The sequence below is a fragment of the Corynebacterium sp. MSK006 genome, assembly GCF_030232385.1.
Taxonomy (GTDB): domain Bacteria; phylum Actinomycetota; class Actinomycetes; order Mycobacteriales; family Mycobacteriaceae; genus Corynebacterium; species Corynebacterium frankenforstense_A.
This window is the reverse complement of record NZ_JASPJZ010000007.1, coordinates 57,672-98,380: the sequence shown is the minus strand read 5'-3', so window position 1 is coordinate 98,380 and position 40,709 is coordinate 57,672. Positions and strand designations below refer to the sequence as shown.

34 protein-coding genes and 1 pseudogene are annotated in these 40,709 nt (G+C 71.4%); 14 read left to right on the top strand and 21 right to left on the bottom strand.

The window, feature by feature from the left end; translation table 11 throughout:
- Positions 1-791 (top strand): hypothetical protein (locus QQA02_RS06020; protein WP_284863630.1); only part of this gene is annotated, 791 nt, incomplete at its 5' end.
- Positions 792-991: 200 nt separating this feature from the next.
- Here QQA02_RS06020 and QQA02_RS06015 read toward each other — a convergent pair.
- Positions 992-1,699, bottom strand: a complete 708-nt coding sequence (locus QQA02_RS06015; protein WP_284863628.1) for a DedA family protein — start codon at positions 1,697-1,699, stop codon at positions 992-994.
- Positions 1,700-2,001: 302 nt separating this feature from the next.
- Between QQA02_RS06015 and fbaA the strand changes: the two genes are divergently transcribed.
- Positions 2,002-3,036, top strand: a complete 1,035-nt coding sequence (gene fbaA, locus QQA02_RS06010; protein ID WP_284774425.1) for a class II fructose-bisphosphate aldolase — start codon at positions 2,002-2,004, stop codon at positions 3,034-3,036.
- A 127-nt stretch (positions 3,037-3,163) separates the two neighbouring features.
- Positions 3,164-4,342, top strand: coding sequence for an FUSC family protein (locus QQA02_RS06005; RefSeq protein WP_284863626.1), 1,179 nt, complete (start codon positions 3,164-3,166; stop codon positions 4,340-4,342).
- A 42-nt stretch (positions 4,343-4,384) separates the two neighbouring features.
- Here QQA02_RS06005 and QQA02_RS06000 read toward each other — a convergent pair whose 3' ends face one another.
- Positions 4,385-5,317: a hypothetical protein gene (locus tag QQA02_RS06000; RefSeq protein WP_284863625.1), complete on the bottom strand. Its 933-nt coding sequence runs from the start codon at positions 5,315-5,317 to the stop codon at positions 4,385-4,387.
- Between the two features lie 136 nt (positions 5,318-5,453).
- Here QQA02_RS06000 and QQA02_RS05995 point away from each other — a divergent pair, with 136 nt between their 5' ends.
- On the top strand, positions 5,454-6,743 hold the full coding sequence (locus QQA02_RS05995) for an adenylosuccinate synthase (RefSeq protein WP_284863623.1): 1,290 nt from the start codon (positions 5,454-5,456) through the stop codon (positions 6,741-6,743).
- A 38-nt stretch (positions 6,744-6,781) separates the two neighbouring features.
- Here QQA02_RS05995 and QQA02_RS05990 read toward each other — a convergent pair whose 3' ends face one another.
- Positions 6,782-8,020: an amidohydrolase gene (locus QQA02_RS05990; protein WP_284863621.1), complete on the bottom strand. Its 1,239-nt coding sequence runs from the start codon at positions 8,018-8,020 to the stop codon at positions 6,782-6,784.
- Positions 8,021-8,073: 53 nt separating this feature from the next.
- Between QQA02_RS05990 and purT the strand changes: the two genes are divergently transcribed.
- A complete protein-coding gene (purT, locus tag QQA02_RS05985; RefSeq protein ID WP_284863619.1) occupies positions 8,074-9,297 on the top strand; it encodes a formate-dependent phosphoribosylglycinamide formyltransferase in 1,224 nt (407 codons plus the stop codon).
- A gap of 32 nt (positions 9,298-9,329) precedes the next feature.
- Here the strand turns inward: purT and QQA02_RS05980 are convergent, their stop codons facing one another.
- A complete protein-coding gene (locus tag QQA02_RS05980; RefSeq protein ID WP_284863617.1) occupies positions 9,330-9,845 on the bottom strand; it encodes a GNAT family N-acetyltransferase in 516 nt (171 codons plus the stop codon).
- A gap of 177 nt (positions 9,846-10,022) precedes the next feature.
- On the opposite strand from QQA02_RS05980, the gene QQA02_RS05975 reads away from it, so the two are divergent.
- Positions 10,023-11,150, top strand: a complete 1,128-nt coding sequence (locus tag QQA02_RS05975) for a LacI family DNA-binding transcriptional regulator (RefSeq protein ID WP_284863615.1) — start codon at positions 10,023-10,025, stop codon at positions 11,148-11,150.
- A 37-nt stretch (positions 11,151-11,187) separates the two neighbouring features.
- On the opposite strand, the gene QQA02_RS05970 is transcribed toward QQA02_RS05975, so the two are convergent.
- Positions 11,188-12,549, bottom strand: coding sequence for an FAD-dependent oxidoreductase (locus QQA02_RS05970; RefSeq protein ID WP_284863613.1), 1,362 nt, complete (start codon positions 12,547-12,549; stop codon positions 11,188-11,190).
- A 458-nt stretch (positions 12,550-13,007) separates the two neighbouring features.
- Between QQA02_RS05970 and pta the strand changes: the two genes are divergently transcribed.
- Positions 13,008-14,408, top strand: a complete 1,401-nt coding sequence (pta, locus tag QQA02_RS05965; protein WP_284863611.1) for a phosphate acetyltransferase — start codon at positions 13,008-13,010, stop codon at positions 14,406-14,408.
- A 2-nt stretch (positions 14,409-14,410) separates the two neighbouring features.
- Complete coding sequence (locus QQA02_RS05960; RefSeq protein ID WP_284774442.1) at positions 14,411-15,604, top strand: acetate kinase; 1,194 nt, start codon at positions 14,411-14,413, stop codon at positions 15,602-15,604.
- 48 nt (positions 15,605-15,652) lie between these two features.
- Here QQA02_RS05960 and QQA02_RS05955 read toward each other — a convergent pair whose 3' ends face one another.
- From QQA02_RS05955 to QQA02_RS05945, 3 genes are read right to left on the bottom strand one after another with little or no spacing between them, the layout of a single operon-like run.
- Complete coding sequence (locus QQA02_RS05955; RefSeq protein ID WP_284863609.1) at positions 15,653-18,145, bottom strand: serine/threonine protein kinase; 2,493 nt, start codon at positions 18,143-18,145, stop codon at positions 15,653-15,655.
- A complete protein-coding gene (locus QQA02_RS05950; RefSeq protein ID WP_284774446.1) occupies positions 18,142-19,182 on the bottom strand; it encodes a glutamate ABC transporter substrate-binding protein in 1,041 nt (346 codons plus the stop codon). Before QQA02_RS05950 ends, QQA02_RS05955 begins: the two co-directional genes overlap by 4 nt.
- Complete coding sequence (locus QQA02_RS05945; RefSeq protein WP_284863606.1) at positions 19,179-20,669, bottom strand: GlnX family signal transduction membrane protein; 1,491 nt, start codon at positions 20,667-20,669, stop codon at positions 19,179-19,181. The genes QQA02_RS05950 and QQA02_RS05945 overlap by 4 nt, the downstream gene beginning before the upstream one ends.
- Before the next feature lie 73 nt (positions 20,670-20,742).
- Between QQA02_RS05945 and QQA02_RS05940 the strand changes: the two genes are divergently transcribed.
- The 3 genes from QQA02_RS05940 (at position 20,743) to QQA02_RS05930 (ending at position 23,095) form a co-directional block, all read left to right on the top strand.
- Entirely contained in the window at positions 20,743-21,267 is a 525-nt protein-coding gene (locus tag QQA02_RS05940) for an NUDIX domain-containing protein (RefSeq protein WP_284863604.1), read from the top strand.
- An 86-nt stretch (positions 21,268-21,353) separates the two neighbouring features.
- A complete protein-coding gene (locus QQA02_RS05935; protein ID WP_284863602.1) occupies positions 21,354-22,337 on the top strand; it encodes an ABC transporter ATP-binding protein in 984 nt (327 codons plus the stop codon).
- Positions 22,334-23,095, top strand: a complete 762-nt coding sequence (locus tag QQA02_RS05930) for a multidrug ABC transporter permease (RefSeq protein WP_284774453.1) — start codon at positions 22,334-22,336, stop codon at positions 23,093-23,095. The genes QQA02_RS05935 and QQA02_RS05930 overlap by 4 nt, the downstream gene beginning before the upstream one ends.
- Positions 23,096-23,134: 39 nt before the next feature.
- Here QQA02_RS05930 and QQA02_RS05925 read toward each other — a convergent pair whose 3' ends face one another.
- From QQA02_RS05925 to QQA02_RS05905, 5 genes are all read right to left on the bottom strand, one after another.
- Positions 23,135-24,448 carry a Na/Pi symporter gene (locus tag QQA02_RS05925; RefSeq protein WP_284863600.1) on the bottom strand — a complete coding sequence of 438 codons (1,314 nt, stop codon included), beginning with the start codon at positions 24,446-24,448 and terminating at the stop codon, positions 23,135-23,137.
- Positions 24,449-24,664: 216 nt separating this feature from the next.
- Positions 24,665-26,161, bottom strand: a complete 1,497-nt coding sequence (cls, locus tag QQA02_RS05920) for a cardiolipin synthase (protein WP_284774457.1) — start codon at positions 26,159-26,161, stop codon at positions 24,665-24,667.
- A 24-nt stretch (positions 26,162-26,185) separates the two neighbouring features.
- The gene (locus QQA02_RS05915; RefSeq protein ID WP_284863598.1) at positions 26,186-27,010 is read right to left on the bottom strand and encodes an exodeoxyribonuclease III; all 825 of its coding nucleotides are present in this window, start codon (positions 27,008-27,010) and stop codon (positions 26,186-26,188) included.
- 10 nt (positions 27,011-27,020) lie between these two features.
- On the bottom strand, positions 27,021-28,055 hold the full coding sequence (locus QQA02_RS05910) for an N-acetylglutamate synthase, CG3035 family (RefSeq protein WP_284863596.1): 1,035 nt from the start codon (positions 28,053-28,055) through the stop codon (positions 27,021-27,023).
- 10 nt (positions 28,056-28,065) lie between these two features.
- Positions 28,066-28,659, bottom strand: a complete 594-nt coding sequence (locus tag QQA02_RS05905; protein WP_284863594.1) for a peptide deformylase — start codon at positions 28,657-28,659, stop codon at positions 28,066-28,068.
- A 16-nt stretch (positions 28,660-28,675) separates the two neighbouring features.
- On the opposite strand from QQA02_RS05905, the gene QQA02_RS05900 reads away from it, so the two are divergent.
- The 3 genes from QQA02_RS05900 (at position 28,676) to QQA02_RS05890 (ending at position 31,298) form a co-directional block, all read left to right on the top strand.
- Positions 28,676-28,891, top strand: a complete 216-nt coding sequence (locus QQA02_RS05900; RefSeq protein WP_304325075.1) for a DUF3263 domain-containing protein — start codon at positions 28,676-28,678, stop codon at positions 28,889-28,891.
- 126 nt (positions 28,892-29,017) lie between these two features.
- Complete coding sequence (locus QQA02_RS05895; protein ID WP_284863591.1) at positions 29,018-29,911, top strand: LytR C-terminal domain-containing protein; 894 nt, start codon at positions 29,018-29,020, stop codon at positions 29,909-29,911.
- Positions 29,912-30,101: 190 nt separating this feature from the next.
- Complete coding sequence (locus QQA02_RS05890; protein ID WP_284863589.1) at positions 30,102-31,298, top strand: glutamate--cysteine ligase; 1,197 nt, start codon at positions 30,102-30,104, stop codon at positions 31,296-31,298.
- Between the two features lie 137 nt (positions 31,299-31,435).
- Here the strand turns inward: QQA02_RS05890 and mnhG are convergent.
- The 8 genes and pseudogenes from mnhG to QQA02_RS05850 form a co-directional block, all read right to left on the bottom strand.
- A pseudogene (gene mnhG / locus QQA02_RS05885) lies at positions 31,436-31,813 on the bottom strand (monovalent cation/H(+) antiporter subunit G); the annotation flags it as partial.
- Positions 31,813-32,088: a monovalent cation/H+ antiporter complex subunit F gene (locus tag QQA02_RS05880; RefSeq protein WP_075664569.1), complete on the bottom strand. Its 276-nt coding sequence runs from the start codon at positions 32,086-32,088 to the stop codon at positions 31,813-31,815. The pseudogene mnhG and the gene QQA02_RS05880, both read right to left, overlap by 1 nt.
- Before the next feature lie 2 nt (positions 32,089-32,090).
- A complete protein-coding gene (locus QQA02_RS05875; RefSeq protein WP_284774586.1) occupies positions 32,091-32,600 on the bottom strand; it encodes a Na+/H+ antiporter subunit E in 510 nt (169 codons plus the stop codon).
- Complete coding sequence (locus QQA02_RS05870) at positions 32,600-34,471, bottom strand: Na+/H+ antiporter subunit D (RefSeq protein ID WP_284863587.1); 1,872 nt, start codon at positions 34,469-34,471, stop codon at positions 32,600-32,602. The genes QQA02_RS05875 and QQA02_RS05870 overlap by 1 nt, the downstream gene beginning before the upstream one ends.
- Complete coding sequence (locus QQA02_RS05865; RefSeq protein WP_284863585.1) at positions 34,464-34,955, bottom strand: Na(+)/H(+) antiporter subunit C; 492 nt, start codon at positions 34,953-34,955, stop codon at positions 34,464-34,466. Before QQA02_RS05865 ends, QQA02_RS05870 begins: the two co-directional genes overlap by 8 nt.
- Before the next feature lies 1 nt (position 34,956).
- Positions 34,957-38,163, bottom strand: coding sequence for a Na+/H+ antiporter subunit A (locus QQA02_RS05860; RefSeq protein WP_284863584.1), 3,207 nt, complete (start codon positions 38,161-38,163; stop codon positions 34,957-34,959).
- Between the two features lie 270 nt (positions 38,164-38,433).
- On the bottom strand, positions 38,434-38,994 hold the full coding sequence (locus QQA02_RS05855; protein ID WP_284863582.1) for an acetyl-CoA acetyltransferase: 561 nt from the start codon (positions 38,992-38,994) through the stop codon (positions 38,434-38,436).
- Positions 38,995-39,221: 227 nt separating this feature from the next.
- On the bottom strand, positions 39,222-40,586 hold the full coding sequence (locus QQA02_RS05850) for a dipeptidase (RefSeq protein ID WP_284863580.1): 1,365 nt from the start codon (positions 40,584-40,586) through the stop codon (positions 39,222-39,224).
- Between the last annotated feature and the right edge of the window lie 123 nt (positions 40,587-40,709).

Here is a 40,709-nt window from a genome sequence, read left to right as displayed (position 1 = left end):
CCGGTACTCCGGAGATCGATGACTGGGACAAGGACGAAGAGGAGCGTGACTTCGAGATCTCGGTGACCGTCGAGAACAAGGACGGTTCGAAGAAGACCGAGAAGGTCACCATCACTGTTCAGCGTGACACCGACAAGGACGGTAAGCCGGACGTCACTGATGAGGATGACGACGACGACGGCGTCTCTGATGAGGTGGAGAAGGAGAAGGGTTCTGATCCCAAGGATCCGAACAGCAAGCCTTCTGACGACAACGGCGAGCCTGGTGACAACGGCTCCTCCGAGCCGGCTGACATCGGCAAGTGCATCGCCGCCGGCGTCGGCCTGGGTCTCCCGCTGCTGCTCCTGGCCCCGCTGGGTCTGGCCGGCCAGGTCAACCTGCCCGGTGTCTCCCAGTGGCAGGCTCAGATTGAGCCCCAGATCCGCGAGCTGAACACCCGCCTCCAGCAGGAGGCCGGTCTCTTCAACCCGGAGCTGGCCCGCATGGCCGAGGAGTTCAACGCTCAGATGGCCCGTCCTGAGGTCCGCGCCGCTGTCGGCGGCATCGGCCTCCTGCTGGCCGGCCTGGCCATCGGCGGCATCATGCTGAACGCCTGTGCCCCGGAGGGCGGCTACGGCTCCCCCGGCTCCTCCGACCTGAAGCCGATCGGCTCCGGTGAGAACGAGTCCGAGGGCTCGTCCCAGCCGGAGGCCGAGGACGCCAACGGCGAGGACGCCGCCGCCGAGGAGGAGGTGACCGAACCGGAGGCCGAGGAGGCCACCGACGAGGACACCACCGACCCGGAGGCCTAAGCGCCGCGACCTGAGCCCGGCTCCCCGTGAGCCGGGCCGGGACCCGGCGGGTTAGCCCCCGCAGTACAACGCCGAAGGGCCCTGCCCGGACCGCACATCGTGCGGAACGGACAGGGCCCTTCGCGTGCGCCCGGACGGCGCCCGGACGGCGCCGGACCGGGCAACAGCCCGGCGAGAACCCGCCGGGACCTGGCCGAAACCTAGCTCGCCGGCGCCGCCTCGGGGGCCTCCGGCGCCTCAGCCGCAGCACCCGCGCGGCGGGCGTCGAGGAACTTCTTGGCCGCGCCGATGATGCCCGGCAGGATCGAGACGAAGACGATCAGCAGGAAGATCGGCTCGATGTTCTCGCGGATGAAGTCGTAGTGGCCCAGCCACGCGCCCAGAAGTGTGACCCCGCCGCCCCACAGCGTCGCCCCGCACACGGAAAACGGCAGGAAGACGCGGTAGTTCATCCGGGACATGCCGGCCACCAGCGGGGCGTAGGTGCGCACGATGGGCACGAAGCGGCAGATGATCACGGTGATGGGGCCGTGCTTGGCGAAGAACTCGTGGGACTGGGCCAGGTAGGCCTGCTTGAAGATCCGCCCGTCCGGGCGCTTCGAGAGCGCCTCGCCGAACTTGCGGCCGATCCAGTAGCCGGACTGGTCGCCGAGCAACGCCGCGCACATGCAGGCGGCGATCACGGCCCACAGCGGGGCGAAGGAGTCGGGCTGCACGGCGAGCATGCCGCCGGTGAACAGCAGCGAGTCGCCCGGCAGCAGCGGGAAGAGCAGACCGGACTCGATGAAGACGATCAGGGCGATTCCGGGCAGGATCAGACTCCCGAAGGGGCCCGAACCGCTGAGCAGGTACATGGGGTCCATCCAGGTCGGTCCGAGGGCCATGGTGGTGACGAGGGCGTCATGCATGGCAAGAACAGTACGCCCGAAAGCCCTCTTTTCCCCAGCGCAGCGCGGTCGAAAGCGGCCAACCGGGGCGTACGCGGACGGGTATGACGAACACCACAGCGGGGCGCGGCGCGACGTCGGCAAGCCCCCTGCCAGTACCGAAATGCCCGGATATGTCCGAACGTGTGGCATTTGCTGTGTGGTCGGGCAGCGAAAACGCGCGAGACCTGGCATACTGGGAGCAGCGAACGGGACCGGACAACCGTCGGGGCCCGTGCGGAAAAAGACCACCGTCCAGAGGCACCTTTTGGGAGGAAGCTTCAATGCCCATCGCAACCCCTGAGATCTACAACGAGATGCTCGACCGGGCCAAGAAGGAGGGCTTCGCCTACCCAGCGATCAACTGCACCTCCTCGGAGACGATCAACGCCGCCCTGAAGGGCTTCGCCGAGGCGGAGTCCGACGGCATCATCCAGTTCTCCACCGGCGGTGCCTCGTTCGGCTCCGGCCTGGCGGTGCAGAACAAGGTCAAGGGCGCCCTGGCCCTCGCCGCCTTCGCGCACGAGGCCGCCGAGAACTACGGCGTCAACGTCGCCCTGCACACCGACCACTGCCAGAAGGAGGTGCTCGACGAGTACGTGCGCCCCCTGATCGCGATCTCCCAGGAGCGCGTCGACCGCGGCGAGCTGCCCCTGTTCCAGTCGCACATGTGGGACGGCTCGGCCATCCCGATCGACGAAAACCTCGTGATCGCCCAGGAGCTGCTGGAGAAGGCCCACAAGGCCAACATCATCCTCGAGGTCGAGATCGGTGTCGTCGGCGGCGAGGAGGACGGCGTCGAGGCCAAGCACGGCGCGAACCTCTACACCTCCCCGGAGGACTTCGAGAAAACCATCGACGCCATCGGCCACGGTGACAAGGGTCGCTACCTGCTGGCCGCCACCTTCGGCAACGTCCACGGCGTCTACAAGCCGGGCAACGTCGAGCTGCGTCCGGAGGTCCTCAAGGAGGGCCAGCGCGTCGCCGCCAAGAAGCTCGGCCTGGATGCCGACGCCCAGCCCTTCGACTTCGTCTTCCACGGCGGCTCCGGCTCCGAGAAGGAGAAGATCGAGGAGGCCCTCGACTACGGCGTCATCAAGATGAACGTCGACACCGACACCCAGTACGCGTTTACCAACCCGGTCGCGCGCCACATGTTCGCCAACTACGACGGCGTCTTCAAGATCGACGGCGAGGTCGGCAACAAGAAGGTCTACGACCCGCGTTCCTACATGAAGAAGGCCGAGCAGGGCATGTCCGAGCGCGTCATCGAGGCGTGTCAGGACCTGCACTCGGTGGGCACCACCCTGAGCAAGTAAGTCCCGCGCCGAGCGTCGCTTGATCGCGCCAGCGCCCCGCCCCCGCGTCCCGCACCTGCGTGCGGTGCGCGGGGGCGTCTTCGTGCCCGTGTGATGACGGTAACGGCGGGGGCCTATCCTGGGGCACATGGCAAAGGAGCGTCTCAACACCCTCGACCGGCTGCGCACCGTGGACAAGTCCCTGGCCAGCCGGATGGGCCGGGTGCGCAAGCGCTCCTGGGCGATCACCCAGCAGGCCGTGGCCGCCGGCGCCTCCTACTGGGTGGCCCAGGAGGTCTTCGGCCACCGCTTCCCGTTCTTCGCGCCGATCGCCGCGATCATCATCCTCGGCATGACCGGCGGCGACCGCCTGCGTCGCGCCGTCGAGATGTCGCTCGGCTGCATCGTGGGCGTCGGCCTCGGCGACCTCCTCGTCCCGCTGCTCGGCTCCGGGCCCTGGCAGATCGCCGTCGCCGTGGCCTGCGCGCTGGTCTTCGGCTCGCTCATCTCGAAGTCGCCGCTGGTCAACAACCAGATCGCCATCGGCGCCATCCTGATCGCCACGATCATGCCGCCCGGCGGCATCACCCCGGCCGGCACCGGGGGACCCGACCGCATGATCGACGCGGTGATCGGCTCGACGGTGGGCATCCTCGTCATCGCCATCCTGCCCGACAACCCCTTGAACGCCGCGCGCCAGGAGATCTCCAAGGTCATGGCGATCGCCTCCTCGGTGCTCGACGACGTCGCCGAGGCGCTGCGCAGCCGCGACGCGCGCAGCCTGGCCAACGCCCTGCAGGCCGTGCGTGACACCCAGGGCGACATCAACTCGATGCTCGACTCGGCGAAGGTCGGCCGCGAGGCCTCGACGCTCTCGCCGCTGATGTGGGGCTCGCGCCGGCGGGTGCGCTCGCTGGAGCGCATCCTGGGGCCCGTCGACAACGCCGTGCGCAACGTGCGCGTGCTCGCCCGGCGCTCGCGTGTGCTCACCGAGGACGGCGACACCGTCTCCGACGAGCAGATCGAGATCATCTCCGAGCTCTCCGGCATCCTGCTCAGCTTCTCCGAGCTCTACGAGCGTGGCGCCGAGGTCTCCGAGGCCGTCGAGATCCCCAACATCGTCAACCAGCTGCGCCGCCTCGGCGCGCGGGCCAACATGTCGCTGGTGGAGGGACGGGTCCTCTCGGCGCACGTGGTGCTGGCCCAGACCCGCTCGATCATCGTGGACCTGCTCGAGATCTGCGGGATGTCCCGGCCCTCCTCACTGGCCGTGCTCGCGCCGACCTCGCGCACCCCGGCCTACCCGCCGGAGGTCTGGGACGACTGAGGGCGCGGGGCTCGCGTCCCGTGCAGGGCCAGGGGCGCGGGCTCAGGGACGCACGATCTGGAGATCGCGCATGTGGCGGTAGAACGTCGCGCGCTTGACCGGCCGCTTGGCCGGCACCCCGTCGACGGTGACCAGGATGTCGCGTCCGCCGGACTGCACCGCCCTACCCGTGCGCAGGCTCGCCTCGTCGACCTCCCCGTGTGGGCGCAGCGCCCCGCGCAGCCTGGCCAGCGGGCCGCGCCCGGCGTCGACGGGGGAGTAGGGGGTGGTGAGCACGGCGGCGGCGATGCCCGGGGCGTCGGTCATGGGCACCAGGCGGGCGCCGAACAGGCCACGCCGCGGGGGCTTCGCCACCCGCGGCCGGGAAGAGGAAGTCCGCGCCCGGGAAGAGGAAGCCCGCGGCCGGGAAACGGGATCCTCGCCCTTGCGGAAGAGGATCGTCGCGTCGTCGACGATGATCTCGCCGGTGTACTCGCCGTGGGCGAAGTCCTCCAGCAGCGCCGAGCCAGCCACCGCCAGGCCCCGGTCCGAGCGGTTCAGGGGCGCCGGGTTGACCGCCCCGTGCACCGCCAGCGGGAACGCGCCCGCGCCCACCGGCAGCGCCCAGTTCGTCGCCGCGGGCGACGGCTCGACCGGCACGTAGCCGAACTCCACCCACAGAAAGTCCGCCCGCATGGCACGGGTGAGCACCGCCGACAGGGCGGCGTCGGAGCCCACGACGACCACCCGCAGGGCGTCGTCAATGAACGGCGCCTGGGGTGCCGGCCCCGGGGCGCCGAGGTGGCGGACGTCGGGACGCGCGGCGATCTCATCGAGCGACGGGGTGGGATCCTCCGGGAGCACGGCGCGGGCGGCGGCGTCAAGCACGCGCAGGTCGCCGCGGGCGGGCACCTGCGGCAGGTCGATCACCTCGGCACCCGCCGGGGCGTTGAGCCCCTGGGCGGCCGGGCCGCAACGGAGGATGAGCACACGCATGGACAGCATTCTAGAGCTGGACGTCGGACGGGTAGAATAATCGCCTGGACGGGCGCGGGAACCGCGTGCCGCGCCGCACTCACGCCACCGTGAGCAAGCACCCAGAACCCAGACCCGAGGAAGTGGACATTCCGCCATGGCAGCGATCGTGATCGTCGGCGCCCAGTGGGGCGACGAAGGAAAGGGCAAGGCCACCGACATCCTGGGCAGCCAGGTCGACTACGTGGTCAAGCCCAACGGCGGCAACAACGCCGGCCACACCGTCGTCGTGAACGGCGAGAAGTACCAGCTCAAGCTGCTGCCGGCCGGCCTGCTCTCCGAGAACGCCATGCCCATCCTGGGCAACGGCACCGTGATCAACCTCGAGGCCCTCTTCGAGGAGATCGACGGCCTGGAGGCCCGCGGCGCGGACGCCTCCCGCCTGCGCATCTCCGCCAACGCCCACCTCGTCGCGCCGTACCACCGCACCCTCGACCGGGTCCAGGAGCGCTTCCTGGGCAAACGCGCCATCGGCACCACCGGCCGCGGCATCGGCCCGACCTACTCCGACAAGGTCGCCCGCGTCGGCCTGCGCGTCCAGGACGTCTTCGACGAGTCGATCCTGCGCCAGAAGATCACCTCCGCGCTCGACGTGAAGAACCAGATCCTGGTCAAGCTGTACAACCGCCGCGCCATCGAGGCCGAGGAGATCGTGCAGTACTTCCTCAGCTACGCCGACCGCCTGCGCCCGATGGTCATCGAGGCCGAGTACGAGGTCAACAAGGGCCTCGACGAGGGCAAGAGCGTGCTCATGGAGGGCGGCCAGGCCACCATGCTCGACGTCGACCACGGCACCTACCCCTTCGTGACCTCCTCGAACCCGACCGCCGGCGGCGCCTGCGTCGGCTCCGGCATCGGCCCGACGCGCATCACCTCCTCGCTGGGCATCGCCAAGGCGTACACCACGCGCGTGGGCGCCGGCCCGTTCCCCACCGAGCTCTTCGACAAGTGGGGCGAGTACCTGCAGGTCACCGGCGGCGAGGTCGGCGTGAACACCGGCCGTAAGCGCCGCTGCGGCTGGTACGACTCCGTGGTCGCCCGCTACGCCACCCGCGTCAACGGCTTCACCGACCTGTTCATCACCAAGCTCGACGTGCTCACCGGCATCGGCGAGATCCCGATCTGTGTGGCCTACGACGTCGACGGCGTGCGCCACGACGAGATGCCGCTGACCCAGTCCGAGTTCCACCACGCCGAGCCGATCTACGAGACGATGCCCGCCTGGGAGGAGGACATCACCGGCTGCCGCACCTTCGAGGAGCTGCCCCAGCGCGCCCAGGACTACCTGCACCGCATCGAGGCGCTCTCCGGCTGCCGCATCTCGTATGTCGGCGTCGGCCCGGGCCGCGACGAGACCATCGTCATCAACGACGTGATGCAGAGCTAGCTCGGGCCGGCTCTGCCGGGGGCTCGGGGGCTCGGGGGTCAGCTCAGCAGCCAGGGGGACGCGGCGACCAGGATGGCCTGGGAGCCGCGGTCCAGCGTCGGCTGGAGATCGGGGGCGAAGCCGGGGTTGTGGTTCGCGGGGGCCTTCTCCGGCTCCGCGAACCCGCCCAGGCCCCAGTAGCAGTACGGCACGCCGAGGGCGTCCGGGATCACCGAGAAGTCCTCGCTGGCCGTCGCCGGGTCGAACTCCACGGTCGGCAGGTGCGCGGCGAACGCCTCCTGCACCGTGGCGGCCGTCTGCGCGTCGTTGTCCGTGAGCGGGTAGACGTCCGAGTACTCGAAGGTCGGCTCGCCGGGCATGCCCGCCGCCGCGCACTCGGCGCGCACGATGCGCTCGATGGCCTCGTGCAGGTGCTTGGCGACGTCCTCGTCGTAGGCGCGGGTGTTCAGCTTCAGCGTGGCGTGGTCCGGGATCACGTTCGCCGAGTCGCCGGCCTGCACCGAGCCCACGGTGACCACCGCGAAGGTGCCCGGGGCCAGCTCGCGCGAGACGATCGTCTGCAGGCGCGTCACCGCCGCGCACGCCGTGACCACCGGGTCCTTGGCCAGGTGCGGCATCGAGCCGTGGCTGCCCGCGCCCGGGATCGTCACCGTGACCGTGGTCGCCGTGGAGAGCACCGGGCCGGCCGCCGCGCCGACGGCCCCGCCCGGCAGCGTGGTCAGCACGTGCTGGGCCAGCGCCACCTCCACGTCCGGGATCTTCTCCGCCAGGCCGTCCTCGACCATGGCGCGGGCTCCGGCGGCGCGCTCCTCGCCGGGCTGGAAGACTGCGACCATACGGCCGTGCCAGGCCTCCGGGTGCTCCACCAGGGCGCGCACCGCGCCCAGGAGCGCAGTGGCGTGCACGTCGTGGCCGCAGGCGTGCGAGCGGCCGCGCTCCGGGTCGGCCGCGTAGTCCTTGCCGGAGTCCTCCGGGACCGGCAGGCCGTCGAAGTCGGCGCGCACGAGCACCGAGCCGCCGTCGGGGTTCTCCGGGTTCTCCACCACGGCGACCACGCCGGTGCCGCCGATGTGCAGCGGCTCCAGGCCGAGCGCCTCGAGTTCCTGCGCGATGCGCGTGGAGGTCTCGTGCTCCTTCATGGCCACCTCCGGGTGGCGGTGGAACCACGTGTAGAACTCCTCGCGGTCCGCGCGGCTGGACTCGAGGGCGTCGAAGAGGGCGGCCAGACCGCGGTTGTCCCCGGCGTCTGGTTCGGTGGGCGAAGTGGCGGTGTCCATGGCCGCGACGCTACCCCTCGGGGCGGGGTGGTCGCCGGGTTAGACTTGCGGGCATGAGTGCACCTGAGTCGATCGGCACGCCGCTGAGTCCCGGCGCCACCCGCGTGATGCTGCTGGGGTCCGGGGAGCTGAGCAAGGAACTGGCCGTCTCCTTCCACCGCCTCGGGGTGGAGGTGCACGCCGTCGACCGCCGCGAGGGCGCGCCCGCCCAGCAGGTCGCCCACGTCGCCCACACCGTCGACGTCACCGACCCGCAGGCCGTGGCGGACCTGATCCGCCGCGTGGACCCGGACTTCATCATCCCGGAGATCGAGACCATCGCCGTCGACGTGCTCGAGGCCGCCGAGGCCGCCGGTGCCGCCGGCGTGGTGCCCAGCCCGAAGGCCGTGCGCCTGGCCACCAACCGCGAGGGCCTGCGCCGCATGGCCTCCGAGGAGCTGGGGCTGCCCACCACTACCTACCAGTTCGCCTCGGATCTGACCGAGTTCGAGGTCGCCGTCGGCTCCGTGGGGTACCCGTGCGTGGCCAAGCCGAACGTGGACGGGCCGGACGCGCGTCCGAATCAGCGCATCGAGGCGCCCGAGGACGTCGAGTCGGCCTGGCGTGCGCTGACCGAGGGGGCGGGGGACTCCCGCGTGATCGTGGAGCGCCTGGTGGACTTCGACGCGGAGATCACCATCATCGCCGTGCGCTCGGTGGACCCGGAGACCGGGCGGATGGCCACCTGGTTCTGCGAGCCGCTGGGCCACCTCTACCGCGACGGGGCCTTCGTCGAGTCCTGGCAGCCGATGGCCGTCAACCCCGACGCGCTGGACAACGCCCGCTCGGTCGCGGCCCGGGTGACGGGCGCGCTCGGCGGGCGCGGGGTGTTCAACGTCAAGCTCTTCGTCGAGGGCGAGGACGTCTACTTCTCCGAGGTGGTGCCGCGGGCGCACACCACGGGCCTGGTCACGCTGGCGACCCAGCGCTTCTCGCAGTTCGACCTGCAGGCGCGCGCCACGCTGGGCCTGCCGGTGGACGCCACGCTGGTCTCCCCGGGCGCCTCGAGCGCGATCCTCTCGCCGGTCGAGGCCGAGGCGGTGCGCTTCGAGGGCCTCGCGGAGGCGGTGGCGGTGCCGGAGTCGACCGTCGAGCTCTTCGGCAAGCGCGGCGCGACCGTCGGCCGGGCGATGGGGGTGGCGCTGGCCACCGCCGAGGACGTCGCCACGGCCCTGGACCGGGCGCGTGCGGCGGCGCAGGCGGTGCGCATCGTGCCGCAGGAGGGCGGCAGGCTCTAGCGCCTGCCCGAAGGGGGGACTGGGCCGCGAGCCTAGGCCGCGGCGTCGAGGGCCTTGACGGCCTCGGCGATGGTGGCCGGGGTGGCCGTCATCGGCAGGTGGGCGACACCGGAGTCGTCGAACTCCGCGCCGCCGGCGGTGAAGCCGAAGCGCTCGTAGAAGCCGCGCAGGTGGCTCTGGGCGTCCAGGCGCACGGTGCGGCCCGGGAAACGCTCGGCTGCCAGGCGCAGGGTCTGCAGCAGCAACTTGGAGCCCAGGCCCTCGCCGCGGTGGTCGGCGGCGGTGGTCAGCCGGCCCAGGTGGACCGTCTCGTCGCCGTCGGCGCCGGGATAGAGGCGGGCGCAGCCGATGAGGGCGGTGTGGCCGTGCTCGGACTTCCGGGTCCAGGCCAGGACGTGGAAGGTGGTGTCCAGGGCGTCGGTGTCGTCGATCTCGGCGTACGGGGTCTGCTGCTCGTGCACGAAGACGTCGACGCGGAGCTTGTAGAGCTGGTGCAGCTCGACGGGAGACATCTCCCGGAGCGCGGAAACCGCGAAGTAGTTGGTCATGGCGGGGAAGCATAACCCCGGCGCGTGCCCGCCCGGAAATCGCTGTGACCGATTATTTGGCCTCCGCGCCGCTATGCCACGCCTTTCAAGGGGTCGGCGGTGTCGCCCGCGCTCCCTCCGCGCCGATCGGCGTGGATGCGTCCCCGGGGCATATGGGCGCGGACTAACCTGGGGAGAATGAACTCCCGCCGCCCGACGCTCGCCCAGGTCGCCAAGGAGGCCGGGGTCTCGCCGGCGACCGTGAGCCTGGTGCTCAACAAGCGGCCGGGCACGCGCATCTCCGAGGCGACCGCGCGCCGGGTGCGCGCCGCCGCCGACAAGCTCGGCTACCGGCCCGACCCCACGGCCCGCTCCCTGCGCACCGGCCGCTCGCTGACGGTCGGCTTCGTCTCCGACGAGGTGGCCACCACCCGTTTCGCCTCCGCGCTGATCCGCGGCAGCATCGACGTCGCCGAGCGCAGCGGCAACCTGGTGCTCATCAACGAGTGCCCCTTCGACGCCGAGCGCCTCGAGCGCGCCGTCGGCGGGCTGGTCTCCCGCCGCGTCGACGGCATCATCTTCGCGCTCATGCAGGCCCGCCACGTCACGGTGCCGCGCCTGCCGGACTCGATGAAGGCCGTCATCGTCAACGGCACGGCCACCGTCGCCGGCACCGACCGGCAGTTGCCCGCCGTGCTTCCCGACGAGCCCGTGGCCGGACGCAGGGCGGCCGAGTACCTGCTGGCGCGGGGTCACCGCCGCATCGCCCTGGTCGGGCGGAGCAAGGAGACGCTGGACCCGGCGGTCTCGGTGTGCGTCTCGGTGCGCTTCGGCGCCGTCGACGCCACGCTGGCGGAGGCGGGGCTGGGCCTGACCATGGAGGTCCAGGGCGCGGTGTGGGAGCCGCCGCTGGGTGCGCGCGCCTTCGAGCGGGTGCAGGCCTTTAACGCGGAGCACCCGGAGGAGCCGGTCACCGCGGTGATCGCGGGCAACGACCGCATCGCCTTCGGCTTCTTCCAGGCCGCCGCGCACGCCGGGGTGCGCATCCCGGAGGAGATCTCCGTGATGTCCTTCGACGACGAGGTGCTGGCCTCCTACCTGGACCCGGGCCTGAGCACCGTGGCCATCCCGTACCTCGAGATGGGGCGGGCGGCCACGGAGCTGGTGCTCGAGCCGCGCAAGCTGCGCGGACGCAAGCACACCCGCACCGGCGTGCAGATGGCGGAGGCCCGGGCCGCCGCGGCGGCCTTCCCCGGCCCGGTCGGGGAGGCCTACCTGGTGGACATGCCGCTGGTGGAGCGGGAGTCCGTGGCGGCGCGAGGCTGACGCCTCGCCCCCGGGCTAACGACGCCCCGCGGCCGGGCTACTTGTCCTGCGGACCGGCGTGGGCGACCATCTCGTCCCACTCGACGATCTTCTTGCGTTCGCGGCCCTCGGCCTCGCCCAGGGCGCGCTCGGCGGCGTCCAGGCGGTGCCAGCCCTCCCAGGTGGTCACCGCCAGGCCCTTGCCCTCGAGAAAGGCGAGCACCTCGTCCGGGTCGGTGGACTCCGGCTCGGCGAGCTTGCCGGCGTTGTAGTCCTCCAGCAGCATGCCGGTGGTCTCCTTGGCGTCGGACTTGGTGTTGCCGATCAGCCCCACCGGGCCGCGCTTGATCCAGCCGGTGGTGTAGAGGCCCGGCACGGCGGCGCCGTCCTCGTCGACGACGTGGCCGCCGTCGTTGGGGATCACGGCGCGCTTGTCGTCGAAGGGCACGCCCTCGACGGCGTCGGAGCGGTAGCCCACCGCGCGGTAGACGGCCTGGACGGGCCAGACGGTGAACTTGCCGGTGCGGGTGACTCCGCCGTTGCCGTCGAGCTCGGTGCGCTCGGTCTTGAGCCCGGTGACCTTGCCGTTCTCGCCGAGGATCTCGACGGGCGACTCGAAGAAGTGGATCTGCAGGGTGTGCGGGGCGCCCTTCGGGTCGCGGATGGCGTAGTGCTCGAGGGTCTGGCAGACCAGGTCCTGGGACTTCGACTCGCGGCGGGCCTTCTCGCTGGCCTCGTCGTAGTCGATGTCCTCCGGGTCGACGGTGACCTCGATGGTGTCGGAGTAGTCCAGCTCCTTGAGCTCGAGCGGGGTGAACTTCGCCTGGGCCGGGCCGCGGCGGCCGAAGATGTGCACCTCGCGGGCGGCGCTGGCGTTGAGGTTGTCGTAGACGTTGTCCGGGATCTCGGTGACGTGCAGCTCGTCGGCGGTCTTGGCCAGCACGCGGGAGATGTCCAGGCCGACGTTGCCCACGCCGATCACGGCGACCTGCTCGGCGGAGAGGTCCCAGTCGCGCGAGAAGTTCGGGTTGCCGTCGTAGAAGCCGACGAACTCGCCGGCGCCGTGCACGCCCTCCAGGTCCGCGCCCGGGATGTCGAGCACGCGGTCGCCGGTCGCGCCGGTGGAGAAGACCACGGCGTCGTAGTAGCGCTGCAGCTCCTCGACGCTCACGGCGACGCCGACGTTGATGTTGCCCAGGAAGCGGATCTCCGGCTTCTCCATCACGTTGTGCAGCGACTTGACGATGCCCTTGATGCGCGGGTGGTCCGGCGCGACGCCGTAGCGGATCAGGCCGAACGGGGTGGGCATGCGCTCGTAGAGGTCGATGGAGACCTCCTGGCCGGACTTGATGAGGAGATCGGAGGCGTAGATGCCGGCAGGGCCGGCACCGACGACGGCGACGCGCAGGGGGCGAGACATCGTGACGTGGGTTCCTTTACTTCTTGGGTCAGTTTCCGGGGCGCAGCTGGCGCGCCCGCTTCGGTACGTGTGCTGCACCATACCCGTTGGTGGGCGGAATTTGCACCGAGCTGTCTATAACGGCGCCCAGTCTAACCGCCGCGGCGCGGTGGGGAAACCCCCGCCGCATGTGGGCCCGCGCGCCGCCGCACCGGGGTGTGACACCAGCGTGGGGCGCATGCGCGGGGCCGACGCCGCTGCGGATGTTGGGCCGGTGTGGCGAGGGTACCCTCGGGGGTTGTCGCGTGAATGTTTCCCGCCGAGGTGCGGTCGCGGTGCCCCCGCCGCGCGGCCGGAGCGAAAAGAAAAACCAATCACGAAAAAAGCCCGCGGTGCGCTGCGCCACACTATTATGTCCGGTGCCCCGCGCCTGACGGCTCACGTCCGCAGCAGACGCCCACAGAAAGGTTGCTTCCCGCATGACTAACCCGGCGCCCTCCGCGGCCCCCTCGGCACTCCTCACCCTGGTCAACCGCACCTTCGACGGCCTGGACACCGCCGCCCTGGCCGAGTCTCTGGACCTCGCCCACGCCGACCTGGCCCGCGTGGAGCCCACCGTCGGCGCCGCGCTCGCGGCCGGGCTGACCGACTCCGGTGCCACCCTGATCCGGGGGACCGGCGCCCTGGCGCACGACGCCCGCGTCGCCGCCGCCCTCGGCGTGCCGTTGCTGCTGGTGATTAACGACGCCGCCGGCGTCGGCCGCCTCGCCGTCGCCGAGGCCGAGGCAGCCGGTGCGGTGGTCGCCGCGACCCTGACGGCCACCGAGCTCGCCGACGCCGGCCACGTGCGCGCGGCGCTGGCCGCGGTCGCTGACGACGCGAAGCCGGTCATGTCGCCGGAGGTCTTCGAGCGCCGCCTGGCCGCCCAGGCCGCCGAGGTCGGCGCGCGCATCGTGCTGCCGGAGGGCGACGACGACCGCATCCTGGCCGCCGCCGACCAGTTGCTCAAGGCCGGCGTGGCGCGCCTGACCATCCTGGGTGACCCCCAGGACGTCGCCAAGCGGGCGAAGGACGCCGGGCTGGACCTTTCGGACGCCGAGGTCGTCGACCACCGCACCGACCCGCGCCGCGAGGAGTTCGCCGCCGAGTTCGCCCGCCTGCGTGAGAAGAAGGGTGTCACCCTCGAGCAGGCGCGCGAGCAGATGGACGACGTCTCCTACTTCGGCACCATGCTCGTGCACACCGGCGCCGCCGACGGCATGGTCTCCGGTGCGGCGCACACCACCGCCGAGACGATCCGCCCGGCCCTGCAGATCATCCGCACCTCCCCGGAGGCCTCCGTGGTCTCCTCGATCTTCCTGATGGTGCTGCCGGGCAAGTTGTGGGCCTTCGGCGACTGCGCGGTCAACCCCAACCCGACCGCCGAGCAGCTCGGCGAGATCGCCGTCGTCTCCGCGCGCACCGCCGCCGGCTTCGGCATCGACCCGAAGGTCGCCGTGCTGTCCTACTCCTCCGGCGCCTCCGGTTCCGGCGCCGACGTCGAGCGCGCCGTCACGGCCGTCGAGACCGCGCGGAAGGCCGACCCGCAGCTCGCCGTCGACGGCCCGCTGCAGTTCGACGCCGCCTGCGACCCGGGCGTGGCCGCCAAGAAGATGCCCGACTCCCCGGTCGCGGGCCAGGCGAACGTCTTCGTCTTCCCGGACCTCGAGGCCGGCAACATCGGCTACAAGGCCGTGCAGCGCACCGCCGGCGCGCTGGCCGTCGGCCCGATCCTGCAGGGGCTCAACAAGCCGGTCAACGACCTCTCGCGCGGGGCGACGGTGCCGGACATTGTCAACACCGTGGCCATCACCGCGATCCAGGCGGGAGGGAACCGCTAGCCATGTCGTACGCACTCGTCCTCAACTCCGGCTCCTCCTCGATCAAGTTCCAGCTGGTCAACCCGTTGGCCTCGGCCACCGAGAAGCCCTTCGTCGTCGGCGTCGTCGAGCAGATCGGCGAGCCGCAGGGCGCGGTGACCCTCAAGACGCAGGAGGGCACCTTCGCCGTCGAGCAGGAGATCCCGGACCACACCGCCGGCCTGCAGCTCGCCTTCGAGCTGATGGACAAGCACCACTGCGGCCCGGGGCAGGTCGACGTGATCGCCTGCGGGCACCGCGTGGTCCACGGCGGCATCCTCTTCTCCGCGCCCGAGCTGATCAACGACCAGATCCTGGACATGATCCGGGACCTCATCCCGCTGGCGCCGCTGCACAATCCGGCCAATATCGCCGGCATCGAGGTCGCCCGCGAGATCCTGCCGGACATCCCGCACGTGGCCGTCTTCGACACCGGCTTCTTCCACACCCTGCCGCCGGCCGCCGCGATCTACCCGATCAACAAGGACGTCGCCGCGGAATACTCGCTGCGCCGCTACGGCTTCCACGGCACCAGCCACGAGTACGTCTCCCAGCAGGTCCCCGGGCTGCTCGGCCTGCCGCCGGCCGCGGTCAACCAGATCACCCTGCACCTGGGCAACGGCGCCTCGGCCGCCGCCATCCGCGGCGGGCTGGCCGTCGACACCTCGATGGGGCTGACCCCGCTGGCCGGTCTGGCCATGGGCACCCGCTCCGGCGACATCGACCCGGGCATCGTCTTCCACCTCTACCGCAACGGCATGTCGATCGACGAGATCGACAACCTGCTCAACAAGAAGTCCGGTGTCAAGGGCCTGGCCGGGGTCAACGACTTCCGCGCCTTGCGCGACATGATCCGCGACGAGGACGAGGACGCCTGGACGGCCTACAACGTCTACATCCACCAGCTGCGCCGCTACATCGGCGCCTACATGGTCTCGCTCGGCCGGGTCAACGCGATCACGTTCACCGCCGGCGTGGGCGAGAACGACTCGCACGTGCGCGCCGACGCGCTGGCCGGCATGGAGACCTACGGCGTCAAGATCGACCCGGACCGCAACGCCGGCCCGAACGACGGCCCGCGCGAGATCTCCACGGACGACTCCGCGGTCAAGGTCTTCGTGGTGCCCACCAACGAGGAGCTGGCCATCGCCCGCTACGCGGTGGCCTTCGCGCAGTAACCCGCCGGCGCAGGCCCTGTTCCCGGTGGCGCGGCGTCAGCCGCGCCACTAGAACCAGGTCTCGGGGCGGACCTGGTTGGCCATGTCCACCAGCGCGTAGCGGTGCCGGGCGAAGGGGGCGTTGCGCGCCAGGCGCCGCAGCGTGTCGGCCAGCCCGGCGCGCAGCCCGCGCTGGGTGAAGGGGAACTCGAAGAGGTCGTTGGGGCTGGCGGCCGCCTCGACGTCGGCGTCGCGCAGGAAGTTCAGCCCCGCCGAGAGCACCGCGGCCTGGATCTGCAGGAAGCGCGGCTCGTTGGTGGGGATCTCCGAGAGCCGGCGGGCGGCCCGGCGCACGCGCGACTCGGTCAGCTGCCCGCCGATCAGGTGCAGGATCGTGGTCAGCTGCGCCATGCGGTGGTGCCTCGAGGCCTGCGGCAGCCGGTCCAGTGCCCGCACGGCGGTCTCCAGCTGGTTCTCCGCCATCAGCTGGCGGGCCAGGCCGAAGGCGCTGGACACCGTGGTCGGGTTGGCCGCCCACACCAGCCCGTAGAGGCGGATGGTGTGGAAGCGCAGCACCTGCGGGTCGGTGCTCACGTGCGACCAGTCGTGCGGCAGCCGGGAGACGAAGCCGCCGTTGAGCTCCTCCAGGGTGGCGTGCACGCCGGCGATCGCGCGGGCGTCGTGCGGGTCGAGAAGGGCCACGCCCGAGTAGCCGAGGTTCTGCAGGATCAGCTCGTCGACGGCCGCCAGCGCCAGCTTCGGCGCGGACTCGCCGGGCAGGATGGTCAGCACCTCGAAGAAGTGCTTCTGCGCGGTCATCAGGTCGTCGAGCAGCAGCGAGGTCACCCCGGAGTACCAGTGGAAGCGCCAGTCGTTGCCCAGGGACTCCTCGAGGCTGGCCAGCCACTCGCGGGCCTGTCCGGTGAAGCCGAGGTCCAGCATCGCGCGCACCACGCCCAGCGGGATCTCCGCGGACCGGGTGTACTCCTCGGTGTGCATCGCCTGGCGCAGGGTCTCCAGCGCCTCCTCGGGCTCGGTGTAGGAGAACCCGGACAGCAGTGGCGCGCCGACGTCGTGGCGGTCGACCAGCGGGACGGCCAGGGCACCCACGACCTCCGGGGCGGTGATCGCCGCGGAGCGTTCGGTGCCGTCGAGCAGCTGGTCGGTGCGGAAGACGACGTGCTTGGTGCCGAAGGTGCGCCGCTGCGGGGAGAACAGCGAGTGCTGGTTGGGGTGCTGCACCCCGTCGCGCAGGGCGATGATCTCGCGCAGCACCCCGTAGAGCTGGCTGCGCAGCGCGCGGATGTCGGAGAAGCGCTTCTTCGGGTCCGGGCGAGTGGCCCGCTCGAGCAGCCGGTAGTAGCTGAGGTAGCCGCGCAGCAGCGGCTCCTCCGAGGGCGAGGGGATGCCCGGGGCGAAGGCGCCGTCCTCGACGGGCAGGTCGAGGGTGAGCGCGGCGAGGGTGCGCCCGATGGTGTAGATGTCGCTGGCCACCGACGGGCCCTCGGCGGCGACCTCGGGGGCCTGGAAGCCGCGGGTGCCGTAGATGTAGCCGTAGGAGCCGATGCCGGTCACGGCCCCCAGGTCGATCAGCGTGACCTGGTCCTCGGTGGCGATGATGTTCTCGGGCTTCATGTCGTTGTAGACCACCCCGCGCACGTGCAGGTACTCCAGGGCGGGCAGCACCTGCAGGATGTAGGCGATGGCGACGTCGACGGGCATCAGCCCGCCGGGGTAGTCGCGCATCCGGTCCTTCAGGCTCGGCCCGCCGACGTACTCCATGACGATGAAGCCGCCGGGCACGCGCGGGTCGTCGATGAAGTTGAAGATCTTCACCACGCCCGGGTGCGTGATGTCCGCGAGGAACTCCCGCTCCGCGGCGGCCACGCCGGCGTCCTTGTCGCCGGCCGCCGACTGCATGCCCTTGAGCACCACCAGGCGCTCGGAGACGTTGCGGTCGCCGGCCAGGTAGATCCAGCCCATGCCGCCGTGGCCGATCACGCCGAGGATCTCGTACTGCCCGGCGACGACGTCGCCGCGCCTCAGCTGCGGCGGGTCGACCTTGGCGCCGGCGGCCTCGGGGTCCTTCAGCGCGGCCTCGGGAGGGACGAGGTCGATGAACGGCAGGGTGACCATGCCGTCGGCGACCACCCAGTCCTGCCGGCGCCGCCCGCGCCGCGAGCGGAAGGTGTCCAGTGCTTTCCGACGCGCGCGTTCCGACGCATCGCGCCTGCGCTCGGCGTCGGTGCGTGGCCGCGGCGCCCCGGCACCGCGGTTGTCGCGCATCTTGTCCAGGTCTGCGAAGAGCCCGGCGAGGTTCGCCGGGTCGACCTGGAACTCGTCCTCGTCGTCCTCGTCCTCGGCGGCGAAGGGGTCGAAGGCGACGGCCTCGGTGCCGGGGGCGGGCGCGTCGCGCCCGTTGTCCTCGTCGGTGAACGGGTCATAGGGCACGGCCTCGGTGGCCGGGCCCTCCTCGTCCTCGGCGGCGAAGGGGTCGAAGGCGACGGCCTCGGTCGCCGGGCCCTCGTCGTCCTGCTCGGGGCGGTTGCGCGGCTCGGTCACTGGGCTTCCTCCTCGCGGTAGATGGCGGGCGGGGGCGACTGGGCGGGCAGGTAGGGCCCGAACCAGCGGTCGTAGAGGCGCTGCCAGGTCCCGTCGGTGGTCACCCGGCGCAGCGTCTCGTTGACCTGGCGGATCAGCCCGGCCGCCTCGTCGGACTCATCGGCCGGGTCCTCGGGCTGGGCCATGGCCGCCCCGTAGTACTCGCGGGTCAGCGGCTCGCCGACGATCTCGGTGAAGTCGTCCTGGGCGGCGATGCCGGAGAGCATCGTGTCGTCGGCCAGGATCGCGTCGGCCTGGTTCTGCTGCAGGGCGACCAGGCAGTCCGACCAGTTGCGGGTCTTGAGCAGGGTCGCGCCCTCGGCGTCGGCGCGGGCGTGCTCGAGTCCGGTGGAGCCGTCGGCCACGCACACCGTGCGCCCGCCCAGGTCCGCCGGCCCCGAGATGCCGGGCTCCTTCTGCACCAGCAGCCGCATCTGGGCGCGCAGGTAGGGCACGGAGAAGGCCATGGTCTCCTGGCGCTCCTCGGTGATCGAGGTCGAGCGCAGCACCATGTCCACCTGGCCGGCGGCGATCGCCTCGCGGCGCTGGGCGGACTCGAGGAAGCGGAACTCCACCCGGTCCGGGTCGCCGAAGATGTCGCGGGCGAACTCGCGGGCCAGCTCCACCTCGAAGCCGCGCAGCTCGCCGGACTGCGGGTCGCGGAAGCTGAGCAGGAACAGCGACTGGTCCACGCCCACGATCAGCCGGCCGCGCTGCACGATGGTCGGGATGCGCTCGCGGGCGGTGCGCCCGTCGGGGCGCAGCGAGCCGACGAGGTTCTCGGTGCTCTGCGGGTTGGCGGCGTGCTCGCCGTAGTGCTCGACGCTGGCGCCGGCCGGCAGCGGCGGGCCGTCGTCGCGTGCCGGGGCGTGGCGCTCGACCAGGGCGGGTGGGCCCCCGGCGTCGTGGCCGCAGGCCGCGGCGCCGAAGGCCACGGCGACGGTGAGGCCGGCGGCGACGGCGCGCCGCGCGGCGTCGGAAATCTCTCTGCGCGTCACAGGTACTCCTGGAAACGGGGGCGGATGCCGACGACCACGGCGATGACCGCCCCCAGGGAGAGCAGCAGCACCGAGGCGGCGACCAGCGTGGTCGCGGCCAGGCCGTCGGCGATGTAGGAGCGCATCGTCGTGCGCGACTCGGCGATCAGTTCGGCCAGCGCGCGGTCAAGGTCGTTGAAGGCGGTGGCCGTGGTCGGCGCGCTGTCGGACTCGCGGGTGGTGTCCGTGGTCAGCCGCTCGCTGGCGGCGAAGTCGCCGGCGTTGAGCGCGCGGGTCAGCTCGCCGTGGGCGGTGCGCCACTCCTGCAGGGCGGTGCGCGCCTCGTGGACCAGGGCAGCGGAGTCGGGGGAGTCGCCGACGGCGGAGTCACCCTTCTCGACGTCGTCGAGGGCGCGGGTGATGCGCAGGGTGGCCTCGTTGAAGGGGTCGGTGCCGTCCTCGCCGAGCGGCTGGCGGCGCACCAGGGCCAGCGTCTCGGCGGTGCGGGCCTGTTGGGCCTCGATGCGCGAGGTGGTCAGCGAGTCCCAGGGGGTGGCCGCCTGGTCGAAGCCGCGCGAGCTGGCCTGCCAGCTGGCCAGGTTGGAGGCGCTGACCCACAGGATCGCCACGACGATCATCGCGGTGGCCGCCAGGAAGCCCTTGTTGAAACGGCGGCGGGTGCGCCGCCACAGCCACCACTGGGCGGCGGTGAGGAAGGCGACAGCGGCCAGCAGGCCGGACAGGGGCACGAACTGCGGGCGGGTCAGCTCGGCCTGGGCGCGGGCGACCTCGGCGCTGGTGTGGTCGAAGAGCTCGGCGGCGGTGGGCAGGATCTCGTCGCGCAGCAGCGCCGAGGCCGTGGCGGCGTACGAGAAGGCCACGGGGTTGCCCTGGCGGTTGTTCGCCCGTGCCGTCTCGACGAGTCCGGTGTAGACGGGCAGCTCGCGCTGGATGGTGGCGATCAGCTCGGCGGCGCGGCTGTCCTCGTCGCGGATGCCGGCGGCGACCTCGGAGGCGGCCAGCGAGGCGCCGTCGATGGCCGAGTAGTAGGAACGCAGCTCGTGGGCCGGCTGCGCGCCGGAGCGCACCAGCGAGTTCGTGGTCACCGTGTCCGCCAGCGAGAGCTGCGTGTACAGGTTGTGCGCGGCGTAGCTGGTCGGCTCGGTGACGGTGAGCAGCTCGTCGAGGTTGTCCTGGCGCGCGGCGGAGGACTGCGACATCGAGTAGCCGGCGGCGAAGATGGCCAGGGCCAGCACGATGGTCAGCGTGATCATCCGGCCCGGGGTGGTCAGGACGTAGGAGCCGATCTTGCGCAGGTAGTAGGTGGGCACCGAGAAGCCGGTGTGCAGCCACGAGCGCAGCCCGGAGGGCCGCTCGTCGGTGTCCTCGGAGACCTCGTCGAGCCAGTGGTCCTGGGTGCCCACGGGCAGCTCGGAGCGGTCGACCCGGATCTCCCGGGAGCGGCGCGACTGCCGGCCCGACCGGCCGGTCTTGGTCTCGCGGCTCATTCCTTCACTGTATCGTCTGCGCGCCGGCGGGCACACCTTTCTGCCCCGGAAGGAGGCGGCTACCCTGGGGGCCATGGACGGCGACGGCAACGGCTGGGCCGCGGGACCCGCGGGCGGCAGGCAGTGGGGCCGCTTCGGGGCGGCCGGACTCTTCCTGCTCGCGGACCCGCACGCGCCCCGGCTGCTGATGCAGCACCGTGCCCTGTGGACCAACATCGGCGGCACCTGGGCGCTGCCCGGGGGTGCCCGCGACTCGCACGAGACCGCCGTCGAGGCCGCCCTGCGCGAGGCCCACGAGGAGACCGGCATCGCCCCGGGCGACGTCTCGGTGGCTGGCGAGCGGGTGACCGCCGGGCCCTTCGACGCCGACCCGGCCCGCCCCGAGCTGGCCGGGGGCTGGACCTACACGACCGTCGTGGCCGCCACGGTCACCGGCGCGGCGCTGGCCACCGAGGCCAACAACGAGTCCCTCGAGCTGCGCTGGGTGCCGCTCGACGAGGTCGAGCAGCTGCCGCTGATGCCCGCCTTCGCCGCCGCCCTGCCCGGCATCCGGGCCGCGCTTCCCGGGGTGGTGCCCGCCTGGTTCGCGGGGGAGTAGGCCGGGGGACGGCGGGGGGGGAATTACCCCCGGACTGTGCACGTGAGCACGGGAAGCCGCAAGCAAGGTGTGGCAGTCTTGTTGCCGTGATTGAAGTAGCCAACCTGACCAAGCGCTTCGGGTCCACCTGCGCGGTCGACGACTTGACCTTCCAGGTCGAGCCGGGCGCCGTCACGGGCTTCCTCGGGCCGAACGGGGCGGGCAAGTCGACGACGATGCGCATGATCGTCGGTTTGGACCACCCCACCGAGGGCACCGCCACGATCAACGGCGTGCCCTACTCCGGCCTCGAGCGCCCGCTGCACACCGTCGGCGCCCTGCTCGAGGCGCGCGCGACCCACCCGAACCGCTCCGCGGCCAACCACCTGCGCTGGATCGCCGCCGCCGGCGGCGTCCCCCGCTCCCGCGTCGACGAGGTCCTGGGGCTTGTCGGGCTCTCGGATGTCGCCGGTCGGCGCACCGGCGGGTTCTCGCTCGGCATGCACCAGCGCCTCGGCCTGGCCGTCGCCCTCTTGGGCGACCCGGAGGTGCTGCTCCTCGACGAGCCGGTCAACGGCCTGGACCCCGAGGGCATCCGCTGGGTGCGCGGGCTGATGCAGGCACTCGCCGCCGAGGGGCGCACCGTGCTGGTCAGCTCCCACCTGCTCTCCGAGATGGCGCAGACCGCCGAGCGGCTCATCGTCATCGGCCGCGGCAGGCTCATCGCCGACACCACCACCCACGAGTTCATCTCCGGGCACTCGGCGACGACGACCCTGGTGCGCTCGCCGCGCCTGGCCGAGCTCACCGCCGCGCTCGAGGCGCGCGGCATGGAGGTCGTCCACGGCAGGGATCCCGAGGGCCGCGAGCGCCTCGAGATCGCCGACCGCACCCCCGACGAGATCGGCGCGCTGGCCTTTGAGGCCGGCGTGCCCCTCGCCGAGCTCGCCGAGCGGCGCGCCTCGCTGGAGGACGCCTTCATGGAGACCACCGGCCACGCCGTGGAGTACCACGCCGCGGCGCCGGGGCTGTCGGCGCAGAACGGGCCGGTACAGAACGGGCCGACGCAGAACGGAAAGGCGGACCGATGAACCTGCTCAACACCGTCCGGGCCGAGATCATCAAACTGTTCACCACGCGCTCGGTGTGGTGGACCAGCGCGCTGTTCGTGCTGCTCAGCTTCGGCATCTCCCTGCTGCTGACCGTCGCCCCGCAGCAGCCGATGGGACTGTTCGTCTTCCAGATCGAGCCCTACACCGTCGTCTACGGCATCCCCTCGATCGGACTGCCCGTGCTCATCGTGCAGGCCGTGATGGTGGTGACCACCGAGTACCGCTACCGCATCCAGGCCACCGCTTACCTGGCGAGCCCCCGGCGCTGGACCGTACCGGTGGCCAAGCTGCTCGTCTACGGGGCCTTCGCCGCCGCGCTGACCTTCCTGACCGCCCTGCTGTGCCTGGGCGTGGCCAAGATCCGCGTCGGCGACTCCGCCCCGATCTACTCGATGACGGACCCCGCCGTGCTGCGCGTGCTGTGGGTGCTGCCCCTGGCGGTCTTCCTGGTCATCTGCCTCGCCCAGGGCGTGGGCCTGCTGCTGCGCCACACCGCCGGGGCCGTGGCCCTGCTGCTGGCCTGGATCCTCGCCCTCGAGGACATCCTGGCCTTCCTGCCCAAGGTCGGCCAGCGCATCGGCGAGTGGCTGCCGTTCAGGCACCTCAACAACTTCATCGCCGGCGGCAACGCCACCGGCATGGACTGGACGCAGAGCGCCTCGCTGGCCTACTTCCTCCTGTGGGCCGTGGGCCTGTTCATCATCGGCGTCGGGGTGCTCTACCAGCGCGACGTGTGAGGCTGACGCCTCACACCCGGGCGCCTGACGCGTCGCGACCTAGGCGAAGAGGAGGAATGCGCCGAAGGCGAGGAGCGGCAGCACGTAGAACGCCGAGAGCACCACGCCCAGCGCGGTCAGCCGGCTGCGGCGGGCGCGCCGGGCGCTCGTCCCGCACAGTCGGTACAGCAGCCGGCGCAGCCCCGGCACCAGCGTCACCACCAGCACCGCCGCGACGTTGAAGAAGACGTGCACCAGGGCCGCCTGCAGGCCGAAGACACCGTAGGCGCCCGGCACCGTCAGTGCGGCGACCAGGCCGCTGATCGTGGTGCCCAGGTTCGCGCCCAGGATCACCCACAGCGCCTCGGTCAGCCGCAGTATGCGCGTGGCGGCGAAGGGCAAGAGAGCCGAGACCGTCACCGCCGAGGCCTGCACGGTGGCGGTGCCGAAGAGCCCGACGCTGAAGCCGCCCAGCGGGTTCATCCCGAAGAGCCGCTCGAAGAGCGAGCGCGTCGTCGCCGCGAAGAGCACCCGCAGCTGGCGGGCCATCACCCGCAACGCCACCAGGGCGAGGATCGCACCCAGGGCGATGCACACGACGCCGTCGGTAATCTCGCCGGGCAATTGCCCGGCGAGGCCGCGTGTGCCCAGCGCGTCGACGGCCGGCTGGAAGAAGCCGACGAAGGTCACGCGCGCGTCGTCGAAGGCCTCGGTGCGGCCGCCGCCGACGGCCTCGGCGGTGACCTCGGAGATCCGCTCCAGCGGGTGGAAGGCGGCCTCGAGGATGAACAGCAGCAGCGCCGCCGAGGCGTTGAACCAGGCGTGCAGCGAGGCGGTGGAGAACGCGCGGCGGAACGCGCCGCGGTCGTCGGCGTAGGAAAACGAGGCCAGCAGCGGGGTGACCGTGGTGCCGATGTTCGCGCCGATGATCACGGGCACCGCCACCGGGACGCTGACCGAGCCGGTGGCCACCGCCGCGATGGTCAGCGCGGTGGTCGCCGTGGAGGACTGGGCGACGGCGGTGATCAGGATGCCCAGCAGAAGACCTGCCAGCGGGTGCATCGCGCGCTGCAGCAGGCCCTCGAGAGGGCCGGAGCCGAGCGTGTAGACGCCGTCAATGAGCAGGTAGAGCCCCAGGAACGCCAGCGCCAGGCAGCCGATGACGGCCGGCCAGCGTGCCAGGCGGCCCCAGCCGGAGAGCATGACCATGTCCTCGGCCTCGGGGATCTGCTTGGGGTTCATGAAGTGCTCGACGCCGAGGGGGCCGGCGGTGCTGCGTGCCATCCGGGCCGCGCGCGCACCGGCGGCGGTGGCGGAGCCGCGCCGCGGGGGAGCGGGCACCCCGCCGTGGTCGAGGCCGTGGCGGCGGTTCACGCGGGACCCGGGGAGGTCGACCACCGGCGGGACGGGTCGCGGACGCCGCTTCTCGGCGGGGCTGGGCACCACTTGCCGCTTCCTCCTCCCGCTCGTCCGGGACCGGTGTTCCTCTACTGTTCAGCTGCTCTTAATCTATCACCGACGTGCACGGTCCCAGGAAAAATTTTGGGAGGGGCCGGGAGGCCCCGCGGCGGCGGCCCGCGCAGCCCCGCCCTACTGGAGCGCCGAGGTCAGGCGCATGACGTTGTCGACGTAGCGGCGCATGACGCCGCGGTGGCGCCATTCGGCCAGGGTCAGCTCCTTGGAGGTGCGCCGGTAGGCCTCGGCGAGGTCGTGGAGCTTGAGCAGCAGGTCGCCGCGGGCCACCAGCAGCGAGACCTCGTAGTTCAGACCCAGGCTGCGCATGTCCAGGTTGGCGGAGCCGACCACGGCGACCGTCTCGTCGCCGCCCTCGCCCGGGTCGGCGAGCACGAACTTGGTGTGCAGGATGTAGGGCGCGGGGAACTGGTGGATGCGCACCCCGGCCTCGAGCAGGGCCTGGTAGTAGCTGGACTGGGCGTGGTGGACCATGAACTGGTCCGCCTTCTCCGAGACCATCAGCTCCACGTCCACCCCGCGGTGGCAGGCGGTGATCACGGCCTCGAGCAGCGACTCGTCCGGCACGAAGTACGGCGAGCAGATGATCAGCTTCTCCTTGGCGTGGTAGACCACGGAGTTGAACATGCGCAGCGCCGGCTCGGTGGTGTAGCCCGGTCCGGAGGGCACCAGCTGGACGACGTTCGCGCTCGAGTCGCGCGGCGGCGCGCCGGCCGGCTGCTCGCGGCCGTGCAGGGGGATCTCCTCGCCGGACTCGCTGTACCAGTCGGTGGCGAAGACCATCTCCATCGAGTCCACGATCGGCCCGGCGAGCTCCAGCATCACGTCCACCCAGCGCCTGCCGGCCTTGACGTTGCCGCGCACCAGGTAACTGCGGTCGATCATGTTCTGCGAGCCGAGGAAGGCGACCTCGCCGTCGACGATGACGATCTTGCGGTGGTTGCGCAGGTCCGGTCGGCGGAAGCGCAGCTGCCAGGGCTGCAGCGGCAGCGTCAGGTGCCAGTCCACGCCGAGTTTGTCCAGGCGCCGGCCCAGCTTCAGGTAGCCGGGGTACTTCAACGAGCCCAGCTGGTCGAAGAGCAGGCGCACGCGCACCCCGCGGTCGGCGGCCCGGCCCAGCGCCTCGAAGAAGACGTCGGTGGTCTTGTCCCAGGCCATGATGTAGATCTGCACGTGGACGTAGTCGCGGGCGCGGTCGATGGCGGCGGCCATCGCGGCGATGGACTCCTCGTAGTCGGTGTGCAGCGCGCGGTCCTCGCCGACGACGGCCGGCAGGTTGGTCAGCTTCCGGTTGAGCCGGATCATCGCGTCGAGGTCGTCGGAGAGGTCCATGCCCTCCGGGTGGTCCGGGGTGTCGGCCTGGATGTCCTCGATCATCGCGTTGGCCTCCTGCTGGATGCGGTGGCGGCGGCGGTTGATGTAGGGCGAGCCGAAGAGCAAAAAGAGCGGCAGGCCGACGAACGGCAGCAGCAGAATGGCCAGCAGCCAGGCGGTCGAGGAGCTCGGCCGGCGGCCCTCGGGCACGTAGCCGATGGCGATGATCTTGATGGCGTAGTCGATGATCAACCCGACGAGCTGCCAGGTGTCCAGGTCGACGCTGAAGGAGAGGCCCATGCGCGAGTGTCCGAGGCCCCGGTGTCAGCGCACCGCGTCGAAGTCGGCGACGCCGTAGTCGACCACCACCGGGGCGTGGTCGGAGGCACCCTTGCCGGAGCGCTCGTCGACGTCGATGAAGGCGCCGGTGATCCGGCGGGCCAGCGGGGCGCTGGCCAGCTGGAAGTCGATGCGCATGCCCTCGTTGCGCGGGAAGCGCCCGGCCGTGTAGTCCCAGTAGGTGTACGGGGTCTCCCCGGTGCGCGCGCGGGTGACCTCCTCGAGGCCGGCCTCGCACAGGCCCTCGAAGGCGGCGCGCTCCGGCTCGGTGACGTGCGTGCGGCCCTCGAAGAAGGCGCGGTCCCACACGTCGTGGTCCTGCGGCGCGATGTTGAAGTCACCCATCAGCGCCAGGCGCGCCTCCGGGTGGGACTCCAGGCGCTGCTTGACGCGGTCTCGCAGCCGCCACAGCCAGCGCACCTTGTACTGGTAGTGCGGGTCGGCGATGGCGCGCCCGTTGGGCACGTACAGGCTCCAGACGCGCACGCCGCCGCAGGTGGCGCCCACCGCGCGCGCCTCGACGCGCTCCTCGTCGACGCCGCCGGTCTTGGTGAAGCCGGGCTGGCCGTCGAAGTGGTCGGCGACGTCCTCGAGCCCGACCCGGGAGAGGATCGCCACGCCGTTCCACTGGTTGTAGCCGACGTGGGCGACCTCGTAGCCGAGGTCCTCGAAGCGTGAGGCCGGGAAGTTCTCGTCGGTGCACTTGGTCTCCTGGACCGCGAGGACGTCGACGTCGTGGCGGGTCAGGAACTCCGCCATACGGTCGGCGCGGGTGCGCGCCGAGTTGACGTTCCAGGTGGCGATGCGCATGGCCACCACCCTATCCCGAGCTCGGCAGGTGGTGCGCGTAGCGGTGGCGGTGGTGCTCGGCGAAGCCGGCGGAGCGGTAGAGGCGGATGCCGGCGGTGTTGGTGTGCACCACCTGCAAAAACGCCTGCCCGGCGCCGGCGGCGGTACCCCAGGCGAGCATCCCGGCGGTGATCGCCTTGCCCAGTCCGTGGCGCTGGAAGTCCGGGGAGACCTCTACGGCAGACAGACCCAGCCAGGACCGGCCGGCGTCGTCGGCGGTGACGGTGCCGCGGGTGATCGCCGCGGTGCGCCCGTCGGCGGCGCGGATGCGCCCGAAGCTCATGGTGCCGTCGATGTCGCCGCGCAACAGCTCGAGTGCGTGCCGGGGCAGGGCCTGGCCCCGGAAGTGGTAGAGCGAGTACCACTCCTCGTCCGGGGCGTCGTCGACCTCGAACGTGAACCCGTCCGGCAACGTCGCGGCAGGCGCGGCGTCGTCAAGCGGGCGCGTCATCACCAGGATCTCCGGGCCCCACTCCCACTCCGGCCCGGCGGCGAGGCGCTCGGCCGGGCGGGTGATGCGCTCGGGCACCTGGATGATCGCGGGCATGGAGTGGCGGGCGTAGAAGGCGAGGATCTCGTCGAGCGGCACCGCGCCGAAGCCGGCCTGCGGGCCCAAGGGGGCGGCGGAGTTGGAGCGCTCGGTCACGCTATCGCCGGCGCGCAGCAGCCACTGCCCGTCGGAGCTGGTGGAGTGCTCGATGCCGGGGAAAGCGCGCGCGGTGGCGACCTCGACGGCGCGGATGTCGCCGTTGCGCACGGTGCGCTCGGGAAGCAGGCGCACGGTGACCAGCTGGGCGGGGTCGATGACCACGGCCTCGGCGTTCGACGGCAGGCCGCCGACCTCCTGCGGGCGCACCGTCAGCGGCTCGAGGGCGACGATGTGGCCGATGACGTCGGTGACCTGGCGGGTGCCCGGCACGCGGCGGCGCACGGTGACCCGGTCGCCGAGGCCGGGGGTCTCGGTGCGGAAGACGCGGCGGATCCCGGAGCGCGGACGCGGACTCATGTCTGGGGGATCAGGCCTCGGGCTCGTCGTCGTGGCCGAAGGGGTCGCGGTCCACGCCCGGCATCCAGGTGTTGCCCGCGTGGTCCCAGCCGTGGGCCTTGACGGCCTTCTTCGCCGCTCGCTTGTTGCGCCCGACCAGCACGTCCAGGTAGACGAAGCCGTCGAGGTGGCCGACCTCGTGCTGGAAGCAGCGCGCGAGGAAGCCCTCGCCCTCGGCGGTGACCTCGTTGCCGTCGAGGTCGAAGCCGGTGACCTTGGCCCAGTGGGCGCGGCCGGTGGGGAAGCCCTCGCCGGGCACGGACAGACAGCCCTCGTCGTCGGAGCCGTCGACAGCCGGCATGGTCTGCGGGATCTCGGAGGTCTCCAGGGTGGGGTTGAGGAAGTAGCCCTCGTGCCAGTGGCCCTCGTCGTCGGGGCACTTGTAGACGAAGATGCGCAGGTCGAGGCCGATCTGGTTGGCGGCCAGGCCGACGCCGTGGGCCACCTTCATGGTCTCGAACATGTCGTCGATGAGCTCGCGGTACTGCGAGAACGGCTCCTCGGCGGGGCGCGTGGGGTTGTGCAGGACGGGGTCGCCGTAGATGACGATGGGCCGGACAGTCATGGCATACAGTTTAGGCATGTCCACCCCGGCCACCGATGCGGACCTCCTCGAGTTCGCCGAACACGCCCCGCGCTCGCCGGGCGCGCGCGACGAGGCGATCCGGGAGCGGCTGGGGATCTCGCCGGTGCGCTACTACCAGCGGTTGAACAGACTGATTGACGATGCCGACGCGCGCGCGGCGCACCCGTTGCTGATCGCGCGCCTCGAGCGGCTGCGCGACCGGGGGTTGTGAGCGGGGTGCTGCGGGGCGCGCGCCGGGGTGGCGGGGCCCGTGGTCCCGGGGCGCGGGGGATCTTCTGTGCGGCCGCTCCGGCATGGCGGCGGACGGCTGGTGAGCAAATGTATTAGTGTTACGCGTGTGACTAATGTGAATGGCAACGGTGGACGCCGCGGCGGCAACGGCGGCTACGACGGCGGCTACGACGACGTGTACGAGGACGCTTACGAGGGGCAGCCCGAGGCGGCGGCCGGCGCGCACGAGGCGCCCGAGCGCGGCGAGGGCGGCGAGGGCGGCGAGGGCGGTAAAGCCCGCGCCGCGGGTGCTGGTGCGGCCGGTGCCGGCGCGGGTGCCGGTTCCGGTGCGGCGGCCGGCTCCGGGCTGCCGCTGCGCGGCCTGGCGATGGTGCTCATCGCCGTCGCCGTGCTGCTCGGGCTCTGGGGCGTCTACGCCCTGACCTCCGGCGGGGACGACGAGGGCTCCGACTCCGCCGCCATGAGCGGCTCGGCCGAGCCGGGCGCCGAGCAGGGCCAGAACGGCCAGAACGGTGCGAACAGCCAGGGCCAGAACGGCGCCGACGGCAAGGACGGCAAGGACGGCGCCGACGGCAAGGACGCCGCCGAGCGCGCCGGGCAGGACGCCAAGGACAAGGAGCACAAGGACGGTGAGGCTGACGGCCCGGCCGCCGAGGACCAGAGCGGCGCGAACGGTGCGGCCGGCCGCGGCGACGCCGCCCCGGCCAAGGTCAACGTGCTGAACAACTCCACCGTGCCGGACCTGGCCGCCCGCCTCTCCGACGAGCTCAAGGGCCAGGGCACCGAGGTCGGCTCCGTGGGCAACCTGCCCGGCGAGGTCCTCCAGGTCCCGGAGAACACCGTGTTCTTCCAGCCCGGCAACGCCGACGCCGAGAAGCGCGCCCGCGAGCTGGCCGACCGCGTCGGCGGCGTGGCCCGCGAGTACGACCAGGCGCTGCCCGACGACACCGCCGGCGCCAACGACCTGACGCTGGTGCTCGCCACCGACGTCGCGCTGTAGCGCCGCGGCGTCGGTGTGCCCGGCGTCGGTCTGCCCGACGCCCGTCCATTCATGGGCCTTTTCATTCACCGCGGCCCGGGTCGGGCCCGCCGGATTCCTTCCGCGCCTGCCCGCCCGGTAATCTCCAGGTGACGGCGTGAAAACGCCCGAAGACCACACCCGCAACCCCGAAAGGCCGGGCCCAGAAGCGATGACACCTCCGGCACAGCCCCGCGGCTGGGAGCACCCCGGCACCCGCTCCGAGGTCACCCCGCTCCCGTTCAAGCGCAGCCCCCGCCACACCATCGGTGTCGAGTGGGAGGTCGCCCTGATCGACCCGGAGACCCGCGACCTGGCCCCGCGCGCCGCGGAGGTCATCGCGGACGTCAAGGCCAACCACCCGGAGATCCACCTCGAGCGCGAGTTCCTGCAGAACACCGTCGAGCTGGTCACCGGGGTGTGCGATTCTGTGCCGCAGATCGTCGCCGAGCTCGGCCACGACCTGGCCGCCGTGCGCGAGTCCGCCGGCAAGCTGGGCCTGAAGCTGTGGGGCTCCGGCTCGCACCCCTTCTCCGACTTCCGCGAGAACCCGGTCAGCGAGAAGGGCTCCTACAACGAGATCATCGAGCGCACCCGCTACTGGGGCAGCCAGATGCTCATCTGGGGCATCCACGTCCACGTCGGAATCAGCCACGAGGACCGCGTGTGGCCGATCATCAACGCGATGATGACCAAGTTCCCGCACCTGCTGGCCCTTACGGCCTCCTCGCCGGGCTGGGACGGCATCGACACCGGCTACGCCTCCAACCGCACGATGCTCTACCAGCAGCTGCCCACCGCCGGCCTTCCCCACCAGTTCAGCACCTGGGCCGAGTGGGAGGGCTACATGCACGACCAGGACATCTCCGGGGTGATCAACCACACCGGCTCGATGCACTTCGACATCCGCCCCGCGCCGAAGTGGGGCACCATCGAGGTGCGCGTCTCCGACGCCACGAGCAACCTGCGCGAGCTGGCCGCCGTGGTGGCGCTGACCCACTGCCTGGTCGTCCACTACGACCGGATGATTGACCGCGGCGAGGACCTGCCGATCCTGCAGCCCTGGCACGTCGAGGAGAACAAGTGGCGCGCCGCCCGCTACGGGCTCGAGGCGCTGGTGATCACCTCGCAGGCCACCGACGAGCGGTGGGTCTCCGAGGAGCTCTCCGAGCTGGCAGACACGCTCGCCCCGCTGGCCGGGGAGATCGGCTGCGCCGAGGAGCTGGCGCTCATCCCGGAGATCCTCGAGCGCGGCGCCGGGTATGCCCGCCAGCGCCGGCTCTTCGAGAAGCACGGCTCGTGGCTGCCGGCCGTCGACGCGACGATCGCGGAGATGGACGAGCTCACCCCGCCCACCCACGGCGAGTAGCGGCGCGGCCCCGGCGGGCCCGCCCCCGGGGCCGCCGGAACTACATGTCCCTAGACCCGCCCGTCCCGGTCGGGTCGGGCGATCTTGCCGGTCTTGGCCGTCTTGGCGGCCTTGCTGGACTTGGACGCCTTGCCGGACTTGGTGCGCAGGGAACGCTCCGCGGGGGCGTCGTTACGCGACATGTGCTCGGGGTCGCCGTAGAGCCCCTCGCGGCGGGCCACACGGCCCAGGCGCTGGGCGGTGACCGGGTTGGTCATGAAGGTGAACAACAGCAGGAGCACGAGCACGCCCAGGTCGCCGCGCTCGGCGACGGAGAAGTGCTCGGAGCCGAGCACACGGACGATCGCACCGATGACGGTCAGGATCAGGCCCGTGGTCTGCGGCTTGGTGATCGCGTGCACGCGCGACATCGTGTCGCCGAAGCGGTGCAGCCCGATCGCCGCGGAGAGCACCAGGAAGGCGCCGCAGCAGATGAGGAGCAGCGAGATGAGGTCGGTGAAGAACTGCAGGTGCATCAGGAACCGTCCCTCTTGCGGAAGCGGGCGACGGACACCGAGGAGATGAAGCCGAGCAGCGCGACGACGAGCATCGCGTTGGAGACGGTGGTGTCCAGCGTCCAGCAGATGTAGACCGCCAGCGCGCACTGGATCATGGCGACCAGCCCGTCGAGGCCGAGCACGCGGTCCAGGGAGTTCGGGCCGGCGAGGATCTGGTACGTCGTCAGCACGAAGGCCACGCAGAACGCGGCGGCGGCGACGGTGAGCACGCCGTTGTAGATGGTGGGGTCCACGGTCAGCTCCTCTCGAAGATTCTGATCATGTCGCGCTCGAGGCGGCGGATGTTCTCGATCTCGGCGTTGAGGTGCTCCTCGTCGTCGGCGTTGAGCAGGTGGACCGTCCACATGCGGTTGGCGATGTCGATGTCGGAGACCGAGCCGCCCGGCTGCAGGTTGTACGCCGCGGTGGCCAGGGTGAGCACCAGCTCGTTGGCCACGCGCATGGGCACCCGCACCACGGCGGTGCGCGGCGGGGCCTGCGGGCGGATGGCCAGCCAGGCGACCTGGACGGAGGCCTGGGCCAGCTGGCCGAACCAGCGCACCACGAAGCCGAAGGCGGCCGGCCAGTTCATCGAGATGTTGCTGATCGGCAGCTTCGGTAGCGGCAGCAGGACCACCACGAAGGCGGCCACGGCCAGCCCGCCGATGACGTTGGCCCAGGTGAACTCGCCCATCAGGAAGATCCACACCAGGGCCAGCAGGATGATGGCCAGGGGGCGGAAGCGGTTGCGCAGCCCGTGGTAGATCATCGGGTCTCCTCCTTGTCCGCGTCCTCGTCACCGCCGGCGTCGGTGTAGGCGTCGGCGCTGTCGCCGTTGGTGCCGGCGTTGACGTCGGCCGGGCCGCCCTCGGGGCGCTGCACCGGCGAGTGCCCGCGCTCGGCGGAGTCCAGGCAGTCGGAGCCGGCCTTACGGGCGCCGTCGGTGCCGGGCTCGTCGTCGTGGCGGTGGTCTGCACCGGTGTCCTCGCGGGTGGTCGGGTCCAGGTCGCGGCCCGGGTCGTCGGACGAGGTGCCCAGCACAGCCTCACGGTAGACCGCGACGTTGGCCGAGGACTCGGCGGCGCGCTCGGTCACGGAGACCAGCGGGCCGGCGAAAACCGTGATGGCGCACGAGGCGGCCACCAGCAGCGCGGTGGAGGCGACCATGCCGAAGGGCACGCGCCCGACGTCCTCGCGGTCGGCGATCTCGACCTCGTCGGTGACGTCGGCCAGCGGGGAGGGCCGGGCCATAGCCAGGTTGCCCTCCGGGGCGTCCTTGCGGGAGCGCCAGAAGCCCTTGGACCAGACCAGCACCATCACGTAGAGGGTCAGCAGCGAGGTGACCACGGCACCGCCGATGAGCAGCCAGGCCCAGAACCCGCCGACCTCGGCGCCGGCCTGCATGAGCAGCACCTTGCCGATGAACCCGGAGAACGGCGGGATGCCGCCCAGGTTGATCGCCGGGATGAAATAGAGCACCGCGATGACCGGGGTGACGTAGAGCAGCGAGCCCAGCCGGCGCAGCGAGGAGGTGCCGGCCTGGCGCTCGATCAGGCCGACGACCAGGAAGAGCGTGGTCTGCACCAGGATGTGGTGCACGGCGTAGAAGATCGCTCCGTTCAGGCCGTGGGCGGTGCCGAGGGCCACGCCGAAGATCATGTAGCCGATGTGGCTGACCAGGGTGAACGACAAAAGTCGTTTCATGTCGTTCTGTGCCATGGCGCCGAGGATGCCCACGAGCATCGTCGCCAGGGCCACGACCATGAGCATCGTCTGCAGCGAGCCGTCGGAGAAGATGACCGTCTGCACGCGGATGATCGAGTAGACGCCGACCTTGGTCAGCAGACCCGCGAAGACGGCGGTGACCAGCGAGGGGGCGGTGGGGTAGGAGTCCGGCAGCCAGGCGTCCAGCGGGAAGATGGCGGCCTTGATGCCGAAGGCGACCAGCAGCACGCCGAAGATGGCCGCGCGCGTGCCGGACGGCACGTCCTCCATGCGGATGCCGACCTGGGCCATGTTGACCGTGCCCACGGCGGCGTAGACCATGGCCAGACCGAAGAGGAAGACCATCGAGGAGGCCATGGAGACCATCACGTAGCTGACTCCGGCGCGCACACGTGACGCGGAGCCGGACAGCGTCAGCAGGACATACGAGGCGACGAGGAAGACCTCGAAGCCGACGTAGAGGTTGAACAGGTCGCCGGCGAGGAACGAGATGTTCACGCCCATCGACAGCAGCAGGTAGGTCGGCACGAAGACGGCGACGGGGTCGTGCTCGTCGCCGTCGCGGATGCCCTGCGAGATGCCGTACCACATGACCGCGAACAGGACGAGGCCGGAGACTGTGAGCATCACCGTCGAGAGCCGGTCGGCCACCAGCGTGATGCCCACCGGGGCCTGCCAGCCGCCGATCTGCAGGGTCTGCACGCCGAGCGAGTCGACGACGATGACCATGACGGCCGAGAGCGTGATGGTGGCCAGCAGCGCGATGAAGGCGATGGTGCGCTGGATCATCGGATGCCGGGAGAAGACCAGCGCGAGCGCGGCGGCCAGCGCGGGGATCAGGATCGGCAGGGGGATCAGGTAGGCGATCACGGGGCCGACGGTGCCGACGAGCCCGGAGAAGTACTCACTCATTGTCCTCCCCCTTCACCGGCGCCTCGAAGGAGCGGGGGCCGAAGGTGTCGCCCTCGGAGGTGGGGCTGCCGGTCTCCGGGTCGTCGGAGGCGTCGTGGTCGGGGGCCGCGGCGGCGGTGGTGGGCCGCGCGGCGATGGCGGCGTCCTCGACGTCGTCCTCGATGACGTCCGCGGTGCGGTAGCGGTACTGGCGGTAGGCCAGGGTGAGGATGAACGCGGTCATCGCCATGGAGATGACGATGGCGGTCAGGATCATCGCCTGCGCCAGCGGGTCGGCGATCAGCCCCTCGTGGACCTCGCTGTTGCGGCCCTCGATGGGCGGGGCGCCGGCGCCGCCGCCGGCCTGCAGGATGAGCAAGTTGGCGCCGTTGCCGATCAGCAGCAGCCCCAGCATCATCTTCGTCATGGCGCGGTCGAGCACCAGGTAGACCCCGGCGGCGACCATGGTGCCGGCGGCGAGCAGCAGGAAGAGGTTGGCGACCATCTCAGCGCTCCTTTCCGTCGGTGTCGTTGTCGGTGTCGTGCTTGCCGACGCCGCGTGGGGTGCCGTGGGCGAGTGCCTCGCCCTTGCCGGTGGCGTCCGAACCGCCGGCCGCGTCCGCGGCTGCCCCCTCGGCGGCCTCGTCGGCGGCGGTGCGGGCGTGGGCGGTCCAGTCGGGTTTGGGTCTGTCGGCCGCGGCCGTCTCCGCCGCACCGGATCCGCCGGCGGGCACCGGCACCGGTATCGGCGGCGAGGCGGCGATCTTGCGCGGCATCTTCTCGGCGTTGGCGTTCGCCCGGGCGCGCGCACTGGCGCGGCGGCGCTCGGTGGCGCGGGCCACGGAGCGGGCGCGGTCGCGGGCGCGCTGGCGGCGGCGCTCCTCGTCGAGGTCGATGCGCCCGCCCAGCGAGGTCAGGATGTGCATGGACAGGCCGACGACGATGACGTAGACGCCGGCGTCGAAGAGCAGGGCCGAGGGCACGTGCATGTCGCCGATGAGCGGGACGGTCAGGTCCCAGACCTCGGAGGACAGCGGCGGGCGACCGATGAACATCGGCCAGGTGGCGCCGGCCACCGCGGCGATCAGGCCGGTGCCCAGGATGCGCGAGGGGTCGACCGGCAGGGTCGCCTCGAGCTCGGGGCGGCCGCCGGCGAGGTAGCGCAGGCACAGCGCGAGCGCGGCGACCAGGCCGCCGGCGAAGCCGCCGCCGGGGGCGTTGTGGCCGGCGAAGAAGAAGTACAGGGAGACGAGCATCATCGCCGGGAAGGCCAGGCGGGTGACCACGTCGACCATCAGGGAGCGGTTCTGCGCCTTCTCGGTCTCGATGTCCGCGGAGAGCCAGCGGCGGCCCACGGCGCGCAGCGTCGGGCGGTGCGAGGACCGGGAGAAGGAGCGGGTGCCGTAGATCAGGGAGGCCACGCCGACGGCGGCGATGACGATCACGGAGACCTCGCCCATGGTGTCCCAGGCGCGCAGGTCGACGAGCAGCACGTTGACGGTGTTGGCGCCGTGGCCGATCTCCTTGGCCAGGGCGGGCATGAGCTCGGAGATGGGCCGCTCGGAGCGGGCGTTCATGGCGAAGAGCGCCACGATGGTCACCGACAGGCCGGTCGCCGCCGACAGCCAGGCGCGTGCCCGGTTGCCCTTCGGGGTGCCCTTCCACTCGGTGGTGGTGGGCATCTTGCGCAGCACCAGCATGAAGATGACCATCTGGATGGTCTCGACGAGCACCTGGGTCAGCGCCAGGTCCGGCGCGCCGTGCAGGGCGAAGATCATGGCCAGGCCGTAGCCGGTCACGCCGACCATGATCACGCCGGACAGGCGGTTGTGGGTGCGGGTGGCACCGAGCGCGGCGAAGATGATGATCGTTGCGGCCATGGCCTGCCAGGGGCTGGCCCAGACCTCCATGCGCACGTCGTCGCGCTCGCCGAAGATCAGGGCGGTCAGCGGCGTGGCGGCGAGCACGGCGAAGATGACGCCGAGGTTGATCATCAGGGAGCCGCGCTGGGTGGAGGCGGTCAGGCGCAGCGAGAGGGTGCGCAGGAAGCTGATGACGGCGTCGTAGGCGGCGTTGGCGTCACCGAGCGCGGGCTCGTCGAGCTGCAGGCGGTGGACCACGCCGCGCTGCCAGAACATCACCGCACCGCCGGCGATGATGATCGCGGAGAGTCCCAGGGCCGGGGTCAGGCCGTGCCAGAGCGCCAGGTGCGAGGCCTCGGTGCCGGGGAAGCGCGAGCCCAGGTACTGGGCGATCGCGCCGTCGAGCGGGGCGGGCCACAGGCCCAGTCCGATGGTGAAGACGGTGAGCACCACCGGCGAGAGCCACAGCTTGGGCCCGTAGGGGTGCATGTTGGCGATGGCCTCGGAGGTGCCGCCGCCGGAGGGGTGGTGCTCGGGCTTGGTGGCGAAGGCGCCGTAGAGGAAGAACAGGCTGTAGGCCATGGTCAGGATGCTGCCGAGCACCAGGCTGACGATCATCAGCGAGCTGGGCATGCCGACCAGGAGCGGCTCGTCCATGACCTTGTCGAGGGCGGACTCCTTGGCCACGAAGCCGAAGAGCGGCGGGATGCCGGCCATGGAGGCCGCGGCGATGACGGCAAGGGCGAACATGAAGGGCCGCTTGCGGCCGAGTCCGGAGATCTCCTCGACGTCACGGGTGCCGGAGGTGTGGTCGATGGCGCCGACGATCATGAACAACGTCGCCTTGAACAGCGCGTGGCCGAAGGTCAGCGCGAGGCCGGCCAGCTGGGCCTCCCGGGAGCCGATGGAGACCACCGAGATGATGAAGCCGAGCTGGGAGACGGTGCCGTAGGCCAGGATGAGCTTGAGGTCCTTCTGGCGCAGCGCCATCCAGCCGGCCACCAGCATGGTCATCAGGCCCATCGGGATGATGACCAGGTACCAGGCGCCGACGACGTTGAAGTCGGGGGCCAGGCGGGCGACCAGGTAGATGCCGGCCTTGACCATCGCCGCGGAGTGCAGGTAGGCCGACACGGGCGTCGGGGCGGCCATGGCGCCGGGCAGCCAGAAGTGGAAGGGGAAGATCGCGGACTTCGACAGCGCGCCGGCGAGGATGAGGATGACGGAGACGACGATGTAGGGCTGCCCGGCGAGATCCTCGATGCCGGGGATTTCCGAGAGGTTCCACACCCCGGTCGTGGAGCCGAAGAGGATGATGCCGACGAGCATGGCGAGCCCGCCCAGCGTGGTCACCATCAGCGCCTGGCCGGCGGCGCGTCGCGAGGAGGCGCGCTCGCCGTAGTAGCCGACGAGCAGGAAGGAGAGCACGGAGGTGATCTCCCAGAACACGTACATCAGAAGCATCGCGTCGGAGATGACCAGGCCGTACATGGCGGTGGCGAAGAGCACCATCTCGCCGCCGAACTTGGCCAGGCGGCGTGGGGCGGAGTCGAAGTAGCCCCAGCAGTAGAGCAGCACCAGGGCGCCGACGCCGAGGATGATCAGGCTGAACAGGGCGCTGAGCCCGTCCATGCGGAACTCGAGGTTGAGGTGCAGCGGGTCGAGCCAGCGGTAGGTGGCGGTCAGGGCGCCGCCGTCGGCGAAGGTGCCGTCGAGGAAGTGCCGTGCCGTCCAGACGAATCCCGCGGCCGGCACGAGGGCGAGGAGCCCGAAGCCGGCCCGGCCCATGGCCCGGATCAGCGGTGGCGCGGCCGCCGAGGTGACGGCGAGGGCACAGAGCAGGATCAGCACGCGGTGAAACTCCCCTTTTCACTTCGGTCGGGCAGGGCCAGGAAACCGGACCGGTAAGACACCCGAGCCGCGGGTCGGCGGGGGCGCTGCTGAACCCGCAGGCGGATCGCTGCCGCGGCGCGCTGAGGGGACGGGGATCTATGGGACACGGCCAACACGCCAGAGTGTACCTATATATTTCCTGGCCCGTCGCTCCGAGCCGGGGCTGTCACACCCGCTCCGGCGTCGGTCCCGGCCCGTGGCAGCCTCGCCCCGGACCCGTGGCGGAGCTCAGCCGTGGATGCGCTCGGCGGCGCAGGTCAGCGCGTGGACGACGGATGTCTGCGGGTCGGGGCCGAAGCCCATCGCCCAGGCGGTGCGGTTGTTCCAGGAGCCGCGGACGAAGGTGACCGTGGCCTCGAAGAGCGGGTACTGGTGGAAGTCCAGGATCTCGACGGCGCGGCCCGCGTCGGCCAGCAGCTGCGAGCAGGCCGCCGCGGGGCCGGAGGCGTCGATCTCGTGGAACTCCTCGCGCGGGGCGTGGGTCTTGGAGCGACGGGTGGCCGAGATGCCGAAGCGGTAGGTGCAGTTGTCCCTGCGGGTGCTGGTGACGTGGTTGACCGCCAGGCGCGCCTCGGGGGAGTAGATGGTCAGGAACAGCTGCCAGTCCATGCCGGCGGCCTCCTCGCGCAGCCCGCGGGGCAGGCGGCGGGTGCCGTAGCGGCGGAAGAAGGGGTCGTCCCCGTCGTCATGATGGCCGGGTGTGTCCGTGGTCCGCGGCGCGGTGGTGGTGCGACGGGTGGCGGTCCGGGTGCGGGTGGTGTCGGCGGTGGTGACGGAGAAGGTGTTCATCGTTCGGTCCTCGTGAAAGCGCGTAGGTGCAGTTGGTGGACCGACTCTTCGGCGAAGTGGTGCGATGGCTGAACCCCCATGCGCGGGGGTCAGTCCCTATCCCGCGCTGGGGTGCGTAGCCTCGGCTACTCGCTGAAGAAGATCGATGAGGTGAGTCACATCGGTGAGTGTATATCGCACAGCGCTCACCGCGCAAGCGTTTCGGCGGAAATTTCGCCCGGCGTCGCCTACTTGCCGTAACGCAGCAGGAAGAGGGCCTCGGCGACGGCGAGGTTCTCGATCTCGGTCGGGTCGACCGACTCGTTGGGTGCGTGGATGCCGGTGCGCGGCTCCTCGACGCCGAACAGGGCGATCTCCGCGTCCGGGTGGGCGTCCTGGAGCACCTTGGTCAGCGGGATGGACCCACCGGAGCCGATGGCGGAGCACTCGTCAGCGCCGTAGGCCTCGGCGAGGCAGTCGCCGAGCAGGTGCACGGCCGGCCGCGAGGTGTCGCAGTCGAAGCCCTCGTTGACGTCGTCGATGGAGATCTCGACCTTGGCGCCCCACGGGGCGTGGTTGCGCAGGTGCTCGGCGAGCTTCCCGGCGATATCGGCCGGGTCGTCGGAGGCGGCCACGCGCAGGTTCAGCCGGGCGCTGGCCGTGGCGGGCACGGCGTTGACGGCCTGCTCGACCGGGGTGGAGGTCCAGCCGGTCAGGGTCACCGCGGGGCGGGCCCAGACCAGGTCGGAGGGCCGGTCGCCGCCGGTGCCCATGACGTTCACGCCGTCGAGCACGCCGGCGTCGGCGCGGAAGGCCTCCTCGGCGTAGGGCTCGCCCGGCCAGGTCGTCGAGGTGTCCACGCCCTCGATGACGGTGCGTCCCGAGACGTCGCGAAGCGAGTTGAGCATGCGCACCAGGGCGAAGGCGGCGTCCGGGGCCGCGCCGCCGAACATGCCGGAGTGCATGGCGGCCTCGAGGGTGCGCACGGTGACGGTGACCTGGGCGCCGCCGCGCAGCGAGGTCGTCAGCGTCGGGGTGCCCACGGCGGCATTGCCGGTGTCGGCGACGAGGATCGCGTCGGCGTCGGTGAGCTCCGGGCGCTGGGCGACGAGGTCGTCGAGGCCGGCGCCGCCCTGCTCCTCGGAGCCCTCGGCCACGAGGATGAGCCCGAGGTCGGTGCCGCCGGCGGCCTCGACGGCGCGCAGGGCGGCCAGGTGCATGGCGACATTGCCCTTGCAGTCCGCGGAGCCGCGGCCGTACCAGCGGCCGTCGCGCTCGGTCAGGGTGAACGGGTCGGTCTCCCACGCCTCGCGCGCGCCGGCGGCGACGACGTCGTAGTGGCAGTAGAGGAGGACGGTGGGCGCGTCGCCCTTGGCGGCGCGGCGGCCGACGACGGCGAGGGAGCCGTCGGTGGTCTCGAGCTTGTCGACGTCGAGCCCGGCGGCGGTGAAGGCCTCGGCGACCCAGTCCGCCGCGGCGGCGGTCTGGTCGGTCAGCTCCGGGTCCCCGTGTACGGAGTTGAAGGAGACGAGCTCGGAGAGTTCGCGGAAGACGGTCTCGCGGTCGCCGGCGACGGACTCGCGCACGGCCTGGGTCTGGGTGTCGTTGCTCATGGGTCCACTGTAACTACTCGTGGCGTGCGTGAGAGCAGGCGCGGGATCCGTCGGGAAGGCCCCGGAGAGGGCCGTCGCGTGCTTGCACTCGGACGGGTCGACTGCTAGAACGGGATCTAGCAC

Coding starts and splice junctions, on each gene's coding strand:
- QQA02_RS06015 (WP_284863628.1), bottom strand. CDS start 1,699: ATGCATGACGCCCTCGTCACCACCATGGCCCTCGGACCGACCTGGATG.
- fbaA (WP_284774425.1), top strand. CDS start 2,002: ATGCCCATCGCAACCCCTGAGATCTACAACGAGATGCTCGACCGGGCC.
- QQA02_RS06005 (WP_284863626.1), top strand. CDS start 3,164: ATGGCAAAGGAGCGTCTCAACACCCTCGACCGGCTGCGCACCGTGGAC.
- QQA02_RS06000 (WP_284863625.1), bottom strand. CDS start 5,317: ATGCGTGTGCTCATCCTCCGTTGCGGCCCGGCCGCCCAGGGGCTCAAC.
- QQA02_RS05995 (WP_284863623.1), top strand. CDS start 5,454: ATGGCAGCGATCGTGATCGTCGGCGCCCAGTGGGGCGACGAAGGAAAG.
- QQA02_RS05990 (WP_284863621.1), bottom strand. CDS start 8,020: ATGGACACCGCCACTTCGCCCACCGAACCAGACGCCGGGGACAACCGC.
- purT (WP_284863619.1), top strand. CDS start 8,074: ATGAGTGCACCTGAGTCGATCGGCACGCCGCTGAGTCCCGGCGCCACC.
- QQA02_RS05980 (WP_284863617.1), bottom strand. CDS start 9,845: ATGACCAACTACTTCGCGGTTTCCGCGCTCCGGGAGATGTCTCCCGTC.
- QQA02_RS05975 (WP_284863615.1), top strand. CDS start 10,023: ATGAACTCCCGCCGCCCGACGCTCGCCCAGGTCGCCAAGGAGGCCGGG.
- QQA02_RS05970 (WP_284863613.1), bottom strand. CDS start 12,549: ATGTCTCGCCCCCTGCGCGTCGCCGTCGTCGGTGCCGGCCCTGCCGGC.
- pta (WP_284863611.1), top strand. CDS start 13,008: ATGACTAACCCGGCGCCCTCCGCGGCCCCCTCGGCACTCCTCACCCTG.
- QQA02_RS05960 (WP_284774442.1), top strand. CDS start 14,411: ATGTCGTACGCACTCGTCCTCAACTCCGGCTCCTCCTCGATCAAGTTC.
- QQA02_RS05945 (WP_284863606.1), bottom strand. CDS start 20,669: ATGAGCCGCGAGACCAAGACCGGCCGGTCGGGCCGGCAGTCGCGCCGC.
- QQA02_RS05940 (WP_284863604.1), top strand. CDS start 20,743: ATGGACGGCGACGGCAACGGCTGGGCCGCGGGACCCGCGGGCGGCAGG.
- QQA02_RS05930 (WP_284774453.1), top strand. CDS start 22,334: ATGAACCTGCTCAACACCGTCCGGGCCGAGATCATCAAACTGTTCACC.
- cls (WP_284774457.1), bottom strand. CDS start 26,161: ATGGGCCTCTCCTTCAGCGTCGACCTGGACACCTGGCAGCTCGTCGGG.
- QQA02_RS05915 (WP_284863598.1), bottom strand. CDS start 27,010: ATGCGCATCGCCACCTGGAACGTCAACTCGGCGCGCACCCGCGCCGAC.
- QQA02_RS05910 (WP_284863596.1), bottom strand. CDS start 28,055: ATGAGTCCGCGTCCGCGCTCCGGGATCCGCCGCGTCTTCCGCACCGAG.
- QQA02_RS05905 (WP_284863594.1), bottom strand. CDS start 28,659: ATGACTGTCCGGCCCATCGTCATCTACGGCGACCCCGTCCTGCACAAC.
- QQA02_RS05900 (WP_304325075.1), top strand. CDS start 28,676: ATGTCCACCCCGGCCACCGATGCGGACCTCCTCGAGTTCGCCGAACAC.
- QQA02_RS05890 (WP_284863589.1), top strand. CDS start 30,102: ATGACACCTCCGGCACAGCCCCGCGGCTGGGAGCACCCCGGCACCCGC.
- QQA02_RS05870 (WP_284863587.1), bottom strand. CDS start 34,471: ATGAGTGAGTACTTCTCCGGGCTCGTCGGCACCGTCGGCCCCGTGATC.
- QQA02_RS05865 (WP_284863585.1), bottom strand. CDS start 34,955: ATGGTCGCCAACCTCTTCCTGCTGCTCGCCGCCGGCACCATGGTCGCC.
- QQA02_RS05855 (WP_284863582.1), bottom strand. CDS start 38,994: ATGAACACCTTCTCCGTCACCACCGCCGACACCACCCGCACCCGGACC.
- QQA02_RS05850 (WP_284863580.1), bottom strand. CDS start 40,586: ATGAGCAACGACACCCAGACCCAGGCCGTGCGCGAGTCCGTCGCCGGC.